The sequence below is a fragment of the Nonomuraea turkmeniaca genome (assembly GCF_005889735.1).
GTDB lineage: Bacteria > Actinomycetota > Actinomycetes > Streptosporangiales > Streptosporangiaceae > Nonomuraea > Nonomuraea turkmeniaca.
The window spans coordinates 1-42,387 of the sequence record NZ_VCKY01000075.1; the positions used below are offsets into that span (position 1 = coordinate 1).

Consider the following 42,387-nt stretch of genomic DNA (forward strand, 5'->3'; position numbering starts at 1 on the left):
TTTTAGGGTCTCGTGGGCTCGGAGATGTGGATAAGAGACAGGCCCAGCCTGGTCCGGTGGCGCGCTCGGTCCGGCGCCCCGGCCAGGCCCGCCGCCCGGTCCCGCCGTCCCTGCTCGGTCCGGTGGCACTGAGTCAGGCGTCCGGCGGCCCTGAGCCATCGGTCGGCCCGGTGGCCGGTGGTGGCATCGGCAGACCCGGTCCGAAGAGCGACCGTAGGTCCCCACCCACCCGTGCCGACGGGCCGGTGCTGATCCGGTGGACCGGCCAGGGGCGGTCCTGAGCGTCGGCGCCGCTCGATGGGCGGGCACCGGTCGTTGGCTCGGCGTGGCGCGTGGGCACGGGGTCGATGGGTCGGCGTGGCGTGCGGTCATGCGTCGTCAGCGCGGCTCGATGGGCGTGCGGGGGGCCGTCGGTGGGTGGGGCGCGCGGGCATGGGCTGTCGGCGATCGACGAGCAGCCGTGGGCCGTTGCCTGGCTCGGCGAGCAGCCGTGGGCCGTTGCCCGGCTCGGCGAGTGGGCGTGAGCCACCGCCCAACCCGACGACGGGTCAGGAGGCGTCGGCCGGTCTGACACCTGGAAGCCGGATGGCCCGGACGCTAAGTTGATAACTCGCGGATCCGACATATCAGGAGAAGCTCCATGACGGGTGAACCCCCTCCGGCCGGTCAGGCGCTCCCGCCCCGGATCGACACCAACGTCCCGCACGCGGCACGCATGTGGAACTACTGGCTCGGCGGCAAGGACCACTACGAGGTCGACCGGGAGGCAGGCGACCAGTTCAGCAGCGCGTTCCCGGACATCGTCGAGATCGCCAGACTGTCGCGGCACCTGCTCGCTCGCATCGTCCGCTATCTGGTCATCGAGGGCGGAGTCCGGCAATTTCTGGACATCGGCACCGGGCTGCCCACCGTCGACAACACCCACGACGTCGCGCAGCGGGCGGATCCAACCTGCCGGATCGTGTACGTGGACAACGACCCCCTGGTCCTGGCCCACGCCCGCGCCCTCCTGGCCGGCACCCCCGAGGGCGCGACCGACTACGTCGACGCGGACCTGCGCGGCGATCCCATGAAGATCATCACCGCTGCCGCCAAGACACTGGACCTCACCCAGCCCGTCGCGCTCATGCTGATGGGCATCGCGGGCTACGTGACCGACGAGGAAGGCGCCCACGCGATCGTCAGGCGGCTGATGGACGCCCTGCCGCCCGGCAGCTACCTGGCCATGTGGGACGGCGTCAACGTGGTCACCGGCGAGGCGCTCGACCGGGCTCAGGAGGAGCACAACGAGGGCCCGGGCGTGCCGTACAACCTGCGCACGCGCGAGGAGTTCACCGCCTTCTTCGACGGCCTGGACCTCGTCGAGCCGGGCGTCGTGTCCCTCACTCTGTGGCGGCCGGACCCCGATCCCCTCGCTGACTTGGCCGAGGTCGACGCCCTGTGCGGCGTGGCGCGCAAGTCGTGAGGCCTACAGCCGCTCGATGATCCGATCGAGGAGGGCGGGGGTCTCTGCGGGGGGCGGGGCGAGCACGCCGAGCTCGTCCAGCAGATGGCGGTAGTGGCGGACGTCGCTCTCCTTGGTCAGGTACTGGGCGCCGGTGAGGTGTTCGAGATAGACGACGTCGTTCAGCTGCGCCTGCGCGAACCTGAGCATGGTGACGGGACCGACGCCGCCGATGGCGCTGCCCGAGGCGAACGGGAAGACCTGCAGGGTGATGTGCGGCTGCTCGGCCACCCGCGCGAGGTGCTCCAGCTGCGCCCGCATGGTGGCCTCGCTGCCGACCCGGCGCCGTAGCGCGCCTTCGTCCATCACCGCCCAGAGCTTGCGCGGCGTAGGCGGGGTCAGGATCTCCTGGCGGCGCATCCGTAGCGCGACCCGGCGCTCGACCTGCTCGGGGGAGTCCTGCTCGTGACCCTGCGCGATCACGGCTCGGGCGTAGTCCCGGGTCTGCAGCAGGCCGGGGACGAACTGCACCTCGTGCGTACGGATCAGTGCGGCGTCGTGCTCGAGCCCGAGGTACGGCTCGAACCAGTCGGGGATCGCGTCACGGTAGTCGTGCCACCAGCTCGGTGCGTTGGCCTGATGGACCAACGCGAGCAGGCTCGCGCGCTCGGCGTCGTCGGTCACCCCGTACAGGGTGAGCAGGTCAGCCACGTCGCGCTTCTTGAAGCCGGTACGTCCGGACTCCATGCGACTGATCTTGGAATGCGAGCCCCGGATGGCGTATCCGGCCTCCTCGCGGGTGATGCCACAGGATTCGCGGAGCCGGCGCAGTTGTGCGCCGATGAGGAGCCTCAGCGCGGTCGGCCCGGATTGGAGCGAGTCGCTATCGAACATTTCGGTCATGTCGCCCATATCGCGAGCACTCCGTATCTATGCTCCTAAATCAGCAGTTCGCCACATTGCCAGCCCGTGGACAATCCTGCCATGTCGACAGCCGCGTGTGCCGTATTTCGTGAAATGAGAAATGTACTGCCCTTTCTCTACATTCACGCAGATTGGGCCGTCGCCAGGATGATGCCGGAGCCGTGGCCGGGCAGGTCGACGGCGACCAGGCGCTCGTGCCCGAGCAGCGTCCGCCGTACCGCCTCCTGACGGCCCGCGAACTCCGCATCCCACACCGTGCCGGGCGCGGGCACCATGTCGTCCACGACCAGCACGCCTCTCGGGTTGAGCGCGGCGATCGTGAGCTCCAGCCCCATCTGCTTGCCCGCCTCCGCGTCCGCGAAGACCAGATCGTACGTCCCCAGCCCCGGCAACAACTCCAGCGCGTCCCCCGTACGGAAGTCCACGAACGAGGGCCAGTCGCCACCCAGCCCGGCACGCCCGGGATCGCGCTCGATCGTGGTCACCGTCGCGTCGGTCCGCGGGAGCAGGCCGCTCACCAGCCAGCCGAGCCCCACCCCGGCACCGGTGCCGATCTCCAGCACGCGGCCCCCTTCCCGCACCCCCGCCGCCAAGGTGGCGAGCAGGCGGCCGACGGCGGGTTCGCAGGAGTAGACGAACCCTGCCGCGCGTGCCCGTTCCACGGCCGCGCGGACCGGCTCCGGCATCTCGTCCTTCATGGTCGATTTCTATCCCGCCACTGCCCCGGACGTCACCGGAGTTTCCCGCGGGGTTTGAACACCGACAACGCCGTCGCGGTCAGCAGCATGGCGATCTGCGTGCCCAGCGCCGCGACCTGCCCCCACTGGCGGGCGGCGCCGGCCTGCCTGGCGCCTTCGGTGGCGGCGGCCATTCCCTCGGGATCGAACAGGAACATGCCCACGCAGATCACGGCCACGAGCAGGACCAGCTTGACGACCACCCAGTAATAGCGAAACAGCCCCCAATGGCTCGCCAGGCCGAGCGTGATGCCGGTGGCCAAGGCGGTGAGGCTCAGCGGTATGCCGCCCGCGAACACCAGCGTGGGCATCAGCCGATAGGCCGCGTGCGCGAGCTCCAGATCCTCGGTCAGGGCCGCCGCCGTATTCAGCGCCACCAGGCCCCACACCTCGCCGACCAGCGCGACGGAGACGACGATGTGGATAACCAACACGGTCTTGCGGATACGCGGCGCCATGGTCTCACCTCACCTCTGGATTCGGGAACTCCTGGCCATCGTCATGGCTTTGTCCGCGCGCGGCGTCCCCCTGAGGACGGCACTCCGGCTACACCGATCGGCGTACGGGGATGCTCAAAGTTTCGGGTGATCATTTCTTATAGCGCGGTGAAAGGTTGTTCCATCGATACCGCCGCCGACCAAATCGACTTCATTTGCCGGGTGGTGCGCGGGACATGAATGCCGCGGGTCGGCGAGTTGCGTGAAAACCGACTGCCAAGAAAACGAGGTGCCTCCTTGACCTATGGGAGGGAGTTCTAAGTTGCGATTCCGTCAGGGTGCCGCGATTGTTATTGGCGGCACCTCACAGCCCTGCACAAACGACTGTGGCGCCGGGTTTTCCGCGCCATCCATGGAGGCAAGTAAGCATGATCCGTCGTATTCTGGCCGGCGCGGCAATCGCGGCCGTCGCGCTCGGCCTCTCCGCCACCGCCGCGTCCGCCGACCAGCACAACCCGCACAACTCGGGTCACGCGGTGCTGAGCCAGTTTCAGATCATCGACGACGCGCTGAACAACGTGCTCAACCACTCGCTCAACGATTCGATCAGGGACATCGAGATCACCGGCGTCCAGCTCGCGGAGCTCCAGGAGATCAACCTCGATGTGCTGAGCAACTACCAGCCCAAGCTCGGCAACTACAACAAGGACAGCTCGGCTAATGCGGGCGGACTCCGCTCCTGACGCTCCTGGCGTGGCGTAGGCAGGAGGGCGATGCGCGGCCGCCCATGGTGGCGGCCGTCTGGCCAGATCGTCTTCTTGGTGCCAAGGCGACGCACAAACGACCACGGCGCTGAATTCTTCCGCGCCCCATCCATGGAGGAAAACAAACATGATCCGTCGTATTCTGGCCGGCGCGGCAATCGCGGCCGTCGCGCTCGGCGTCTCCGCCACCGCCGCGTCCGCCGACCAGCCCAACCCGCACAACTCGGGAATGGCCTTGCTGAGCCAGTTCCAGATCGTGGACGACGTGCTGAACGACGTGGGCAACCACTCGCTCAACGATTCGGTCAGGGACATCGAGCTCACCATCTTCCAGGGGCTGGAGGTCCAGGAGCTCGACCTCGGTCTCCTGAGCAACCACCAGTCCGAGCTCGGTGACGGCAACGTGGACAGCTCGGCTACGGCGGGCGGACTCCGCTCCTGACGCTCCTGGCGTGATGTCGGCAGAGAACCCTCCTGGTGCCGAGGTGACACCGGCAGAGCTCGTCGTGGGTGCTCGCGAGGCCACGGACGGCTCTGTAAGGACACCGGAACGTTCGAGCGCCGTGCGGTCCCAGGTCGCTCCTGGGCCGCACGGCTCACCCTCAGACCTCGAGGCCGGCACGGCCGACGCCCGGCCGCACCACCCCCAGGAAGTCCTCCCGCTCCAGCCGGTCCACGCGTACGAACGCCCCCGTGTACGGCGCGTGCACCATTTTCTCCCCGTCGACCGCGATGCCGACGTGCTCCGGCCCGGCACGCTGCGGCTCGTTGTCGTAGAAGACCAGATCCCCCGGCTCCACCAACTCCTTCTGCACCTGGATCCCGGAACGCCATTGCTCCTGTGTCGTGGATCCGATGAGCGCCCCCGCCCGCGCGTAGGCGTACTCGGCGAGTCCCGAGCAGTCGAATCCCTTCGTTTTCGCGCCCTTCCCTATCCCGTATCCGGGCCCGTGCACCCCGCCACCGCCCCACGAGTACGGAACGCCGATCATTTCCAGCGCCGCGCGCAGCGCGATGATCCCGGTCGCCGACCTGCCGTTGAACGTGCAGGCGATGGCGCATGCCGCCGCGATCAGTGTTCGTGTCCATCTTCCTTTCATCAGGTATTCAGCGCCCCCGAATCGATGCCCGCGTGGGTGGTGTTGGGGTGACTTTTCACCCTCTCTGCAGGGATGAAACGCCTTCGGGCAAACCACTGCGAGTCCGGATATATCCGGCCGGTCGGCGGCGGATCTCCTATTCGCCTCGAGCCGTATATTCGGCGCCGATTTCCAGGAGCTGGAAGGAAAAATGCGCGGCTTTCCTGTCTGGCGACTTCATCGGAAAGGCGCGGCGAGGGCGCGGCTCGGGAGATCCCCGGTAAACCCGCCGGACCACGCGGGCAGGCCCGGCCCGCACGGGGTTACGGCATCAGCGGCCCGGCGGCCGGAGGGGCGTTCTGCCCGACTCTTCAGGATTTCTCACTAATTCGGTCATATTCTCGTGAAAATTACATTGTGAAACGTACGTCGTGTAGCCTTGGTTCTGGCTAATCCACAACCCCCGAGGCATGGCGTGTTGGGGGGTGCGAGGAGCGTGGGTGCTCTCGAAGAGCGGCTGCTCTACCAGGACGAGCAACTCAAGATCATGGTGCGCCGGAGCTTGACGGCGCCCGAGGCCCCGGCCGTTGCGCTGATCGGCGAGATCGACGCCTCCAACAGCCGCGCGCTGGCCGGAGCCCTGGCGAGCTGCCGCCAAGGCTCGTACGTCGTCGTCGACACGGGGGAGCTGACCTTCATCGACGTCTCGGGGCTGCGTGTGCTCGTCATGCCCACGCTTCCCCCGTCGCAGCGGTGGATCCGGCTGCACAACGTCACGCCGTACCAGCGGCGGCTCCTGCGCATGATGGGGTGGTACTACGAGCCCCGCGCCCATCACCTGCCCGTTTAGCCCGCCACCTCACCTGCTCGGGGCGAAAGCGACCGCGGCCGAGGTGCCCAGCCCCTTCGGACCGCCGAGCCGCCACCGCGCCGGCCGCTTGTGCCGGAGCAGCGTTTTCTCGTCGTAGCGTGCGCAGTTGCGGTGCCAGTGGAGTATGCCGGTCACCCAGCGCCACAGCTCGTCCACGAACGCGCCGAGCTCCCGCCGGCCCTCGGCGTCGAGCCCGAACTCGTCGCACACGATCGGCAGCTCGTGCTCGACGATGTGCTCGAACTGCCGCATCCGCGAGGTCAGCAGGTCGTTGACGATGGCGAGCGCCATGGCGTAGTCGCAGTCGAAGAAGCTCTGCACCACCAGGATGCAGTTGTGCACCTCGCCGTCGAACTCGATCTCCTTCTGGTAGGAGAAGACGTCGTTGACGAGCGCGCCGCAGTCCATCATCGCGTTCTCCAGCGCCCGCATCGGCCCGCTCGCGTAGAGCTCGTCAGGGATGCCCTTGGTGTGCCGCAGCCGGCACAGGCCCATCGTGAAGTCCGAACCGAAGGTCAGCCTGCGCATCTCCAGGTAGTCCACGGGGTCGGGAACGTGATGGACCAGCTCGCCGGCCAGCTCCCACAACCATGAGGCGCACATCTTCTCCACGTCCGCGCGGAGCTTGCCGCGCGCCGCGACCGGCATCGGCCCCGCCGTACGCCGCCACACGTCGGCCAGCGCACGCTCCAGCGCGCTCGCGGGAGGCGGCGCGGGAGAGCCGTCGAGCGGCATGTACGCCGACAGCCTGTCCACCGCGATCTTGGCGGCGCCCAGGTTGCCCGACCTGCCGAAGACGGCGGGGAAGTAGTCGTCGCCGTAGGTGCCCCAGCTCAGCCAGAACGACGCGAGGTCCAGCCCTTCCTGGGTGGCGTCGGGATGCAGGCCCGCCGCGCAGAGGGGGAGGTCGAAGTCGATCAGCTTCTCCTCGTCCCACACCGCCGAGCCGACCACCCACGGCTGGGCTTCGAGCAGGCCCATCTCCCGGCACCATGCCACGGTGTTGCGCCGGGCCGCGTCGAGGTGCGGCGACAGCCTGAGCGGGAAGGGCACGTAGAGGTCGGGGATCTGAGAAGGCCCCACCCGCTGGTACGGGACGCGCGTGAAGCTCCGCACCCGCTTGGCCCCCAGCAGGTCCACGAGCGACGACATGCCCAGCGGCCGGCCGGACTTGACCCGCTGGTTCATGTACCGGCTGGAGCGCAGGTGCCACTCGTGCCCGCCCGACTGCCAGTCCTGCAGCCCCTTGACGTACGCCAGCACGCCGGCCGCCGTGAGCGGGTCGATCGCGTGCTCGGCGAACAGCGGCCCCAGCTCGCCGAGCGCGGTGTGCTCGAACTGCTGCATCCGCGAGGTCAGCAGGTCGTTGACGGCGTCGGCGGCCTCCTGCGTGGTGCAGCCCAGGAACGTCTCCAGCACCAGCACCCCGTTGCTCAGCTCGCCCTCGTCCCCGACCTCCCGCTGGTAGGAGAACAGGTCGTTACGCAGATGCACGGCGTCGGCGAAGGCGTCCTTGAGCACCCGCATCGGCCGGGTGGCCGCGATCCTGGCCGGCACCTCGGCCCCCACGGCATGCTCGACGAGCCCGGCCGACCACGGCGCCCCGCCGACCTTGCGGCGCATCTCGATGTACTCGACGGGGTTGGCGATCCGGCCCCTGTTGATGTTGGCCAGCTCCCAGAGCGACTCGTCGAGCAGGTTTCTGGTGCTCTCGGCGAAGCGCTCACGCCAGTCCTGCGACATGCCGGGCACCGTGCGGGCCCACAGGTCGGCCAGGCCCGCCTCGACCGGGTTCGCCGGCGATGGCATGGTCAGGTCGGCGCCCATCGGCATGAAACCGGCGAGCCTGGCGAGGTACGCCCTGCCGCCCTCCAGGTCGCCCGTACGTTTGAACACCTCCAGGAAGTGGTCGTCGAAGAAGAAGACCCACACGTACCAATCGGTTATCAGGCACAACTCGTCGGCGTCGCAGTCGGGATGGGTGTAGGCGCACATCAGCGGATAGTCGTGGGCGTCCAGATCGGCCTGCTCCCAGACACCCGAGCCTTCGAGCATGCCCATGTCGCGCGCCCACCGTGTGGAGTGCACGCGGGCCACGTCCAGATGCGGGTTGAGCCGCGCCGGGTACGGCATGTAGAAGTCCGGCAGTTCGAACGGCTGGCTCATGGTCACTCCTCACGTGGATCGGTCAGCGGGCCGGCGAGCCGCGCACGAGGCGGTCGCCGGCCCTGGATGCCGGGGCTAGCCGTTCCTGCCGACCTCCACGTCCTCCAGCACGCCGAGCGCGTCGGGCACCAGGACGGCGCACGAGTAGTAGGCGCTCACCAGGTAGGAGACGACGGCCTGCTCGTTGATGCTCATGAAGCGCACCGACAGGCTGGGCTGGTATTCATCGGGGATGCCGGTCTGGTGCAGGCCGACGACGCCCTGGTTCTCCTGACCGGTCCGCATGAGCAGGATCGACGTCGTGCTCGTGCCGGAGATCGGGATCTTGTTGCACGGGAAGATCGGGACGCCCCGCCAGGATGGCACCCGGTGCCCGTTGACCTCGCCGGCCTGCGGGTAGACGCCGCGCTTGCTGCACTCCCTGCCGAAGGCGGCGATGGCCAGCGGGTGGGCCACGAAGAACGCCGGGTCCTTCCACACGGTGGCCAGCAGATCGTCGAGGTCGTCGGGCGTGGGCGGCCCCGAACGGGTGCGGATGCGCTGGCCGAAGTCGGCGTTGTGGAGCAGGCCGAACTCCCTGTTGTTGACGAGCTCGTGCTCCTGGCGCTCCCGCAGGGCCTCCACCGTGAGGCGGAGCTGCTGGTCGAGCTGGCTCATCGGCTGGTTGTACAGGTCGGACACCCGGCTGTGCACGCGCAGGACCGTCTGGGCCACGCTCAGCTCATATTCACGTGGGCTCAGCTCGTAGTCCACGAACGTGCCGGGCAACGTGGGCTCGCCGGTATGACCCGAGGACATGTCGATGGCGGCCTCGCCGTAGTCGTTGTGCGCGTGTTCCACATTGGAGCGCCAGTGCTCGATGTGCTCGCGCAGCGCGGGCGACTGCTCGGCGATCTGCTCGAAGTCCTGCCGGGCGAGTGTGAGCACGGTGGTGGGCGTCTTGGCCCGCCAGGTGTACTCGAACGCGCCGCCGTCGATCAAGGACTGCTCGCCGAGGTAGTCGCCGTCGGCCAAGGTGGCGAGGTTCTGCTCGTCGCCGTACGCACCGCGCCCGATCTTGCGTACCCGCCCATGGGCGATCAGGACGAGCTGGTCCGCCGTGCCGCCTTCAGCGACGATCTTCTCGTCGACCTCGTATTCGCGCTGGACGAACCGGCCGGCCAGTGCTTCGAGCACCTCCATGTCGTCGAAGCCGCGCAACATGGGCAGTTCGGTGAGCTCGGCCGGGATGACGCGTACCTCGGATCCGGTGTTGCTGAAGGTGATCCGCCCATCGCCCAGGGTGTACGTCAAGCGCCGGTTGACCCGGAACACGCCGCCGGAGCACTGGACCCAGGGCAACAACGTCAGCAGCCACCGAGAGGTGATCTCCTGCATCTGCGGCGGCGTCTTGGTCGTGGTCGCGAGCTGCTTGGCGGCCTCGGTGCTGAGGCTGAGCTGTCCGTCGCCGTTCGCGGTCGATGGGATGGTTTCGGTCATCGTGCACCTGCCTGTCTCGTGCATGGCCTAGCCGGGATTGCGAGTTGATCGGAGTTCGGGCGGGAGGGAGAACGTCAGAGTCTCTTCGGTCAAGGTGACCTGCTCCACATCGGCGTAGCCGTGCGCCGCAAGCCAGCCGAGTAACTCCTGGACCAGCCGCTCGGGGGCGGAGGCGCCGGAGCTCACACCCACGGTGCGCACGCCGTCCAGCCACCGCTCGTCCGCGTCGGCGGCCCGGTCGACCAGGTAGGCCGCGTCCGCGCCGGCGCTCAGCGCGACCTCGACCAGCCGTCGGGAGTTGGAGGAGTTGGCCGAGCCGACCACGATGACCAGCTCGCACTCCGGGGCGATCCTGGTGATCGCCTCCTGACGGTTCTGGCTGGCGTAGCAGATGTCGTCGCTGGGCGGGTCGGACAGGTGCGGGAAGCGCCCACGTAGGTCGGCGACGGCCCGCATGGTCTCGTTCACGGCCAGCGTGGTCTGCGACAGCCAGCTCACCGGTCCGGAGCCGGTCGCCGTCACCTCGCCGGGGCGGGCCGGGTCCACGACGTGAATGCGGCCGGGGGCCTCGCCGAGCGTGCCCTCGACCTCCTCGTGCTCGGCATGGCCGATGAGCACGATCTCGTGGCCCGCCTGCGCCAGGCGCGCGGCCTCCTTGTGGACCTTGGTGACCAGCGGGCAGGTCGCGTCGATCGTACGCAGCCCGCGCCGCCGTGCCTCCTCCTTGACCGCCGGCGAGACGCCGTGGGCGGAGAAGACCACCAGAGCGCCGTCGGGGACCTCGTCGAGCTCCTCGACGAAGACCGCGCCGCGCCCGGTGAGCTCGCCGACCACGTAGGTGTTGTGAACGATTTGCTTGCGCACGTAAACGGGCGGACCGAAACGCCGCAGCGCTTCCTCGACCGTGACGATCGCGCGTTCGACGCCCGCGCAGTAGCCGCGCGGGGCCGCGAGAAGTACCCGGCTCATCTGGGAATCTCCCTACCTGATGCGGTGCGCGAGCCGATCGGCCAGCACGGCCAGCGCGCTCGCGGCCTCCGGCTTGATCGGCGCCTCAACCAGGGCCGTCACGGCCTCGCGCACCCGTTGTTCGATCATTTCCTCGACCTCGGCGACCGCCCCGGTGTCGACCAGGATCTGACGCAGCTCGGCGGCCCGTTCCTCGCTCAGCTCAGGATCGCCGTGCCAGCGCCTGAGGTGGTCGCGTTGCACCTGCGAGCCACGCCGCAGGGCATGCGCGATCAGCACCGTGTGCTTGCCCTCACGCAGGTCGTCGAGCGCCGACTTGCCGGTCTCCGACGACGAGCCGAACGTGCCCAGCACGTCGTCGCGCAGCTGGAAGGCCTCGCCCAGCGGCACCCCGAACCGGGAGTAGGAGTCCAGCAACTCGGAGGCGCCGCCGGCCAGGGCGCCGCCGATCTGCAGCGGCCGCTCCACGGTGTACTTGGCGGTCTTGAAGCGGATCACCGTCAGCGCCTCGTCCACGCTGGCGCCGGCGCGGAGCTGGGCGAGCATGTCGAGGTATTGGCCGCTGATCACTTCGGTCCGCATGGCGTCGAAGATGTGGTGCGCCGCCCGCAACCGTGCTGGAGCCACCCCGCACGACGACAACATCGCATCGGACCAGGCCAGGCTCAGCGTGCCGAGCAGGATGCCGCCCGCCTGGCCGAACGCCGCCGCGCCCGGGCCGTCGTACAGCCCGGCCAGGCTCTTGTGCACGGTCGCCCGGCCGCGGCGCAACTCGCTGCCGTCCATGATGTCGTCGTGGATGAGCAGGCCGGCGTGGCACAACTCGAGTGCCGCGGCGGCCCTGATGATCTCGTCGCAGTCGTCGCCGCCGGCGCCGCGCCAGCCCCAGTAACACAGCTGGGGGCGAATGCGTTTGCCGCCGCCGAGGACGAAACCGTTCAGCACGCCGTACGCGGCCTCGACGTCGGGGTCGGACACGAGCGCGCGCCAGGTTTCGAGAAAACCGCTCAGGTGCTGATCAATGCGTGAACCCAGGGAGTGCTGAGTGAAGCTCACCGGCATTCGCGCGGCTCCTTCTGTCAGTCCGTCACTACCAATAGTTACTCACCCAATACTGAGCGTGTAAAGCGCCTTTGGTTACTCCGGTTTTGGTTTGCCACGGCCGTTCCGGGAGCGGGGGATGCCATGACGACCCGGGCGGCGCCACCGGGGGGCGCCGTTTGATGTCCGATGTGGGGGTATGCGATCGGGCATGAAGGCAGTCACCTGGCACGGCAAGCGCGACGTACGGGTCGAGAACATGCCCGATCCGTCGATCAAGGAGCCCAACGACGCGGTCATCAAGGTGACCAGCACCGGGATCTGCGGCTCCGACCTGCACCTGTACGAGGTGCTCGGGCCCTTCATGGCCGAAGGCGACATCCTCGGTCACGAGCCCATGGGCATCGTCGAGGAGGTCGGCCCGTCGATCTCCAACATCAAGCCCGGCGACCGCGTGGTCATCCCGTTCAACATCTCCTGCGGCCACTGCCACATGTGCGGCATGGAGTTGTACGCGCAGTGCGAGACCACCCAGGTACGCGAGCAGGGCACCGGCGCCGCCCTCTTCGGCTACACCAAGCTGTACGGCCAGGTGCCCGGCGGCCAGGCCGAATACCTACGGGTGCCCGAGGCCCAGTTCGGCCCGATCAGGGTGCCGACGGGACCGCCGGACGAGCGCTTCCTCTACCTGTCGGACGTGTTGCCGACCGCCTGGCAGGCCGTCGAGTACGCCGAGATCCCGGACGGCGGCAGCGTCACCGTCTTCGGCCTGGGCCCCATCGGCCAGATGAGCGCCCGCATCGCCCGCCACCTCGGCCGCCGCGTGATCGGCGTGGACGGCGTCATGGCCCGGCTGGAGATGGCCCGCCGCCACGGCATCGAGGTCATCGACGCCAGCGAGGTGCACAACGTCCCCGAGGAGATCCGCTTCCGGACGTCGGGACGCGGCACGGACTCCGTCATCGACGCGGTCGGCATGGAGGCCCACGGCTCGCCTGCCGCCAAGCTCGCCCAGACGCTCGCCGGCATGCTGCCCAGCGCCGTGGCCGCGCCGCTGATGTCCAACGCGGGCGTGGACCGCCTGGCGGCGCTCAACCAGGCCATCGACTCCGTCCGCCGGGGCGGCGTGATCTCCGTCATCGGCGTCTACGGCGGAATGACGGATCCGCTGCCGATGTTGCGCATGTTCGACAAGGGCATCACGTTGCGGATGGGCCAGACCCACGTCCGGCGGTGGATCAGCCGGCTGATGCCGCTGGTGACCGACGAGGCCGACCCGCTCGGCGTGATGGACCTGACCACACACCGGATGCCGCTCGAGCAGGCGCCGAGGGCTTACGAGATGTTCCAGAAGAAGTCCGACGGAGCCATAAAGATTCTCCTGCAGCCGTAAGGCCAAGGTCATAGGGGTTTCGCGGGCCCCAGAGCGGGCAGCGGAGCGGTCATGAGAGTCGTTGTGGTCGGGGCTACCGGGAACGTCGGGACCAGTGTGGTGCGTGCGCTCGCCGCGGACGACGGCGTGAGCTCGATCGTGGGTGTCGCGCGCCGCCTGCCGGGGTGGCGGATCGACCGCACCGACTGGCGGCAGGCCGACGTGGCCTCCGCCGACCTGACGCGCATCTTCGACGGCGCGGACGCTGTGGTGCACCTGGCGTGGTTGTTCCAGCCGACCAGGGACCCGGCGACGACCTGGCGGGCGAACGTGCTCGGCAGCATGCGGGTCTTCCGCGCCGCGGCGGAGGCGGGGGTGTCCGCGCTGATCCACGCCTCGTCCGTGGGGGCGTACTCGCCGGGGCCCAAGGACCGCCCTGTGGACGAGAGCTGGCCCACGCACGGCTGGCCGGGTGCCGCGTACGGGCGGGAGAAGGCGTACGTGGAGCGGGTGCTCGACGTCTTCGAGCACGACCACCCCAGCATCCGGGTGGTGCGGATGCGGCCGGGGTTCGTCTTCCAGCGGGCGGCCGCGACCGAGCAGCGCAGGTTGTTCGGCGGGCCGTTCGTGCCGCGGCGGCTGATCCGGCCGGGGCGCATCCCGTTCGTGCCGGACATCCCCGGCCTGCGGCTGCAGGTGGTGCATGCCGAGGACGTGGCCGAGGCCTACCGGCTGGCCACCATGCGGCCGGTGAAAGGCCCGTTCAACATCGCCGCCGAGCCCGTGCTGGACCCGCACGATCTGGCGAAGCTGCTTAACACCCGTACGGTGTCGGTGCCGCAGAGCCTGGCCAGGGCGGCCATGGCCGCGGGGTGGCACATGAGGCTGCTGCCCGCCGCGCCTGGCCTGTTCGACATGGCCCTGCGGCTTCCCGTCATGAAGGTGGAACGTGCCAAGGAGGTGCTGGGCTGGACGCCGCGGCGCTCCTCGTGGGAGGCCGTGCGGGAGCTGATCGACGGCCTGCACGACGGGGCGGGCATGGACACCGCCCCGCTGGCACCGGACGGAGGCCCGGGCGCCAGGCTCAAGGAGCTCGCCACGGGCGTCGGCGGACGCTCGTAAGAGCAGCCGGGAAAAAGGTAGCCCCGTAAAGGTAGCGGAGTGTTTATTTCCGCTTCCTTGGGAAGGGGTGGACTACTCGGAGGTCCTGAGGCGCGGCCTGGGTGTCAGAACGACACGGAAGGAACGCCATGGACCCCTCCGCACGGGCCACTTTCCAACAGGTCCTTCACCTCGATTCCGCTTCCGGGAGCGTCGCGCCCTCGGGTTCTGCGCGTCGGCAAAGCCAGGCCAGCTTGGAGGAGCCTGCCATGCGCACCCTATTGATCCTGCCCTTCACGCTCCACGACGTCACGAAGCTGCGCCGTGCGGTGGCCGAGCTCGCCGAGAAGTGCGGACTGCACGGCCCGAGGCTGGACGACTTCGTTCTGGCCGTGCACGAGAGCGTCGTCAACGCCGTGGAGCATGCGGGCGGGCACGGGTATTTCAAGTTGTGGACGGTGAACGGCGTCATCCGCTCTGAGACGACGGATCGGGGGTCGGGCATCCCCGACGACTACGTGGACGGTCATAGCCGGCCGTCCGACCTCGGCTACACCGGGAGAGGGATCTATCTGATCCGCCGGTTGACCGACACGGCGGACTTCCACACCGGTCCGCTCGGCACCACGGTGCGGCTCACCATGCGGCTGCCGCGGGGGCCCGACTTCAGCACGCGCCAGCAAATGAGGCGCATCAGGGTCTCGGCCGGCGGTCACCCGCCGGGCGGCTTCACCGCCTGACTGGCCTGCTCCAGCGCCAGGTAGGCTCGCAACGTGAGCGGCGAGCGGCTTTCCCCCGAGATCATTTCCCCGGTCCGGCGCATCGGCCGGCGGGAGTTCGATTTCGAGCGCCAGGTCGCCATCATGGCCATCGTCAACCGGACCCCCAACTCCTTTCACGACCACGGCCGGACGTACGCGCTGGACAGCGCCGTGGCGGCCGCGAAGAAGGCCGTGGACGACGGCGCCGACTGGGTGGACATCGGCGGGTTCGCCTTCAGCGCCGCGCAGGCACAGATCGGCGCGGCGGAGGAGATCGAGCGCGTCGCCCCGGTGATCGCCGAGGTCAGGGCCGCGACGGACGCCGTGATCTCAGTGGACACCCACCGGCCCGAGGTGGCCCGGGCGGCCATCGAGGCCGGCGCCGACGTCATCAACGACACCAACGGCCTGCGCGAGCCCGGCATCGCCGAGGTCGCCGCGGCGGCAGGCGTGAGCGTGGTCGTCACCCACAGCCTCGGCGGTCCGGGACAGCGGGTCTTCCGGCCGAGCTACGCCGACGTCGTCTCCGACGTGGCCGGCTACCTGCGGGAGCGGGTCGCGTTCGCGCTCGAGGCGGGCATCGCCCCCGAAAAGATCATCATCGATCCCGGGCACGATCTCAACAAGAACACCTTCCATTCCTTGGAGCTCACGCGCCGGCTGGAGGAGATCACCGCGATCGGATACCCGACGCTGGTGGCGCTGTCCAACAAGGACTTCATCGGGGAGACGCTCGACCGTCCCCAGGGGGAGCGGAAGGAAGGCACGATCGCCGTCAACGTCGTCTCCATCGTCAAGGGCGCCCGCATTCTGCGCGTGCACGACGTGCCCGCGGCGGTGAACTCCGTACGCATGACCGAGGCCGTGCTCGGCTGGCGCGGCCCTCTCGCACCCAGTCACAACCTGGCATGAGGGAGATGATGTGACACAGCGCAAGCCGCCCGGCGTACCGTTCGAGAGCTGGGTCGACCGGCAGATCCGCGAGGCGATGGAGCGCGGCGAGTTCGACGACCTGCCGGGCGCGGGCAAGCCCTTGCCGGGGCTGGACCGGCCGCACGACGACATGTGGTGGATCAAGCAGAAAGTGGAGAGCGAAGGGCTCACGATGCCGCTGCCGCCGACGCTGGCGTTGCGCAAGGCGGCGGAGGAGGCGCTCGCCCAGGCGCGCGGCGCCCGGTCGGAGACCGAGGCGCGGCAGATCATCGAGGACGTCAACCACAAGATCCGCGAGGCGATCAGGACGGGGCTGTCCGGGCCGCCACTCAACCTCATGCCCTTCGATGTCGAGCAGATCGTGTCGGAGTGGCGGCGCGCACAATGAAAGGGGCCGGGTCGATCGGACCCGGCCCCTTCCGAAAGCCGAGGGACCCGGGTCAGGCGGGTCCCTCCGAGGGACCTGGGTCAGGCAGGCCCCTCCGGCCGGGCTGAGCGAGCTCGAGGCTGCTCAGCCCGGCCAGGTCTTCAGTTGATCGGCGGGTAGGCGTTCGCCAGCAGCTCACGGAACTGCGCGGAGAACCACTGACCCGACAGCGGCGCGTCGGGCAGCGCACCCGACATGTTGAACTTGTTGAGCTCGTTGCCGGTGTACGTGGGGTCGCACATGCGGTCGAACTTCTTGCCCTCGTCGTTCTCGATTTCCCTGCTGGCGCCGTCGGACTCGCCCGGAGGCTTGATCCAGACGTAGGCGTCGAACCCGGCGGGGACGTTGGTGGTGGGCCGTGCGCCCATGCCCGCGCCCTTCTGGTTGCACCAGTTGCCGGCGTGGATGCGGCGGTCGGCGCGCGACTGGTCGACGAATGGGTTGAGCTCCGTCGAGGTGCTCGGCGCCGTCGGGCGGGCGCTGCCGCCCCAGCCGTTGCGCGAGGTGTCGATCAGCATGCCGAGCCCGGAGCGGAAGCCCTTGGCGATCAGCCGCCTGCGCAGCTCCGTCGCGAAGGTCTGCTCGTCGATGTAGTAGTTCCAGTCCACCCAGTTGGATGCCCGGACCGACTGATTGCCCACCTGGGTGTTGATGGTGAAGTGCGGCTCGGAGGTGATGGAGTAGTTGGCGGTGTTGACGATGAAGCCGTCCACGCTGTCCACCCCGGCGGTGGTGCCGGAGATGGTGTTGTAGAAGAGGTCGACGGCGGGCTGGAAGTTCGAGTCCCAGCCGAGCCACGCGTGGTGGGCGGCGTCGACGTAGGAGTAGACGTTGGTGATGGGCTCGAGCTGGTTCAGCGCGTACCTGACGCCGTCGACGTAGCCGCCGGGGCCGTTGGCCTCGCGGCACTTCTCGAAGGAGTTGATGTTGGTGACCAGGTTGGGCAGCGAGTCGGGCTCGATGATCGCCACGATGCGCAGGTTGGCGTACTTGGAGTCGCGGAAGATGGCCGCGATCGGGTCGATGTACTGGGTCTTGTAGCGGTTGAACCCGTCCTGGGCGATGAGCAGCTCGCCGCTGGAGGCCAGCGCCGAGCAGTCGCGGTTGGGCAGGTTGTAGACGACGACCTGGATCGTCAGCGGCGCGGAGCCGTTGGCGGCGTCCTGCCTGACCGCCTCGTCCAGGTGGGCGCGCAGGCCCATGGCCGTTGCGGAGCCGGCGATGGCGGCGGTGCGGTCCATCCACACGGCGGTGGAGACGTTGGCCACGGCGGAGCCGCCCGGCTCCTGGGCCGCCTTGCCCGACCAGTTGGGGTTCACGTAACCGGTGGCGCCGGCGTACGGGTTCTCGACGTGGGGCGGGTTGATGACGCCGTCGTCGTCGGCCTCGGTGGCGGTGACGGTCCGCGAGGTCAGCCCGGTGGAGGCGACCGAGATGGGACGGCTGCCGTTGGTGTTGTCGCTGTCCTGCGCGGCGGCCAGGGTCACCGTTTGCGGGCTGTTCCAGGTGGTCGGGCTGAACGTGAGGCTGGCGCCGGAGGAGACGGTGATGCTGGTGTCGCCGGTGCCGGCCGTCGAGGTGACGGTCACGTTCGAGGAGGGCTGGGTGGCCAGCTGCACCGCGTACGTGGCGGTGGAGCCCTCGGGCACGGTCACCGCGGTCGGCGTCACGATGATCGACTGCTCCTGCACGGAGTCATCGTCCACCTCGGTGGCGTTGACCGTGGCCCCGGTGACGCCGTTGCCGGAGACGCTGAAGGCCGCCGTGCCCGCGGTCGTGTCGGAGTCCTGGGCCGCGGCCAGGGTCACCGTCTGGGCGGTGTTCCAGTTGGACGGGGTGAACGTCAGCGGGTTGCCGGAGCTCACGGACAGGTCCGCGTCACCGCTGGTCCGCGTGGTGTTGACGGTCACGTTGGCGGCCGGAGCCGAGGAGAGCCTGGCGGTGAACGTCGCGTTTCCGCCCTCGTTGACCGCGACCGAGCTGGCCGACAGCACCACCGACGGCGTCGTCGTCGTGCCGCCGCACGTGACGCCGCTGACGCTGAACGTCTCCGGGTTCGGGTTGCTGCCGGTCCAGGTGCCGTTGAAGCCGACGGACACGGACGCGCCGGTGGCGAGGCTGCCGTTGTACGGCATGTTCGTCCCGGTCATGCGACTGCCGGACTGGCTCCAGTTGGCGCCCCAGCCGGTCGGGGTGTACTTCTGGCCGGCGGTCGGATAGTCGAAGACCAGTGACCACGACGAAATCGGGTCACCGGTGTTCTTCAACGTGATGTTCGCGGTGAAACCGCCCTGGCCAGGGCTGCTCGTCCACGAGTTGGCAGAGTAGGTCACGTCGCAGGCCGCCGCGGCGTTGGCGGCCGTGCTCTGGCCGACGACGAGCCCTAAGGCCGCGACACTCGCGGCGGTCATGGTCACGGCCCATTTCCGAAGGCCGCGTTGGAGTCTCACGAGCGATCATCTCCAGTGCTGCTAGATGGCTGGGAGCGCTCCCATCGTGAGCCGGACTCGCCGCGCTGTACAGAGCCCGGCTTCCGCGGAGCTGTCCGCCGCCCCGCATGCTCGTTGAATGCCCTGGAACATCGATGAAACTTTCATCACCGGCAGCCTGGTGGGAGGAAATACAGGGGTTACCGCAATGCCATTTCGTTGACATACGACGGATGGCACCCACAATCCCGTTTGGGAGCGCTCCCACACCCCTACTCCCATGGAGATCCCCTTGACGTACAGACCTCCCTCGTTCTTATCGCGCTTGACGAGACGGCTCGCCATGGCCACGACCCTCGTCCTTGTCGCGGGCGCGACCACGGCCGTGGCGGCCGCTCCCGCCCAGGCCGCCGTGTCGTGTGACGTGACGTACGCCGCCAACTCGTGGACGAGCAGCCCTGGCCAGGGCGGCTTCACCGCGAACATCACGTTGAAGAACACCGGCGACCCCATCACCTCGTGGTCCTTGGCCTTCGATTTCCCCACCACCGGCCAGAAGTACACGCCCAGCGGCTGGGGTGCGAACTGGACTCAGTCCGGCACTCGCATGACCGGGACGAACATGCCGTGGAACGGCAGTCTCGGCACCGGGGCCTCCGCGACCATGGGATTCAACGGCACGTGGACGGGCAGCAACCCGAACCCGCAGACGTTCAGCGTCAATGGCGTCACCTGTGGCGGCGGCGGCAACAACGTCGCCCCCTCCGTGTCGCTGACCTCGCCGACCGCCGGGCAGACGTTCACCGCGCCGGCCACCGTGCCGATCGCGGCCAATGCCTCCGACTCCGACGGCACGATCTCCAAGGTCGACTTCTACCAGGGCTCCACGCTGCTGGGCACCGACACCTCGGCGCCGTACAACTACAGCTGGCAGAACGTGGCGGCCGGCAGCTACTCGATCACCGCCAAGGCCACCGACAACGGGGGCGCGACCAAGACCTCGGACCCGGTCGGCATCACGGTCTCCCCGGACACGGGCCCCGCGCTCGTGGTGAGCCCGTTGACGCTCTCCGTGCCGGAGGGAGGACAGGCGAGCTTCACGGTGAAGCTCTCGCAGGCGCCCTCGTCCAACGTGACCGTCAACGTCGCCAAGGTCAGTGGTGACCCCGACATCACCGTCCCCGCCCCCGCCAGCAGGACGTTCACGCCGGCCAACTGGAACACCGCGCAGACCGTGACGGTGAACGCGGCCGAGGACAGCGACACGACCAGCGGCTCGGCCGTGATCAGGGTCAGCGCCACCGGCTACGACCCCATCGACGTCAACGTCAGCGAGGCCGACAACGACCTCGGCGGCGACAACGAGTACGTCAAGCGCTTCGTCGAGCTCTACAACGATCTCCACGACCCGGCCAACGGCTACTTCTCGCCCGAGGGGGTGCCCTACCACTCGGTCGAGACGTTCATGGTGGAGGCGCCGGACCACGGGCACGAGACCACGTCCGAGGCCTACAGCTACTACCTGTGGCTGGAGGCGACGTACGGGCAGGTCACCGGCGACTGGTCGAAGTTCAACAACGCGTGGGCCTCGATGGAGAAGTACATCATCCCGGCCACCGCCGACCAGCCGACGAACTCCTTCTACAACCCGTCGAAGCCGGCCACGTACGCGGCCGAGCACAATGCGATCAGCAACTACCCCTCGCCGATCGACTCCAGCGTCCCGGTGGGCGTCGACCCGCTGGCGAACGAGTTGCAGACCGCGTACAACACCCGTGACATCTACGGCATGCACTGGCTGCTGGACGTCGACAACACCTACGGCTTCGGCCGCTGCGGTGACGGCACGACCAAGCCCGCCTACATCAACACCTACCAGCGCGGCCCGGAGGAGTCGGTCTTCGAGACGATCCCGCAGCCGTCCTGCGACACCTTCAAGCACGGTGGCACGAACGGCTACCTGGACCTGTTCATCAAGGACGGCTCCTACGCCAAGCAGTGGAAGTACACCAACGCCCCGGACGCCGACGCGCGTGCCGTGCAGGTGGCGTACTGGGCGCTGACCTGGGCCAAGGCGCAGAACAAGGCCGGCGACATCTCCGCGACCGTGGCCAAGGCCGCCAAGATGGGTGACTACCTGCGCTACGCGATGTACGACAAGTACTTCAAGAAGCCCGGCTGCACGAGCCCTTCGTGCCCGGTCGGCACCGGCAAGGACTCCGCCGCCTACCTGCTCAACTGGTACTACGCCTGGGGCGGCGCGACCGACCCCAACGCCGGATGGGCCTGGCGCATCGGCTCCAGCCACAACCACTCCGGTTACCAGAACCCGTTCGCGGCCTGGGCCCTGTCGAACGTGACCGAGCTCAAGCCCAAGAGCCAGACCGGCGCGGCCGACTGGAGCACCAGCCTGACCCGCCAGTTGCAGTTCTACAAGTGGCTGCAGTCCGCCGACGGCGCCATCGCCGGCGGCGCGACCAACAGCTGGAACGGCAACTACAGCGCGCCGCCGAGCAACCTGCCGAAGTTCCACGGCATGGCCTACGACTGGCAGCCGGTCTACCACGACCCGCCGTCGAACCAGTGGTTCGGCTTCCAGGCGTGGACGATGGAGCGGGTGGCCGAGCTCTACAACGTCACCGGCAACGCCGACGCCAAGGCCATCCTCGACAAGTGGGTGACCTGGGCGCTGGACCACACCACGATCAACGCGGACGGCAGCTACCAGATGCCCTCCACGCTGCGGTGGACCGGCCAGCCCGCCGGTGACTTCAACGCCACCACCGGCATGCCGCCGGCCAACCCGGACCTGCGCGTGACGGTCGTGGACCACACCCAGGACGTCGGCGTCGCCGGCTCCTACGCCAAGGCGCTGATGTACTACGCGGCCAGGGCGAACCACGCCGAGGCCCGTGACACGGCCAAGGCGCTGCTCGACGGCGTCTGGGACAACCGCGACGCCAAGGGCGTGTCGGTGTCGGAGACCAAGGCCGACTACAACCGCATCGACGACAAGGTGTACGTGCCGGCCGGCTGGACCGGCAAGATGCCGAACGGCGACGTCATCGACTCCAACTCCACGTTCATTTCGATCAGGTCCTTCTACAAGAACGACCCTGACTGGAAGGAAGTCGAGTCCTACCTGGCCGGCACAGGCCCGGTGCCGACCTTCAACTACCACCGGTTCTGGGCGCAGGTCGACGTGGCCGTCGCGCTCGCCGAGTACGGGCGGCTCTTCCCGTGAGAAAGGCAGCTTTCATAGCCGCGGTGTCGCTGGTCCTGCCCCTTGTGGTGGCAGGGCCGGCGGCCCCCGCCTCCGCCGCACCGGCCTTCGCCTACGGCGAGGCGCTGCAGAAGTCGCTGTGGTTCTACGAGGCCCAGCAGTCGGGCGCGCTGCCCGACTGGAACCGCGTCTCCTGGCGTGGCGACTCGGGCATGAACGATGGCAAGGACGTCGGCGTGGACCTCACTGGCGGCTGGTACGACGCGGGCGACCACGTCAAGTTCGGCTTCCCGATGGCGTTCTCCGCCACCATGCTGGCCTGGGGCGCGGTCGAGTACCGCGACGCGTACGCGAGCTCCGGCCAGCTCACCCACCTGCTCAACAACCTCAAGTTCGTCAACGACTACTTCATCAAGGCACACCCGTCGCCGAACGTGCTCTACGGGCAGGTCGGCAACGGCGGCACGGACCATGCCTGGTGGGGGCCGGCCGAGGCCATGCAGATGAACCGGCCCGCGTACAAGATCGACGCGTCCTGCGGTGGGTCGGATCTGGCGGGTGAGACCGCGGCGGCAATGGCGGCCTCCTCGATCGTCTTCCGCCCGACGAACCCGACATATGCCGACACGCTGGTGACGCACGCCAAGCAGCTGTACTCCTTCGCCGACACCGTCAGGAAGAAGTACAGCGACTGCATCACCGACGCGCAGGGGTACTACAACTCCTGGAGCGGCTACAACGACGAGCTGGTGTGGGGCGCGATCTGGCTCTACCGGGCCACGAACGACGCCTCCTACCTGACCAAGGCCGAGAGCGGCTACGCCAACCTCGGCACCGAGCCGCAGTCCACGACGAAGTCGTACAAGTGGACGATCGCCTGGGACGACAAGTCCTACGGCGCGTACGTGCTCCTGCACAAGCTGACCGGCAAGCAGCAGTACCTGGACGACGCCAACCGCTGGCTCGACTGGTGGACGGTCGGAGTCAACGGCTCCCAGGTCAAGTACTCGCCGGGCGGCCAGGCCGTGCTCGACCGGTGGGGCTCGCTGCGGTACGCGGCCAACACCTCGTTCGCGGCGCTCGTGCACAGCGACTCGATCACCGACGCCACGCGTAAGGCCCGCTACCACGACTTCGCGGTACGGCAGATCAACTACGCGCTCGGCGACAACCCACGCAGCTCCTCCTATCTGATCGGCTTCGGCGCCAACCCCCCGAAGAACCCGCATCACCGTACGGCGCACGGTTCGTGGACCGACCAGATCACCAACCCCGAGCAGACCCGCCACACCCTGTACGGCGCGCTCGTCGGCGGTCCGCCCGACCCGAACGACGCCTACACCGACAAGCGTGACGACTACGTCATGAACGAGGTCGCCACCGACTACAACGCCGGCTTCACCAGCGCGGTGGCCAGGCTCTACAAGGAGTACGGCGGCGCCCCGGCGGCGAACTTCCCCGCGCAGGAGACGCCGGACGGTCCGGAGATCTTCGTCGAGGCGGGCGTGAACGCCTCGGGGAGCAACTTCACCGAGATCAAGGCCATCGTCCGCAACCAGTCGGCCTGGCCCGCCAGGGTGCTGTCCGACGGGGCGTTCCGCTACTACTTCACGCTGGACGGCACGACGACGGCCTCGCAGATCAGCGTGTCGTCGGCGTACACGCAGTGCAAGGCGCCCACGCTGCACTCGGCGGGCGGCACCACGTACTACGTCAACATCGACTGCTCCGGGCAGGTCATCGCCCCGGCCGGGCAGTCGCAACACCGCAGGGAGGTGCAGTTCAGGATCAGCAGCGCGGGCACGTGGGACCCGGCCAACGACTGGTCGTACCGGAACATCCCCACGACCCCCGGCGCGACGCCGGCGCGGACCCAGAACATCACCCTCTACAGCGGCGCCACCAAGATCTGGGGTGAGCCGCCGGGTCCGGAGGAAGAGGACGACACTCCGCCCAGCAAGCCCGGCAAGCCCACGGTCTCCGGGATCACGGGCTCCACGGCCAGGCTGGGCTGGTCGGCCTCCACGGACAACGTGGGCGTGACGGGCTACGACGTCTACCTGGGGTCCACCAAGGTAGGCACGGCCACGAGCGCATCCTTCGACCTCAGCGGTCTCACCCCTGCCACGTCCTACACCGCCTCCGTGGTGGCGCGGGACGCGGCAGGCAACACCTCGGCGCCGTCGGACGGTACGCCGTTCACCACCACGGACGAGCAGCCGCCCCCGGGCGGCTGCACGGCGGCCTTCAAGGTGACGAGCTCCTGGGGCGGCGGCTACCAGGCGGAGGTGACGGTGAAGAACGCCGGCACCTCGGCGATCAACGGCTGGACGGTCGCCTGGACGTCCCAGAACCAGATCAGCCAGCTGTGGGGCGGCAAACACACCCAGACCGGCTCCAGCGTCTCGGTCAAGAACGAGGCCTGGAACGGCGCGCTCGCCCCGAACGCCACCGCCACGTTCGGCTTCATCGCCAGCGGCACGGCCACCACCCCCGACCCGATCACCTGCACACCCGCCTGAGCACGGAACCGCCCCCGCCGCTCCCCGGGGGCGGTTCCCACGGCTCATGGAAAGGCACTCGATGAAGTCCCTGTTCACCGCACTGGCCGTCGCGACGGCCCTTGTGGTCGTTCCGGCCACGGCCGCGAACGCCGCGACCGGCATCCACGTCAGCGGCACGAAGATCCTCGAAAGCAACGGTCAGGAGTTCGTCATGCGTGGCACCAGCCACGCGCACACCTGGTACGCCAGCCGGACCAAGGCGTTCGCCGACATCAAATCGTTGAAGGCCAACACCGTCCGCGTCGTGCTCAGCGGCGGCCGCTGGACCGCCAACAACGCCGCCGACGTGGCCAACGTCGTCCAGCTGTGCAAGCAGAACAAGCTCATCTGCGTCCTGGAGAACCACGACACCACCGGGTACGGCGAGCAGAGCGGCGCCTACACCCTGGACCAGGCCGCCGACTACTGGATCAGCGTCAAGTCCGCCCTGGTCGGCCAGGAGGACTACATCATCGTCAACATCGGCAACGAGCCGATCGGCAACAACGCGGTCACCCCCGGCTGGGCCGCCCGCACCACGGCCGCCATCCAGAAGCTACGTGACAACGGCTTCGACCACGCGCTGATGGTGGACGCGCCCAACTGGGGCCAGGACTGGCAGTTCACCATGCGCGACAACGCGCGGGCGGTCTTCGACAGCGACCCCGACAAGAACACGATCTTCTCGGTCCACATGTACGGCGTCTTCGACACGGCCTCGGAGGTCACCGCGTACCTTGACGCGTTCAAGACCGCGGGGCTGCCGCTGGTCGTGGGCGAGTTCGGGCACAACCACTCCGACGGCGACCCCGACGAGAACACGATCATGGCGCAGGCCGTGAGCCGCGGAATCGGCTACCTGGGCTGGTCGTGGAGCGGCAACAGCGGCGGCGTCGAGTACCTCGACCAGGTCACGAACTTCGACGTCACTCAGCTCACCCCGTGGGGACAGCGGCTGTTCAACGGCGCCAACGGCATCGCCGCCACCTCCAAGGAGGCCTCGATCTACGGCGGCGGCACCAGCGACCCGACCCCGCCGAGCACGCCGGGCACCCCGTCGGCGTCGAACGTCACCGCCTCCGGCGCCACGCTGACCTGGGCCGCCTCCACCGACAACGTGGGCGTGACCGGCTACGACGTCTACACCTCGACCGGCACGCACCTCGGCGCCGCGGCCACGAACTCGATCACGCTGACCGGGCTGTCGCCGTCCACCGCGTACCAGGTGTACGTGCGGGCCAGGGACGCCGCGGGCAACCAGTCGAGCCCGTCGCCGACCGTGCCCTTCACCACGCTCGCCGGTGGCGGCTGCACGGCCGCCGGCACCGCGCAGAGCCAGTGGAGCACCGGCTATGTGTCCTCGGTGAACGTGACCAACACCAGCTCCACGACCAAGAACAGCTGGACGGTGACGTTCAAGCTGCCTGCCGGGCACACGATCACCGGCTACTGGAACGCCGCGGTGACGGTCGACGGCCAGACCGTGACGGCCAAGAACCTGAGCTACAACGGCACGCTCGGCCCCGACGCGAGCACCGGTTTCGGGTTCCAGGCCGGCCGTCCGAACGGCGACACCGAGCTGCCGACCGGCTACGCCTGCGCCAACTGAACACCCCGGCCGTCGGCTGCGTATGAGGAGGTGAGGCCACAACTCAATATCTCTGCCCGATGAACACCATCCCCGCCCGGATGGGACGGACGCGGCCGATTCCTCCAGTCGGCCGCGTCCGTTTATCTGTCTGTGTCCTCGGTAATCTCGTCCTCGGTAATCTCGTCCTCGGTAATCTCGTCCTCGGTAATCTCGTCCTCGGTAATCTCGCCTCGGTAATCTCGCCTCGGTAATCTCGCCTCGGTAATCTCGCCTCGGTAATCTCGTCCTCGGCTATTTCGCTTGGGAGAACCTCTCGCGGGCGGCGTCGATGGCCGCGTCGTCCTCGAACTCCTCCTGGAACGCCTGCTCGTGGTAGCGCTCGGGGATGAGGTTCCTGACCCGGTCCGGATAACCCGCTCCCGGCTCGGGCACCCTGATCTGGGGCGGAATGCTGATCTTGACGGCGATCGGGCCCCCGGCTCGCACGGAGGCGGACCAGTCGGGGCTCTCGCCGGTGATCGCGCACATGTGACGGGCGTACACCCACGTCACCTCGACGAGGGAGGTGGCGTCCGCGGGCTCGGTGCCGAACGGCTCCACGGCGCACACGACACGTGAGTCGAAGGCGTGTCCGTGGGCGTGGTGCTCGTCGGGCGAGGATTCCTCGAGAATCTTGGTCACCTGCGCGGCGAGGTCTGCGTTCAACTGTGACGACGGCTGCCTGGCGGCGAAAAACATCACCCCGGCCAGGGTCAGGCTGGCCAGGGTGACGAGTGCCGCGACTAGCCCGCGACGCGTTTTGATCACGGGCTGGTGCAGGTCAGACTGGGTGCTGGGTTCGGGACGGAGCCAGTGGCGTTGAAGCCGAACGTGGTGGTGCCGTTCGGCGACAGCTGGCCGTTGTAGGTGGCGTTGGTGACCGTCACGTTGGGTGGTTGCCCGGCCAACACGCCGTTCCACGGTGCGCCCTCGAAGCCCTGCCCACCGCTGTAGGTCCACTTGACCGTCCAGCCGTTCAGCGAGCTCGTGCCGTTGTTGCGCACGGTCACCTCACCCTGGAAGTGGCCGGCCCAGCCGGTGTCCGTCGCCTTCCACGTGGCGGTGCAGGCGCCCTCGGGGGCCGTCGGCGTGACCGTCGGGGTCACGGACGGGCCGGGGGACTGGCCGCCGGGGCCGACCCCGGTGACCTCGCCGTTGCCGCCGTCGAAGGTGACGTCGGAGCAGCTGTAGAAGTTCTCGTTGCTGTCCGAGCGGATCCAGTGGGTGAAGATGATGTGCCGCCCGGACTTGCCGGCCGGGAGCTGGGCGTCCCAGTAGTAGTAGTTGAGGCCGCCGGCCCCGCCGCTCTCCGACGGGTTGGTGACGCTGCCGAACGGCTCCAGGTCGGACCACTTCAGCGGCGCGTTGGGGTTCCAGCCGTTCTTGGTGATGTAGTAGTTGAACGCACCGGGGTGCCTGGCCCAGTTGCTGTGCCGCATCTGGATGGTGCGGCCCGCGGTCAAGTGGGTCAGCGGCCAGTCGGAGCGGACCGCGTTGTATGCCGTGAAGTCGTACGGCCCGCCCGTGCCGCCGCTGCAGAGCTGCCCGTCGGGGATGAATCCGGTGGTCCGCCCCGCGCCGTCGGAGCGCAGCACCGCGAACCAGTTGTACAGGGGAGTCGTGCCGCTCTGCTGAACGGCGGACGCACACGCGGGGTTGTAGGGGAGGATCTGGCCGTTGTCCCGCAGACCGTCCTGCCAGCACAGGAACGTGCGGGAACCGGGGAACATCGAAACCCCGTGGGCTTGTGCCTGCGTGGGCACCATCAGGAGAGAAGTGATCAGGACCATGGCGGCGGCTACCGCCGCCGACTTGAATAATTTCATGGGGATTCCCTTGTGCTGACGACAGAGGAAAACTGCCCCACGACCCAGCCCGCCCGGCCAGCGCGATTGAATCACGTGGCGCGTGGCTTCGACAACGCGCGGTGAAACTTTCAGCAGATCTTGGTCACCGCGGCACTTGATGGCATATTGGGAGCGCTCCCAGCACCCCCTTGTCCCGAGGAGCGGCCGAACCATGAAGTGGACCTCGATTCCCCTGATCGCGTTATTCACGACGTGCCTGTTCGCCATGCCGGCGCAGGCCGCCCCCGTGTTGTGCGACAAATACGCCTCGACCACCATCCAGGGCGGGCGCTACGTCGTGATGAACAATGTCTGGGGCGCCGACACCGCGCAGTGCATCGACGTCAACCAGAACGGCGGCTTCACGGTCACCCAGGCCGCGCACAACAAGCCGACCAACGGGTCCCCGGCCGCCTACCCGGCCATCTACGCGGGCTGCCACTACGCCAACTGCACCACCGGCAGCAACCTGCCCATGCAGGCGAGCGCCTCCGGGTTCGCCGCCCTGCGCAGCACCGTGAGCATGACGTATCCGAGCTCCGGTGCCTACAACGCCTCCTACGACATCTGGTTCGACCCCACGCCGCGGACCGACGGCCAGAACACCGGCGCCGAGATCATGATCTGGCTCAACAGGCAGGGCTCGGTCCAGCCGGTCGGCTCGCAGGTCGGCACCGTCACCCTGGCCGGCGGCACCTGGCAGGTCTGGTACGGCAACATCGGCTGGAACGTGATCTCCTACGTCCGCACCTCACCGGCGACCTCGCTCGACTTCACGATCAACACGTTCTACTCCGACGCGATCAGCCGTGGTTACGCGCAGCGGTCGTGGTACCTCACCAGCGTGCAGGCCGGCTTCGAGCCCTGGGTCGGCGGTACGGGCCTGACGGTCAACTCCTTCTCCTTCGGCTCGACAGGCACCGGCACCGACACCACGCCGCCGAGCACACCCGGCACGCCGACCGCCGCGGGCACCACGTCCACCGGCACCACCCTGTCGTGGGCCGCCTCCTCCGACAACGTGGGCGTGACCGGGTACGACGTCCTACGCGCGACCGGGGACACCATCACCGTGGTCGGCAGCAGCTCCACGACGTCGTTCACCGACACCGGCCTGAGCCCCGCCACCACCTACCGGTACTGGGTGCGAGCCAGGGACGCCGCGAACAACGTCTCGCCCGAGTCGGCCGCCGCCACCGTGACCACCCTGCCCGGCGGCACCGGCGGCGGATGCACGGCCGCCGCCACCATCCAGACCTCGTGGAGCACCGGCTACGTCGTCCAGCCGGTGACCGTGACCAACACCGGGTCCTCGGCCAAGAACGGCTGGAGCGTGACGTTCACGCTGCCGGCCGGGCACACGATCACCGGTTCGTGGAACGCGAGCCTCACCGTCAGCGGCTCCACGGTGACCGCCAGGAACCTCGCTCACAACGGCACCCTGGCGGCGAACGCCTCGACGAGCTTCGGCTTCCAGGCGACCAGGCCGGACGGCAACACGCAGGCGCCCAGCGGCTACACCTGCACATGAAGCCCGCGCGGGCGTGCTTTAGCGAGGGGCACGCGTCGCGCGATCGGAGGGGTACGGCTGGTGCTGCCGTACCCCTCCTTCAATTGCGCCCGAGCGCCTTCTCGATGTCGTCGAGCCGGGCCTCCAGCTCGCTCAGACAGGCCGGCGTGAGCCGGCCCTCCCGCAAGCGGTCGGACAACTTCCTGCGGACGTTGGCCGTGGAGGTCTCGTACGGACCTCGCGGCGTCACGGTGGCGCTCAGCACCTGCTTGAGGTCGAGCACCACGTCGGCGTCGGTCGCGCCGCACGGCGTCCTGGCCTCCAGCACGGTCGTGAAGCCGACCACCGCCTGGTCGACGGTGACCGCCGCGGCCGGCGTGCTCTCGATGTACCTGGCTGTGGGGGATGCCGAGGGCTCCACCACCGCCTTCTCCACCTGCGCCGGCCGCAGTCCCTGCTGCTGGAGTCCCGTCTGCTGGAACCACAACAGCGCGGAGAGCGCGAGCGCGGCCGAGCTCGCGACCGTGAGGCCGCGCTTGACGTGCCGGCCCAGGGTGGCCGAGCCCAGCGCGGAGGTCAGCTCGGCGACGATGTCCGCCGCCGTGGGCCGCTCCTCCGGCCGGTGCACCAGGCACTGCTGGCAGAGCGACGCGAGGGTGTGCGGCACCCCGGGGACCCGCGGCGGAGGAGAGGTCCGATGGGCGGCCTCGATCTCCTCCCACGTGGTCTCCGGGTACGGCGTGCGCCCCGTGAGCATGGCGTGCAGCAGCACACCCAGGGCGTACACGTCGACCGCGGGATGGGTCGGGGCGCCGAGCAGGCGCTCGGGGGCGACATAGGGCGGGGTGCCCCGGTCGTCCTCCGGATCGCCCTCCCAGGCCGCGATGCCGAAGTCGAGCAGCTTCGGCCCGTCCGCGGTGAGCAGCACGTTCTCGGCCGTGACGTCCCGGTGGACCAGGCCGCGGGCGTGCCCGGCCATGAGCACCCGGGCCAGCCGGAGCGCGATGCTCGCCGCCTCGGTCCACGGCAGCGGGCCCGCCTCGATACGCTCGGCCAGCGGCGTGCCGTCGAGCAGCGGCATCACGACATAAGCCGCGACCGCGCCGCTCGTGGTGACGCACTCGCCGTAGTCGTAGATCTCGATGGTGTCGGGGTGGATGAATTTCGCGGCGGCGCGGGCCTCGCTCCGGACGCTGACCCGCTCGCCGCAGTCGGTGTGCAGGGACGAGGTCAGCACCTTGAGCGCGATCATCCGATGCAGTGACTGATCGAAGGCGCGCCAGATGACGGACATGCCCCCGCGGGCCAGCGGATCCAGCAGCAGATACCGCCGGGCCAGCACCTCCCCCGGCTCAAGCCGACTCACGGACGACCAGTTCCGTGGGGAGGACGGGGTCGATCCCGGCTGCCCCCGTCAGGAGCAGCCGGGTGGCGACCGTGGCGAGCTCCTCGACGGGCTGGCGGATCGTGGTCAGAGCGGGAACGGTGTGCTTGGCGACCGGGGCATCGTCGAACCCGATCACCGCGACGTCCGCGGGCACCTTGCGCCCGGCCCTACGCAGCGCCTGGATCGCGCCTGCCGCCATCAGGTCCGAGGCGACGAACACGGCGTCCAATCCTGGGGCGTGGCGCAGCAGCCACTGCATGGCATGGGTGCCCGAGGCCGCCGTGAAGTCCCCATAGGCCACCGGCACGTCCGGTGCGCCGGCCGCCTGCAGGGTGCGGACCAGACCGTCCAGCCGGTCGCGGGCGGCAGGCAAGGATGGCGGGCCGCCGATGGCGGCCACGTTCCTGCGGCCGCTGAGCAGCAAGTGCTCGGCCGCCTGCCGGCCGCCGTCGTAGTTGTCGACGTCGGCGTACGGGAGTTTGAGGTCGTGGGGCGGGCGGCCGATGTTGCGCACCGGCACGCCCGACGTGGACAGTTTGATCGCCAGAGGGTGGCGTTCTCTGGCGCCGATGATGAGGACCGCGCCGGACAGTACGGGCAGGGTCGACGACGTGGGGGTGACGGTCGTGACCATGAGGTGGGTGCCGTGCTCGTTGATCACGGCGCCCGCGGCGGACAGGAGCCTCGCGTAGTAGGGTTCGGAGAACAGTCGGGGCAGATGGTCACAGATCACGGCCGTGACCCCGTCTGCCAGGGTTTTGGCTGCCGCACCCCTGGGCGCCCGGTGTCGGACGTACCCCATGCGGGAGACGGCGTCGTAGACTTGGCGGCGGGTCGAGGTACTGACCCGCACAGAGCCCGTGAGGACTCGGGATGCGGTCGCGGGGGAAACCCCTGCAGCGGCCGCCACCTGTGCCAGTGTGGGCTGCTCGGTCATGGAGCACCTCGCGGAAAGTTCCTGGGAGCGCTCCCAAGGTACCAATGTTTCGGCGCTGTTAATAGGGTCTTTGCAAGGAGTGCGTCCCATTGTGCGGACGCACTCCGAATTTGCGGAGCTAGAGGCGTTGGTAGCCCTTAGAGGTTTTTGTGCAGGATGGTGATCACGCCATATTTCCATGTCCGATTTGTCGTATCTGGTCATGGAAATCACCGGAATGATCAGTCATCCCCTCCTATACGAATGTCGAAGGGGCTGTCATCGCCATCCTCCGGCTCCTCGCGCTCGGGCCGCACCGGCGCACAGCTCTGGCCGCAGCCGCCGAAGCGGGAGGTGTTCACCGGCGTGAAGTCCGTCGCCGGGACGCCCTTCAACGCGGCGAGCATGGTGTCCTTCCAGATCGGACCGGGAATCGAGGCGCCGAAGACCGAGCTGTAGTAGCGGCCGCCGATGGTGACGTAGTTGAGCTTGTACTTCTGCGACCCCCGTGGGTCACCGATGCTGACCGCCCCCGCCAGGTCCGGGGTGAAGCCGGCGAACCACGCGGTGGCCTGGTCGTCCGTGGTGCCGGTCTTGCCGGCGGCCGGGCGGCCGATGCCGCCGACGCCGCGCATGGTGCCCTTGGTGAAGACGCCGGACAGGATGTCCGCCGCGGCGTCCGCCACCTCGGGGTCGAGCGCCTGCTTGCACTTGGGTTCGTAGTTCTTCACCGCGCCGTAGCGGTCCTTGATCGAGGTGATCGCCATGGGCGCGCAGTACTTGCCGCGCGCGCCGATCGCGGCGTACGCGTTGGCCACGGTCACCGGGTCCATCTCATTGGTGCCGAGCGTGAACGTCTCGAACTCCGTCAGCGCCAGGCCGTCGGACCGCTTGATGCCCAGCGACTTGGCCGTCTTGACCACGTTGCACAGGCCGACCTTCTGCTGCAGCGCGACGAAGAAGGTGTTGACCGAGCCCCACGTGCCGGTGGCCAGCGACTTGAAGCCGCCGCCGCCACCCTCGGCGTTGGTGACCGTGTGCTGCAGGTCGCCGACGTTCTGGCCCTTGCAGTTCTTGAACGCCCAGTAGTTGGGGGCCCGGTAGCCGCTGCCGACGCTGATCCCGTCGTTGATCTTCATGCCCTGCTTCAGCGCGGTGAGCAGGGTGAACGTCTTGAACGTCGAGCCGGCCTGGAAGCCGGTGCCGCCGCCGTGCACCGCGTCGGCGACCACGTTGTATGACATTTCCTTCTTGCGCTTGTTGTTGCCGTACTTGCGGCTCGCGGCCATCGCCTTGATCGCGCCCGTGCCCGGCTCGACCAGCGCCTCCGAGGCGACCGGGTTGTCCGAGGCGAACACGTGCTTCTTGATGGCCTGCTCCGCGGCCTTCTGCATCTTCGGGTCGATGGTGGTCGTGATCTCCAGGCCGCCCCGGTTGAGGAACTGGCTCCTGGCCTTGGCCGTCTTGGCGAAGACCGGGTTGGTGAGGACCTCGTTGCGGACGTACATGCAGAAGTACGGGTAATCGCTGGCGCCACAGCCGCCCGGGAGCGGGGTGCTCTTCCAGCCGAGCTTCTTGGTCTTGGCCTCCGCGGCCTCCTGGGGGCTGATCTTGCCCAGCTTGGCCATCGTGTCGAGCACGAGGTTACGCCGGTTCAGCAGCCGCTCCCGGTGCTCCTTGCCCAGGTTGGGGTCCGTGGCGTTGGGGTCCTGCACGGCGCCGGCCAGGGTCGCGGCCTGCGCGAGGGTCAGCTTGGAGGCGCTCACGCCGAAGAACCGCTTGGCCGCGGCCTCCACTCCGTACGCGCTGGCGCCGAAGTAGGCGATGTTGAGGTACTTCTCCAGGATCTCGTTCTTGGTGTACTTCTTCTCGATCGCCATCGCGTATCGCAGCTCCCTGAGCTTGCGCGCGTAGCTGGCCTCGAGCGCCGCGTTCTTCTCCTTCTCGGTGGTCGCCGAGTTGAGCAGCACCTGCTTGACGTACTGCTGGGTGATGGACGAGCCGCCCTGGCTGATGCCGCCCGAGCTGAGGTTCTTGGCCAGGGCGCGGATGGTGCCCTCGATGTCGATCGCGCCGTGCTCGTAGAAGCGGTAGTCCTCGATCGAGATGATCGCCGTCTTCATGACCTCGGCGACCTGGTCGAGCTTGATGTTCTCGCGGTACTCCTCGTAGAACTGCGCGATCTGGTTGCCATCGGCGTCCAGGACCACCGTCTTCTCCGCCAGAGGGGGCTCCTTGAGCTCCTCGGGTTTGATGCCCAGCTCCTCGGATGCCGAGACGAACATCGCTCCGGTGCCTCCGACCGCGGGCAGCGCGATGGCGGCGGCCACCACACCGGCAGCTGCCGCGGCCCCCGTCAGGCGCGCGATACTCGACACACGGGAACCCATGTGGAAAATCCCCCAACCTTCCTAGCAATCTCGGGCAATAGGGTGCATCCTAAACCCGCCCATGGCGTGCTCCATGTAAAAGCTTGGACCCCGCGGCGAGCCGGTTTGTTCGGCCTTCACGGGTGATTTCCGGCACATCTGGCGTGATCGCTCGCCAGGCCTCCCCATGGCTTCCGTCAGGCATCGGCAAAGAAGCGTGTCAGGAGCAGGGCTGACGCACGCCGCTCTGGCAACGTCTACCAGGAATATCGTCCTGTCCTCGGTGGAGGTCTCATGCGTCGTGTCGGAGATGGCGGACACTTCGATCGTCTGCTCCGCGCTGCTCGTACGCACTGGGGAGAGACTTCCAGTGGCGAGAGATGCGTCGTGGCGGAGGTCTTCGACCAGGACATCAGAGCCGTGGCACGCACGCTCATGGTCGCCAAGGCCGTCTGCGGCGCGGCCATGGCGCGGCTGGTCGTGCTGGGCGACCCGGAGGCGCGGCAGCTGGCCGAAGTGTTCGGGGCCGCCCGCGACCTGCAGCCGGAGACGCCGCCCGTCGCGCTGGTCACCGGCCGGGTGGATCGCGGTGTGCCCAGGGAGATCCCGGTCGTGCACGTGCACGGCACGGGCACGCTGCAGGCGTACGCGATGTTCCCCGACGACGGGCCGAGCTCCTTCCAGGAGGAGCTGCCGGGCCGGGTCGCCGCGTTCTTCGAGCAGTACGTCTGGCCGCACCGGGAGCTGATCGGGCCCAGCGCGGAGCGGGTGGCCTGGCAGGCGAAGAGCGGTTACCAGGTCCGCTCCGACACCGAACGCCGCCAGCTGCGCAACTACGGCTGCGCCCGCCTGGGGCTCGACCCCGGCCTGCCCACGGTCGCCGTGTTCGGCCACGAGCCCGGCGAGGACACGGAGCTGTTCGAGACGGCGGCGCAGTTCGCCACCTCCGACGAGTCGGCCAACTGGTTGTTCGCCGACCCGGTCGGGAGCGCCCACGCCCGGATGAAGTACGTGGGCGGAGCGCTGTCCACGAACATTCTGTGGAGCATGACCGATGTTGCGGTCACGTTCGGGGACGTCGACCTGCCCGCCTTCGGCATCCCCGTCATCCAGGCCGGATGGTCGGAAGGGGCCGAATGCGGGGCCACGCACGTCCCGCGCTCGCCGTCCGATCTCCGGCAGTTGCTGGAGGAGGCCATCGCCAGGCACGCCAAGGGCGACACCATCCTCGGTCCCGAGCAGCGCGAGCGCGCCCGCCTGTGGCTCTGGATGCGCCACTGCGGCACCGACGTGCCCACCCAGCTGCTGCCGCACTGGGCGCACGGTGACGACTACGCCCGCGTGCTGGCCGTCAACCTCCGGTACGTCGAGCGCGACGGCGACCCGCTCTTCGGCGCGGTCCACCGCATGTGGGAACGGCGTGACCCTCTGCTCACCCGTTTCGACTTCCGCTATCCGGCAGGGCTTTCCACCACACTGATCCCCGCGAGGAGCACTCGATGAGCAGCGCAGGATCCGCCACCGACCTCGACCAGGTGATCCTTCCCGCGATACCGCCCGCCCACCTGCTCAGCGGCCAGGTCGCCGCGTTGCAGGTGACCGACCGGCTGCACCGCGGCACGCAGATCGTGGGCAGGTTCGAGACGTCGGGGCTGGCCGGGTTCAAGATCGCCGCGCAGGGCCGCCCGTTGCGAGTGCGGATGTCGCTCTCGGTGGACGAGCTGTCGGTGACCGGCTGGCACACCGGCCAGAGCGAGCCCGCGAGCCCGCTGCCGCGGCTGATCCAGATCCGCTCCCAGGGACGGCTGCGCCAGTGCGTGTTGCTGCGCGGCCGCAAGGCGCACGCCCAGGTGGCCTTCGACCTGGCGGCGGAGGAGATCCCCGACGACGGCCTGATCTGCGTCGAGGCGCTCGACCTCATGGAGGGCGACGGTGTCTCCGAGGAGGTGCGCCAGATCGTGGGCGGGCGCCTCATGCCGGATGGCGTGGCGGGGCTGCGGCTCGACAAGATCGTGTTCGAGGAGCCGCCGCCGGCGGACTTCGACCCCGACACGCTCGACGGGTGCCGCTGCGAGCTGTACTCGCTGGTCAGCGCGGGCGGCCTGGCGAACGTCAACCGGCAGGGCGTACGTCTGCTGCGCTCGGGCATGTTCGTCATCAACCCGGTGCTGCCCGGCGCGTTCGGGTCGACCGGCCGGATCACGCTCCGGCTGGGCACCAAGGCCGAGCCGGCCGCGATCATCCCGGCGACATGGCGGCGGATGAACAGCGAGCTGCGCTGGCTGCGCCACGCCACCAGGAAGCTCATCCGGGCGGCGGCGCCGACGGTGGAGCGCATCCTCAACGTCAGGGACGGTGACGCGGGCCGGCCCAAGCGGCGGGTCCAGGGCAACATCACCGAACTGGAGCTGCCCAGCCCGGCGCGGTCGCCGATGATCGTGTTGGTCAGCGCCGCCCAGGGTGTCATCCCGACGCTGGAGTCCGGCACCTCGCACTAGGATTTGGGCCCATGGGCGACGCCATCGACAGGATTCTCGAGGAATGGCGGCGCGAGCGGCCCGACCTCGACCTTTCCGCCATGGAGGTCTTCGGGCGGCTGGCCCAGGTCGTGCGGTTGATGGTGCCACAGGTCGACCGGGTGTTCACCAAGCGCGGGCTGCGGCAGGGGGAGTTCGACGTGCTGGCCGCGCTGCGGCGGGCCGGGTCTCCGTACACGCTGATCCCCTCGGAGTTGTCCGAGGTCCTGATGATGTCGCGGGCCGGGATGACCAACCGGCTGGATCGGCTGGAGGCGGCGGGGCTCGTCCAGCGCAGCCTGGACCCGGCCGACCGGCGCAGCTTCCGCGTCCGGCTCACCGACGAGGGCCTGCGCATCGTGGACGACGCGCTCACCGAGCACGCCGCGAACCTGGCGCGCCTGGCCGCCCCGCTCGACCCCGAGGACGCCGCCATGCTCGCCACGACCCTGCGCAAGCTGCTCGACGGGCCGCTTGGTAAGCCGGGGGACCGCGAGGCCTAATATGCCGGGAAAAATGGCGATCACCTGTGATAACGCCGCTCTGAGGGCAGTTGGGATGTGTGAGCAGGAGCGGCTTGCGCATCGAGACGACCCGTTATCTTCAATGCACGGTCATGCGTGCCAGCGGCGAACTCGACCATGCGGGACGCGTCCGGTTCAGCGCCTGCATCAACGCGGTGTGGGACTGGTCGGACGGGCCCGTCCTCGTGTTCGACCTGGCCGATCTGGACTTCTACGACTCCTCGGTCATCGGCGTGCTGGCGATGGCAATGCAGCGTATGGAGGAGGAGGGCAGCGGGCGGATCATTCTGGTAAGACCCTCCGATCACCTGCTGTCCGTGCTGCGGCTGACGGACCTGCTGTCGCACGTTGAGCTACGCGACAGCGTCGAGGAGACCGTGGCGGAGTTGATGCTGCAGTCGGGGGGATCCGCTAGCCCCGCGCCGACCCGTCCGTCCGTCATCGTCCACTCGGGCGGGCGGTCCGCGGCCGAACGCGGGGCTTGCTGAAACGACCTACAGCCCGTACGCCTCCAGCAGGCGCAGCCACACCTCGCTGACCGTCGGGAACGACGGCACGGCGTGCCAGAGCCGGTCGAGCGGCACCTCGGCGGTGACCGCGATCGTGGCGGCGTGCAGCAGCTCGGCCGCGCCCGGACCGGCGAACGTGACGCCGAGCAGCACCTTCCTGTCCTCGTCCACGACGGCCCTGGCCCGGCCGCGGTAACCGTCGCCCATCAGGTATGCCCCGGTGACCGCGCCCATGTCGTAGTCCACCACGCGGATCCGGAAGCCCGCCTCCCTGGCCGCCGCCTCCGTGCGGCCCACCGCGCAGACCTGCGGGTCGGTGAAGACCACCTGCGGCGCTCCGTAGCCGTCGGCGAGGTCGCGCATCGCGGGCAGCTCGTCGCCGCGCGCCCGCGCCGCGATCACGTCGCCGCAGATCCTGGCCTGGTACTTGCCCATGTGGGTGAGCAGGTTCCGGCCGTTGACGTCGCCCACCGCGTACAGCCAGCCCTCGGGGACGCCGGTCGCCCGCAAGCTGTCGTCCACCTCGACGTACTTGCCGTCGGCCAGGCCCACCGAGCCCAGCCCCAGGTCACGGGTGGCGGGCCGGCGGCCGGTGGCCACCAGCAGCTCGTCGGCCTCCAACGGCGGCTCCTCGGCGAAGTGCACCGTCACCTTTCCGCCGGGCTCGGGCCGCTCGACCCTGGCCACGTCGGTACGGGTCCGCACGTCGATCCCGGCCTCGGCGAACGACTCGGCGAGCATCTCGCCCGCGAACGGCTCCATCCTGCCCAGCAGCCCGCCGCCGCGGACCAGCACGGTGGTCTGCCGGGCGCCGAGGCCGTGCATGGCCTGCGCCATCTCGCAGGCCACGACCCCGCCGCCGAGCACCGCCAGCCGCTCGGGGATCGCGGTGGCCGCGGTCACCTCGTGGCTGGTCCACGGGTCGGCCTCGGCCAGCCCGGGCGTCGGAGGAAGGGCCGCCTTGCTGCCGGTGGCCAGCACGACGGCCTGCCTGGCGGTCAGCACGCGCTCGCCGCCGCCCTCCGTGGTGACGCGTACCCGCTTGGGGCCGTCGAGGCGGCCGCGGCCTCGTACGAACTCGGCCGGCACGCTCTCGACCCACCTCACCTGGCCGCTGTCGTCGTACCGCGAGACGGCCTCGTCCCGGCGGGCCAGCACGGCCGCGACGTCGATCTCGCCGAGTGACAACCCGGGCACCCGGCTCACCTCGCCCGCCAGGTCGACCGGCCGCAGCAGCGCCTTGCTCGGCACACACGCCCAGTAGGAGCACTCGCCGCCGGCCAGCCGTTCCTCGACGACGGCCACGGTCAGGCCGCCGCGTACGGCGCGGTCCACGACGTTCTCGCCTGCGGGACCCGCTCCGATCACGATGACGTCGAACTCGTCAGCCACCCCAGCCTCCAGAAGCACTCGTCCGTGAGATCCACTCTTTCACGCCCGAGCGCCTCGTTCCGCGAGCCCTGCCGGGTCCGGGTGAGAGAGCTAGAGCTGTCATCTCGACCTCATAGTGGCCCAACGGCCGCCTTGGAGCCTGAGGTCAGCCGCGGGGAGGCCGCGGCGGACGTCCCTCAGGAGGAGGCTCACATGGGCCAGGCATTACGGCGGGTTCTGCTCACGATCGCGGTCGCGCTCGGGCTGGGCACCACGGGCATGATCGTCGCGACGACCGGCGCCCAGGCGGCGACCGCCCCCACCGCCGTCCACGTCGCCACCGTCTCGGACGACGACGATGACGATGACGATGACGACGATGACGGTGGGGCTCCCCGAGGTGGGGTCGACACGGGCGTGGGCGGTGCGTCCCGGGACGACGACGATGACGACGATGACGGTGGGGCTCCGCGTGGTGGGGTCGACACGGGCGCCGGCGGTGCGTCCCGGGACGACGACGATGACAACGGGGCTCCGAGCGGCGGGGTCGACACCGGAATGGGTGGGACCGCCGGCAGTGCCGATGAGGGGTCGGTTCCCGTGGTGCCGCTGAGCCTGGCGGGCGCTGGGTTGCTGGCCGTGGGGGCGTACTGGGTGCGGCGCGCCTTCTTCGCGGGCGGCTGACCGTGCGTGTGTTGCTGGTGGCCGCGACCTGTGCGCTGCTGGTCGCGGCCGGAGGATGCGGCGCCGCTCCGGCGCCCCGGGAGGCGGCGGCCGCCCCGGCCCACGACCCGGCGGCGGTCGCGGCTCACGACGGGGCGGCGGCGCGGGACGGGAACACGCGCCCGGTGTCGGACGCCGGGACTCGCCAGGCCGACGTCGCCGACCCGGTGCGGTTACGGATTCCCGCCATCAACGTCTCCACCAGGGTGATCCCGCTGCCGCTCGACGCCAAGGGCCGCCTGGTCGCCCCCAAGCAGTTCGACCGGGTGGGATGGAACAAGGCAGGACCGGAACCAGGCGAGCAGGGCGTCGCCGTGATCGCGGGCCACGTCGACTCGACCACCGGTCCAGCGGTGTTCTACCGCCTGCGCCAGCTGCGCAAGGGCGACCGCGTCCACGTCGACCGCGCCGACGGCACGACGGTCACGTTCGTGGTGAATCGCCTGGCCCGGTATCCGAAGAACGGCATCCCGGACAAGGAGGTCTACCGTTCGGGCAAAGGCACCCAGCTCCGGCTGATCACGTGCGGCGGCGCGTTCGACCGCGAGCGCCGCAGCTACCGCGACAACGTGATCGTGTTCGCCGGCTGAACCCCGAACCCCTGTGCCGCTGAGGAGCCCCGCTCCTCAGCGGCACAGCCGTCGGTCTAGGACGCGGCCGGCACGGCAGGCTCGTCGTCCGTCCAGCCGGACTCGATGTCCATGGTCCACGTCTTGGCGAGCAGCTGCCGGCCGTTGTCGACGGTGTCGAGGTCGGACGAGACCACCAGCCAGGTCGTCGTGTCGATCACGTAGTCCAGCCGCATCTTGTGCCCGGGCTTCGCCACGCGGTAGGTGAGCTTCTTGCGTCCCTTGCCCGCGTCCGCGACCGTGATGCCCGGCGTGCTCGACAACGCCTTGTAGGCCGCCTCGCGCACGCCCTTGGGCACCGGGAGGCGGTGCATCAGGTTCTCATAGATGGTGGGGCCGCTCTTGCTCATGTCGAACGGCGGTTCCCCGGGCGTGCTGTAGAGCTTCTGCACCCAGGCCTTCAGCCCTTCGGGGTCGGTCGGCGCGGCCTGCAGCTCCTCGAAGGTCAGCCGGGTTTGGCCGAGGATGAAGCCCGGACCGCCCCTGGCGGGGGTGACTCTGCCCTTCTCCGGCTCCAGCGACAGCTCCACCAGCATGCCTTCGGTGCGGTAGCTCCACTTCTTGGGCGAGCCGTCACGTTTCCACGCGGCCACGTCGGCGGCGCTCTTGGGCTTGGCGCCCAGCGCGCGGTAGGCGCTCCACGACCGGCCGTCCCGGGTGGACCACGTCTCCATGACGTCCCGCTCGACCAGCCAGTACTTGTTCGCCCCGCTGCCCACCTGGCGCGGGTGGGTCATCACCTGCACGGTTTCGGTGTGCCAGTACTTCTTCTCGGCGGCGGCCTGGGCGGGCGGCGTCGGGGCCACCGCCGTCAGCGCGGCCAGGCCTATCGCTATCAACGTACGCATATCGGGTGCCTCGTCATCTCGGTTGGGGGTTGGGGAACTCGGGTTTCCTGTCGGTCCACACGCTCTGCTCGATCGCCGTGAAGGACATCAGCTCGCCGGTGTCGCCGGTGAGCGTCTCGACGGCCAGCGGCTCTCCTGTCGTGGAGTCGACGATCAGCCGGGTCTGGACGTCCTTGCCCGGCCGGTCCGGGTCCGGCTGCCGGTAGACCACCGCCTGCCCGGTCCGGCCGAGCTGGTCCGTCACGGATCCCTGGGCGACCACGCCCGGCAGCGAGGCCATGAGCCGGTACGCCGTGGCCCGCACGTCGGACGGAACGGGGACGTAGGCGATGAGGCTCTGCAGGTTGTGCAGCAGCCCGGCCACGTCGCCGGGGGCGGGCTCCAGCAGTGTGCGCAGCCGCTCCTGGTCCGACGGCAGCTCGTCCATGCTGGTCAGGGTCTTGCCGGTGAACAGCAGCCGCCAGTCCACGTCCGCAGATTCGAACGACTCGGCCTCGCCGGGCGCCGCTTCCACGTCGAACGGGTTGCCCGCCAGGTCAGTGCGGTTGCTGGTCCGGTACGCCCACGAGGTGGGCGAGCCCGCGGCGCGCCAGGCGGCCTCGTCCCGCGCTGTCGCCGGGCGGGCGCCCAGGTACTGCTGCACGGTCCAGTGGGGCTCGGTGATCTCACCCGCGGGGATCCAGGTCTCCTCGCGCGTGGTGGTCTGCAGCACGTACGCACGGGTGGGGTCGTGGAAGCGGGCGCCCCTGATGAGCTTGTTACCCCACCACGCTCCCTCGGCGGGTCTGCCGGCCACGGACGAGGCGGCGGCCAGCAGGATCTGCCGGGCGGTCAGCGGCGCGGCGGGTGGGGGCGGCGCTGTGGCCGACAACACGACGGCGACCGCCACCCCCGCCCCTGCCAACCCG

Annotated in this window: 36 protein-coding genes; 19 read left to right on the forward strand and 17 right to left on the reverse strand. The window is 69.1% G+C overall.

The window, feature by feature from the left end; all coding sequences use genetic code 11:
• Positions 1-640: 640 nt before the first annotated feature.
• The gene (locus tag ETD86_RS22550; RefSeq protein ID WP_138668143.1) at positions 641-1,465 is read left to right on the forward strand and encodes an SAM-dependent methyltransferase; all 825 of its coding nucleotides are present in this window, start codon (positions 641-643) and stop codon (positions 1,463-1,465) included.
• 3 nt (positions 1,466-1,468) lie between these two features.
• Here ETD86_RS22550 and ETD86_RS22555 read toward each other — a convergent pair whose 3' ends face one another.
• The 3 genes from ETD86_RS22555 to ETD86_RS22565 form a co-directional block, all read right to left on the reverse strand.
• Positions 1,469-2,347 (reverse strand): helix-turn-helix domain-containing protein, encoded by an 879-nt coding sequence (locus ETD86_RS22555; RefSeq protein ID WP_342779294.1) that lies wholly within the window; start codon positions 2,345-2,347, stop codon positions 1,469-1,471.
• 143 nt (positions 2,348-2,490) lie between these two features.
• Positions 2,491-3,066, reverse strand: a complete 576-nt coding sequence (locus tag ETD86_RS22560) for an O-methyltransferase (protein WP_138668145.1) — start codon at positions 3,064-3,066, stop codon at positions 2,491-2,493.
• 32 nt (positions 3,067-3,098) lie between these two features.
• Positions 3,099-3,563, reverse strand: coding sequence for a hypothetical protein (locus ETD86_RS22565; RefSeq protein ID WP_138668146.1), 465 nt, complete (start codon positions 3,561-3,563; stop codon positions 3,099-3,101).
• A gap of 407 nt (positions 3,564-3,970) precedes the next feature.
• Between ETD86_RS22565 and ETD86_RS22570 the strand changes: the two genes are divergently transcribed.
• Positions 3,971-4,285 carry a hypothetical protein gene (locus tag ETD86_RS22570; RefSeq protein WP_138668147.1) on the forward strand — a complete coding sequence of 105 codons (315 nt, stop codon included), beginning with the start codon at positions 3,971-3,973 and terminating at the stop codon, positions 4,283-4,285.
• A 148-nt stretch (positions 4,286-4,433) separates the two neighbouring features.
• Positions 4,434-4,748: a hypothetical protein gene (locus tag ETD86_RS22575; protein ID WP_138668148.1), complete on the forward strand. Its 315-nt coding sequence runs from the start codon at positions 4,434-4,436 to the stop codon at positions 4,746-4,748.
• Positions 4,749-4,908: 160 nt separating this feature from the next.
• On the opposite strand, the gene ETD86_RS22580 is transcribed toward ETD86_RS22575, so the two are convergent.
• Positions 4,909-5,406, reverse strand: a complete 498-nt coding sequence (locus ETD86_RS22580; protein WP_138668149.1) for a C40 family peptidase — start codon at positions 5,404-5,406, stop codon at positions 4,909-4,911.
• A 475-nt stretch (positions 5,407-5,881) separates the two neighbouring features.
• On the opposite strand from ETD86_RS22580, the gene ETD86_RS22585 reads away from it, so the two are divergent.
• Positions 5,882-6,235 (forward strand): STAS domain-containing protein, encoded by a 354-nt coding sequence (locus ETD86_RS22585; protein WP_138668150.1) that lies wholly within the window; start codon positions 5,882-5,884, stop codon positions 6,233-6,235.
• A 9-nt stretch (positions 6,236-6,244) separates the two neighbouring features.
• Here ETD86_RS22585 and ETD86_RS22590 read toward each other — a convergent pair whose 3' ends face one another.
• The 4 genes from ETD86_RS22590 to ETD86_RS22605 form a co-directional block, all read right to left on the reverse strand.
• Positions 6,245-8,422 carry a terpene synthase family protein gene (locus ETD86_RS22590; protein WP_138668151.1) on the reverse strand — a complete coding sequence of 726 codons (2,178 nt, stop codon included), beginning with the start codon at positions 8,420-8,422 and terminating at the stop codon, positions 6,245-6,247.
• 75 nt (positions 8,423-8,497) lie between these two features.
• Positions 8,498-9,901 carry a family 2B encapsulin nanocompartment shell protein gene (locus ETD86_RS22595; protein ID WP_138668152.1) on the reverse strand — a complete coding sequence of 468 codons (1,404 nt, stop codon included), beginning with the start codon at positions 9,899-9,901 and terminating at the stop codon, positions 8,498-8,500.
• A 27-nt stretch (positions 9,902-9,928) separates the two neighbouring features.
• The gene (locus ETD86_RS22600; RefSeq protein ID WP_138668153.1) at positions 9,929-10,870 is read right to left on the reverse strand and encodes a 4-hydroxy-3-methylbut-2-enyl diphosphate reductase; all 942 of its coding nucleotides are present in this window, start codon (positions 10,868-10,870) and stop codon (positions 9,929-9,931) included.
• A 12-nt stretch (positions 10,871-10,882) separates the two neighbouring features.
• Positions 10,883-11,926, reverse strand: a complete 1,044-nt coding sequence (locus ETD86_RS22605; protein ID WP_246148085.1) for a polyprenyl synthetase family protein — start codon at positions 11,924-11,926, stop codon at positions 10,883-10,885.
• Positions 11,927-12,122: 196 nt separating this feature from the next.
• Between ETD86_RS22605 and ETD86_RS22610 the strand changes: the two genes are divergently transcribed.
• The 5 genes from ETD86_RS22610 (at position 12,123) to ETD86_RS22630 (ending at position 16,466) form a co-directional block, all read left to right on the forward strand.
• Positions 12,123-13,304: a zinc-dependent alcohol dehydrogenase gene (locus ETD86_RS22610; RefSeq protein WP_138668155.1), complete on the forward strand. Its 1,182-nt coding sequence runs from the start codon at positions 12,123-12,125 to the stop codon at positions 13,302-13,304.
• 51 nt (positions 13,305-13,355) lie between these two features.
• A complete protein-coding gene (locus ETD86_RS22615; protein WP_138668156.1) occupies positions 13,356-14,405 on the forward strand; it encodes an NAD-dependent epimerase/dehydratase family protein in 1,050 nt (349 codons plus the stop codon).
• Positions 14,406-14,653: 248 nt separating this feature from the next.
• On the forward strand, positions 14,654-15,124 hold the full coding sequence (locus ETD86_RS22620; protein WP_170223213.1) for an ATP-binding protein: 471 nt from the start codon (positions 14,654-14,656) through the stop codon (positions 15,122-15,124).
• Between the two features lie 33 nt (positions 15,125-15,157).
• Positions 15,158-16,057 (forward strand): dihydropteroate synthase, encoded by a 900-nt coding sequence (gene folP / locus ETD86_RS22625; protein ID WP_211370235.1) that lies wholly within the window; start codon positions 15,158-15,160, stop codon positions 16,055-16,057.
• 10 nt (positions 16,058-16,067) lie between these two features.
• Positions 16,068-16,466 (forward strand): DnaJ family domain-containing protein, encoded by a 399-nt coding sequence (locus tag ETD86_RS22630; RefSeq protein ID WP_138668158.1) that lies wholly within the window; start codon positions 16,068-16,070, stop codon positions 16,464-16,466.
• 140 nt (positions 16,467-16,606) lie between these two features.
• On the opposite strand, the gene ETD86_RS59650 is transcribed toward ETD86_RS22630, so the two are convergent.
• Positions 16,607-18,916, reverse strand: coding sequence for a glycoside hydrolase family 6 protein (locus ETD86_RS59650; RefSeq protein WP_138668159.1), 2,310 nt, complete (start codon positions 18,914-18,916; stop codon positions 16,607-16,609).
• A 361-nt stretch (positions 18,917-19,277) separates the two neighbouring features.
• On the opposite strand from ETD86_RS59650, the gene ETD86_RS22640 reads away from it, so the two are divergent.
• The 3 genes from ETD86_RS22640 to ETD86_RS22650 all read left to right on the forward strand — a co-directional run bounded on the left by ETD86_RS22640 (position 19,278) and on the right by ETD86_RS22650 (position 26,309).
• Complete coding sequence (locus ETD86_RS22640) at positions 19,278-22,178, forward strand: glycoside hydrolase family 48 protein (protein WP_138668160.1); 2,901 nt, start codon at positions 19,278-19,280, stop codon at positions 22,176-22,178.
• Positions 22,121-24,679: a glycoside hydrolase family 9 protein gene (locus tag ETD86_RS22645; protein ID WP_138668161.1), complete on the forward strand. Its 2,559-nt coding sequence runs from the start codon at positions 22,121-22,123 to the stop codon at positions 24,677-24,679. Before ETD86_RS22640 ends, ETD86_RS22645 begins: the two co-directional genes overlap by 58 nt.
• 61 nt (positions 24,680-24,740) lie before the next feature.
• Positions 24,741-26,309, forward strand: a complete 1,569-nt coding sequence (locus tag ETD86_RS22650; RefSeq protein ID WP_211370236.1) for a cellulase family glycosylhydrolase — start codon at positions 24,741-24,743, stop codon at positions 26,307-26,309.
• Between the two features lie 273 nt (positions 26,310-26,582).
• Here the strand turns inward: ETD86_RS22650 and ETD86_RS55345 are convergent, their stop codons facing one another.
• Positions 26,583-27,098 (reverse strand): hypothetical protein, encoded by a 516-nt coding sequence (locus tag ETD86_RS55345; protein ID WP_170223212.1) that lies wholly within the window; start codon positions 27,096-27,098, stop codon positions 26,583-26,585.
• Positions 27,095-28,156, reverse strand: a complete 1,062-nt coding sequence (locus ETD86_RS22660) for a lytic polysaccharide monooxygenase auxiliary activity family 9 protein (protein WP_138668164.1) — start codon at positions 28,154-28,156, stop codon at positions 27,095-27,097. The genes ETD86_RS55345 and ETD86_RS22660 overlap by 4 nt, the downstream gene beginning before the upstream one ends.
• A 193-nt stretch (positions 28,157-28,349) precedes the next feature.
• Between ETD86_RS22660 and ETD86_RS22665 the strand changes: the two genes are divergently transcribed.
• Positions 28,350-29,708 carry a GH12 family glycosyl hydrolase domain-containing protein gene (locus ETD86_RS22665; RefSeq protein WP_138668165.1) on the forward strand — a complete coding sequence of 453 codons (1,359 nt, stop codon included), beginning with the start codon at positions 28,350-28,352 and terminating at the stop codon, positions 29,706-29,708.
• Positions 29,709-29,787: 79 nt separating this feature from the next.
• Here ETD86_RS22665 and ETD86_RS22670 read toward each other — a convergent pair whose 3' ends face one another.
• Genes ETD86_RS22670 through ETD86_RS22680 form a run of 3 tightly spaced genes read right to left on the reverse strand, consistent with a single transcriptional unit; the run spans position 29,788 to position 34,380 of the window.
• Positions 29,788-31,053, reverse strand: a complete 1,266-nt coding sequence (locus tag ETD86_RS22670; RefSeq protein ID WP_138668166.1) for a serine/threonine-protein kinase — start codon at positions 31,051-31,053, stop codon at positions 29,788-29,790.
• Positions 31,040-32,215 carry a LacI family DNA-binding transcriptional regulator gene (locus ETD86_RS22675; protein WP_342779296.1) on the reverse strand — a complete coding sequence of 392 codons (1,176 nt, stop codon included), beginning with the start codon at positions 32,213-32,215 and terminating at the stop codon, positions 31,040-31,042. Before ETD86_RS22675 ends, ETD86_RS22670 begins: the two co-directional genes overlap by 14 nt.
• A 17-nt stretch (positions 32,216-32,232) precedes the next feature.
• Positions 32,233-34,380, reverse strand: a complete 2,148-nt coding sequence (locus tag ETD86_RS22680; RefSeq protein WP_138668168.1) for a transglycosylase domain-containing protein — start codon at positions 34,378-34,380, stop codon at positions 32,233-32,235.
• A gap of 366 nt (positions 34,381-34,746) precedes the next feature.
• Between ETD86_RS22680 and ETD86_RS22685 the strand changes: the two genes are divergently transcribed.
• From ETD86_RS22685 to ETD86_RS22700, 4 genes are read left to right on the forward strand one after another with little or no spacing between them, the layout of a single operon-like run.
• Entirely contained in the window at positions 34,747-35,862 is a 1,116-nt protein-coding gene (locus ETD86_RS22685) for a hypothetical protein (protein WP_138668169.1), read from the forward strand.
• Positions 35,859-36,857, forward strand: a complete 999-nt coding sequence (locus ETD86_RS22690) for a hypothetical protein (RefSeq protein WP_138668170.1) — start codon at positions 35,859-35,861, stop codon at positions 36,855-36,857. Before ETD86_RS22685 ends, ETD86_RS22690 begins: the two co-directional genes overlap by 4 nt.
• An 11-nt stretch (positions 36,858-36,868) precedes the next feature.
• Positions 36,869-37,378: a MarR family winged helix-turn-helix transcriptional regulator gene (locus tag ETD86_RS22695; RefSeq protein WP_138668171.1), complete on the forward strand. Its 510-nt coding sequence runs from the start codon at positions 36,869-36,871 to the stop codon at positions 37,376-37,378.
• 59 nt (positions 37,379-37,437) lie between these two features.
• The gene (locus tag ETD86_RS22700; protein ID WP_281286945.1) at positions 37,438-37,887 is read left to right on the forward strand and encodes an STAS domain-containing protein; all 450 of its coding nucleotides are present in this window, start codon (positions 37,438-37,440) and stop codon (positions 37,885-37,887) included.
• Between the two features lie 6 nt (positions 37,888-37,893).
• Here ETD86_RS22700 and ETD86_RS22705 read toward each other — a convergent pair whose 3' ends face one another.
• Positions 37,894-39,300, reverse strand: coding sequence for a dihydrolipoyl dehydrogenase family protein (locus ETD86_RS22705; RefSeq protein WP_138668173.1), 1,407 nt, complete (start codon positions 39,298-39,300; stop codon positions 37,894-37,896).
• Between the two features lie 192 nt (positions 39,301-39,492).
• Between ETD86_RS22705 and ETD86_RS57115 the strand changes: the two genes are divergently transcribed.
• Together ETD86_RS57115 and ETD86_RS22715 are read left to right on the forward strand one after the other, a co-directional pair.
• Positions 39,493-39,963: a hypothetical protein gene (locus tag ETD86_RS57115; protein ID WP_211370237.1), complete on the forward strand. Its 471-nt coding sequence runs from the start codon at positions 39,493-39,495 to the stop codon at positions 39,961-39,963.
• A gap of 2 nt (positions 39,964-39,965) precedes the next feature.
• On the forward strand, positions 39,966-40,592 hold the full coding sequence (locus tag ETD86_RS22715) for a class F sortase (protein WP_211370238.1): 627 nt from the start codon (positions 39,966-39,968) through the stop codon (positions 40,590-40,592).
• 56 nt (positions 40,593-40,648) lie between these two features.
• Here ETD86_RS22715 and ETD86_RS22720 read toward each other — a convergent pair whose 3' ends face one another.
• Both ETD86_RS22720 and ETD86_RS22725 read right to left on the reverse strand, forming a co-directional pair.
• Positions 40,649-41,479 carry a hypothetical protein gene (locus ETD86_RS22720; protein ID WP_138668175.1) on the reverse strand — a complete coding sequence of 277 codons (831 nt, stop codon included), beginning with the start codon at positions 41,477-41,479 and terminating at the stop codon, positions 40,649-40,651.
• 13 nt (positions 41,480-41,492) lie between these two features.
• Positions 41,493-42,387, reverse strand: an 895-nt coding sequence (locus ETD86_RS22725; protein WP_211370239.1) for a hypothetical protein, incomplete at its 5' end; no start/stop codon positions are given.

Bases quoted from the DNA above. Each gene is read 5' to 3' on its own strand.
- ETD86_RS22550 (WP_138668143.1), top strand. From the start codon at position 641: ATGACGGGTGAACCCCCTCCGGCCGGTCAGGCGCTCCCGCCCCGGATC.
- ETD86_RS22555 (WP_342779294.1), bottom strand. From the start codon at position 2,347: ATGACCGAAATGTTCGATAGCGACTCGCTCCAATCCGGGCCGACCGCG.
- ETD86_RS22560 (WP_138668145.1), bottom strand. From the start codon at position 3,066: ATGAAGGACGAGATGCCGGAGCCGGTCCGCGCGGCCGTGGAACGGGCA.
- ETD86_RS22565 (WP_138668146.1), bottom strand. From the start codon at position 3,563: ATGGCGCCGCGTATCCGCAAGACCGTGTTGGTTATCCACATCGTCGTC.
- ETD86_RS22570 (WP_138668147.1), top strand. From the start codon at position 3,971: ATGATCCGTCGTATTCTGGCCGGCGCGGCAATCGCGGCCGTCGCGCTC.
- ETD86_RS22575 (WP_138668148.1), top strand. From the start codon at position 4,434: ATGATCCGTCGTATTCTGGCCGGCGCGGCAATCGCGGCCGTCGCGCTC.
- ETD86_RS22580 (WP_138668149.1), bottom strand. From the start codon at position 5,406: ATGAAAGGAAGATGGACACGAACACTGATCGCGGCGGCATGCGCCATC.
- ETD86_RS22590 (WP_138668151.1), bottom strand. From the start codon at position 8,422: ATGAGCCAGCCGTTCGAACTGCCGGACTTCTACATGCCGTACCCGGCG.
- ETD86_RS22595 (WP_138668152.1), bottom strand. From the start codon at position 9,901: ATGACCGAAACCATCCCATCGACCGCGAACGGCGACGGACAGCTCAGC.
- ETD86_RS22600 (WP_138668153.1), bottom strand. From the start codon at position 10,870: ATGAGCCGGGTACTTCTCGCGGCCCCGCGCGGCTACTGCGCGGGCGTC.
- ETD86_RS22610 (WP_138668155.1), top strand. From the start codon at position 12,123: ATGAAGGCAGTCACCTGGCACGGCAAGCGCGACGTACGGGTCGAGAAC.
- ETD86_RS22615 (WP_138668156.1), top strand. From the start codon at position 13,356: ATGAGAGTCGTTGTGGTCGGGGCTACCGGGAACGTCGGGACCAGTGTG.
- ETD86_RS22620 (WP_170223213.1), top strand. From the start codon at position 14,654: ATGCGCACCCTATTGATCCTGCCCTTCACGCTCCACGACGTCACGAAG.
- ETD86_RS59650 (WP_138668159.1), bottom strand. From the start codon at position 18,916: ATGACCGCCGCGAGTGTCGCGGCCTTAGGGCTCGTCGTCGGCCAGAGC.
- ETD86_RS22640 (WP_138668160.1), top strand. From the start codon at position 19,278: ATGGCCACGACCCTCGTCCTTGTCGCGGGCGCGACCACGGCCGTGGCG.
- ETD86_RS22650 (WP_211370236.1), top strand. From the start codon at position 24,741: ATGAAGTCCCTGTTCACCGCACTGGCCGTCGCGACGGCCCTTGTGGTC.
- ETD86_RS22660 (WP_138668164.1), bottom strand. From the start codon at position 28,156: ATGAAATTATTCAAGTCGGCGGCGGTAGCCGCCGCCATGGTCCTGATC.
- ETD86_RS22665 (WP_138668165.1), top strand. From the start codon at position 28,350: ATGAAGTGGACCTCGATTCCCCTGATCGCGTTATTCACGACGTGCCTG.
- ETD86_RS22675 (WP_342779296.1), bottom strand. From the start codon at position 32,215: ATGACCAGATACGACAAATCGGACATGGAAATATGGCGTGATCACCAT.
- ETD86_RS22680 (WP_138668168.1), bottom strand. From the start codon at position 34,380: ATGGGTTCCCGTGTGTCGAGTATCGCGCGCCTGACGGGGGCCGCGGCA.
- ETD86_RS22690 (WP_138668170.1), top strand. From the start codon at position 35,859: ATGAGCAGCGCAGGATCCGCCACCGACCTCGACCAGGTGATCCTTCCC.
- ETD86_RS22695 (WP_138668171.1), top strand. From the start codon at position 36,869: ATGGGCGACGCCATCGACAGGATTCTCGAGGAATGGCGGCGCGAGCGG.
- ETD86_RS57115 (WP_211370237.1), top strand. From the start codon at position 39,493: ATGGGCCAGGCATTACGGCGGGTTCTGCTCACGATCGCGGTCGCGCTC.
- ETD86_RS22720 (WP_138668175.1), bottom strand. From the start codon at position 41,479: ATGCGTACGTTGATAGCGATAGGCCTGGCCGCGCTGACGGCGGTGGCC.